This window comes from Pseudohalioglobus sediminis (assembly GCF_008370495.1).
Taxonomy (GTDB): domain Bacteria; phylum Pseudomonadota; class Gammaproteobacteria; order Pseudomonadales; family Halieaceae; genus Halioglobus.
The window spans coordinates 115343-173013 of the sequence record NZ_VTUX01000008.1; the positions used below are offsets into that span (position 1 = coordinate 115343).

Sequence of the window (57671 nt, forward strand, 5' to 3'; positions counted from 1 at the left end):
GTGGACGCTTCAGCGAGCCCACCGACAGCTTCGTGCAACGCTTCACCGCCTCGGTGGATTTCGACCAGCGCATGGCGGCAGAGGATATCGCCGGGTCGCTCGCCCACGCGAATATGTTGTGCGCCGTTGGCGTGCTCAGCGAAGATGAGTTGGGCCAGATACAGGCAGGGCTGGCCACAGTGCAACGTGAAATCGACGACGGCACCTTCGCCTGGTCGGTGGAACTGGAAGACGTGCACATGAACATCGAGGCCCGGCTGACGGAATTGATCGGCGTGACCGGCAAGAAGCTGCACACCGGGCGCTCCCGCAACGACCAGGTGGCCACCGATATACGGCTCTACCTGCGCGCAGCCATCGACCAGATTGCCACCGAGCTGACCCGCCTGCAGGAAGGCACTATCGCGCTGGCCGCGGAAAACACCGACACCATCATGCCGGGATTCACCCATCTGCAGACGGCACAGCCGGTGTCCTTTGGCCACCACCTGCTGGCCTGGAATGAAATGCTGGAACGCGACCATGGCCGCCTGATGGATTGCCGGGCACGCATGAACCAGTCGCCCCTGGGCGCGGCCGCCCTCGCCGGCACCACCTACCCTATCGACCGCGAACAAACCGCTGCGGCACTGGGTTTCGACAAGCCCACCGAAAACTCCCTGGACTCGGTGTCCGACCGGGACTTCGCAATCGAATTCTGCGCCTTTGCCTCACTGCTGATGACGCATCTCTCGAGAATGTCCGAGGAACTGGTGATCTGGACATCGGCGCAGTTCAATTTTATCGAGCTGCCAGACCGCTTCTGTACTGGCTCTTCCATCATGCCGCAGAAAAAGAACCCGGACGTACCGGAACTGGTGCGCGGTAAGGTCGGCCGCGTCAACGGCCACCTGATCTCGCTGTTGACGCTGATGAAGAGCCAGCCGCTGGCCTACAACAAGGACAACCAGGAAGACAAGGAACCCCTGTTCGATACCGTCGATACGGTGCTGGACTGCCTGCGCGCCTTCGCTGACATGGTGCCGGCGATCAAACCGAGAGCGCAGCAGATGCGCGAGGCGGCACGCAGTGGCTTTTCCACCGCCACCGATCTCGCCGACTACCTGGTGGGACTGGGCCTGCCCTTCCGCGACGCCCACGAGGTAGTGGGAAAAGCAGTGGCACACGGTGTGGAGACGGGTCTGGACCTGGCGGAAATGGAACTGGCCACGCTGCAGGGTTTCTGCCCGGACATCGGTGAGGACGTGTTTGAGGTGCTGACTCTCGAGGGGTCAATCAGCGCGCGCGACCACCTCGGCGGCACCGCACCAAATCAGGTTGCCGCCGCGGCGCGGCGGGCCAGGGAGCGTCTGCAGTCGCGTTAATTTAGTTAATTTGGTTGATTTGAGACCCGGCCATCAGGGCAGAAGATACCCTGTCGGGACCGGCAAAAGGCGTCATCCATGACAGCCTCGGGTTCCCGGAACGCCGGCCGTGCCTTCCATGGCCTCACACGCCCCGCCAGAGTATCTTCTGCCCTTATGTCCTAGTACGGAATCTCCACAGGCAGTTAAAGGGTTGCGAGGCTGCTGAACATGTCGATGCAGCGCGCAGGGCGCCACGGGCCATGACGGGGCGTGCGGCGCCATGGAGGGCGCCGCCCGAGGCTGTCATGGACGACGCTGTTTGCCGGTCCCGGCATGGCCCGTGGCGTCCTGCGTGCGTGAGTACGGCACACAACCCATCAGACCCAAAAGTCAGTGTGGCGCATACCTCAGGCTGGCCTGGAAAGTGACATCCGGCGCCGTCTCCACCTGCACATCCTCGATAACGCTGAAGTCCACTGACCAGCGCTCGGCGAAGCGCCAGCGCGCGCCGAAGGTCAGCATAATCGCGTCGTCGCCTACACCATCGATGTCACTGTCCATAGGCGCGGCGTTAGCATCCACCTGGGCGAGCAGGGACCAGGCCTGCGCGAGGCGCCAGTCCAGGCTGAGCCCGGCAAACCACAAGTCCCGTTCCTGCGTTTGCGCAACCAGGTCGCTCTGCCCGGCGCGCAGGTATCCGACCTGGCCATGCCAGCGCAGCGGCAGGTCTGACTGCTGGTCGCCCGAGAAACGCAGGGCGATAAAAGCATCTTCGGCGCCGCTGCCAAGGAACTCGTCCTCGTCGCCGCTGGCGAATTTGTAGCCCAGGGCGACAGACGCTGACGACGAGCTGTCACCGTAGAAGCGGTAACTCAGGGACAGCGTGGCGTCGCCCAGTCCCGAGCTGTCGTCCTGCAGTGAGAACTGGTCAGCCCCCTGGTAACGGTAGTCCAGCAGGTCCCTGGGCACGTCGGAGCGCCCGCCGTCGGACATACCCCAGAAGTCATGCCAGTTGTCGATCAGGGAATCGAGGTGTCCACCGCTGTGGTCCAGCCAGGGCACCTCGAGCTGGAGGTCCCAGTCATGACCCAGGGCATAACGCACTTCCAGCGCCAGGCGCGCGGTTTCACCGTCGAAATTCAGCAGCTCCCGGGCGTTGGCCTCCGCCACGTAATGACTGGCAATGCTGCCGTGCGCGGCAAACGCCCAACTGCCTGCGGGGCCGATGTCAGCGCTGCGCTGGGAGGGCAGGCCAAACAGGCCTGCCACGGGGCTCAGGTTCTTGGCGTACAAGGGCTCACTCGCCTGCGTCATCGTGGACACGCCGGCGAACAACAGGGCCAGCGGCCAGGCCCGCAGGGATGGGGCGCAGACCGATCCAATGATCATGGCCATTGGAACTCGATTTCTCCCTGTGCCCGCATCTGCTCTACCACGAACGGGCGCAGCAGGCTGCCGTCACGCGTATTGCGCCAGTCGCCCGCGTCCGCGTCGTACTCGTAGTGGAAGCCGCCGGAGCGCGCCGCCAGCCACAGCTGGCGCACCGGGGGCTGACGGCTGAAGACCATGGTCGTGCCGTTCTCGAAGGTAACCGTCAGCACCCCGCCCCCGGCCTCGTAATCGAGGTCGGAGTCTACGTTGTCGAGCCCCACCTCCACGTCCTCGAAAGTGGCATTTACCAGTTCCCCAAATTCTGTTTCCGAAATCACAACACCTTACCCGATGCAAAAGACGCTTCATGATACGACCTGCTCGCACCGCTTACTACCGGCAGGTATAATCCCTGCTTTTGCACTTCGGGAGCACCCATGCGCCACTTCACCATCCTGGCAATGCTGGCCCTGCTGGCTGGCTGCGGGCAAACCGGCCCGCTGTATATGCCGGGAGAGGCCCCGCCACCTGCGCCCTCGGAAGAGGAAGTGGAAGTGGAAACGACGACGGTATCCCCTGAAGACACTGCCCCCTAACCGGGCCGAGAGACACACCATGGACTATTTCCCCTACCGGGACGGAGAGCTGCACGCCGAGGACGCGGCGCTCAGCAACATAGCAGAGCAATTTGGCACACCCTGCTACGTCTACTCCCGCGCGGCGCTGGAGAATGCGTTTCGCCAGTACCAGGAAGCGCTGTCAGGCTGCGACCACCTGATCTGCTACGCGGTCAAGGCCAACTCCAACCTGGCGGTGCTGGACACGCTGGCAAGGCTGGGCGCCGGGTTTGATATCGTCTCCGCCGGCGAACTGGAGCGCGTGATCGCAGCGGGCGGCGAACCGTCCCGGGTGGTGTTTTCCGGGGTGGCGAAAAAGCGTGAGGAAATGGCGCTGGCGCTGGAACTGGGTATCGCCTGCTTCAATGTGGAGTCCGCCGCAGAGCTGGAAGTGCTGGCCGACGTGGCCGGCGCAATGGGCCTGTGCGCCAGGATCTCCGTGCGCGTGAACCCGGATGTCGACGCCCAGACTCACCCCTATATCTCTACCGGCCTGCGCGAAAACAAGTTCGGTGTCACCACCGACGAGGCCCTGCGCGTTTATCGGCGGGCAGCGGAGCTGGACAGCATCGAGGTGGTCGGTGTCGATTGCCATATTGGCTCACAACTGACCCAGATCAGCCCCTTTATCGATGCGCTCAAGAGACTGCTGGAGCTGGTGGACGAACTCGAGGCAGAGGGCATCACGCTGCGCCATCTCGACCTGGGGGGCGGCCTCGGTGTGTGTTATCGCGACGAGCAACCACCCTCTATTGGCGACTACATCGCAGCGGTGCGCGCCACGCTTGGCGAGCGCAAGGTGAAACTGGTGTTTGAGCCAGGCCGCTCCATCGCCGCCAATGCCGGCATCCTGCTGACCCGGGTGGAATACCTGAAAACCACCCCCGACCACCATTTCGCGCTGATCGATGCCGCCATGAATGACATGATCCGGCCGGCGCTCTACGAGGCCTGGCTGGATATTCGGCAGGTCAACGCGGATGCTGACGGGCATCGCGCGCGCTGGGATATCGTCGGGCCGGTATGTGAAACCGGGGATTTCCTCGGCAAGGATCGCGACCTGGCCCTGCGCCAGGGAGACCTGCTGGCGGTGTCGGGCGCTGGCGCCTATGGCTTTACCATGAGCTCGAACTACAATAGCCGGCCCCGGGCCGCGGAAGTCATGGTTGAGGGTGAGCATGTGCACCTGGTGCGTGAACGCGAGAGCTTCGCGGACATTATTCGCGGCGAGCACCGGCTGCCGCCGGGCAACTGAGCGCCAGGCGCAGGCAGGCTGTAGATATGCTACTCAAATTCACCAAGATGCACGGTGCCGGCAATGACTTCGTGGTCATAGACCTGATCAGCCAGCGTGCCCGGCTGCGCTCGCGGGATATACGCAAGCTCGCCGACCGGCATTTCGGCGTGGGTTGCGACCAGGTATTGCTGGTGGAGCCCCCCGGCAGCCCGGAGGTCGACTTTCGCTACCGGATTTTCAACGCCGATGGTGGCGAGGTGGAGCAATGCGGCAACGGCGCGCGCTGCTTCGCCCGCTTCGTTCGCGACAAGAAACTTACCGCCAAGCGGGATATTTCCGTGGAGACGGCGGCCGGGATAATCGTACTGCACGTGCGCGAAAACAATCAGGTCGAAGTCAATATGGGCGAGCCTGTGTTCGCTCCCGAGCAAGTGCCTTTCGAGGCGCCGCAACAGGCAGACTGTTACGCCGTGGATGTGGCCGGAACCGAGCTGGAACTGGGCGTGCTGTCCATGGGCAATCCTCATGCGGTGCACCGGGTTGCCGACACCGCAGCACTGGATCTCGACCACATCGGACGCCAGCTGGAGAGCCACCCGCGCTTTCCGCAACGCGTCAACGCCGGGTTTATGCAGGTGGTGACAGCAAACGAAATCAATCTGCGCGTCTATGAGCGCGGCGTCGGCGAAACACTGGCCTGCGGCACCGGCGCCTGCGCGGCCGTGGTTTACGGCCTCCTGCGCGGCTGGCTGAGCGATACCGTGACAGTTAATCTTCCGGGCGGTAAGCTGTCCATATCCTGGGCCGGCAGTGGCCAGCCAGTGATAATGACCGGCCCGACCGCAACGGTTTTCGAGGGCACCATCAGGATCTGAGGCAGACACCGGGGCAGCCTCTTCGACCAGGGGAACACAATAATGGCAGCAGGGAAAGAACAGGCGGCAACCGTGTCGCAAGGCAGTGACTTGACTGAGGAACAGGTAAAACAGTACCTGAGCGAGAACGGCGATTTCCTGCAACGGAACCCGGATATGCTTGATCACCTGCACATATCCCATGCGTCCGGCAGCGCCGTCTCACTGGTAGAGAAACAGGTCAGCATTCTGCGTGAGCGCAATATAGACATGCGCCACAGGCTCAAGGCCCTGACGACCAACGCCCGTGAAAACGACAAGCTCTACGACCAGACCCGCAAACTGGTGCTATCCCTGCTCGATGCCGGCTCCCTGGACGAGCTGTATGAGGCGTTCATGCAGGCCATGTCCACCGACTTCAAGGTGGATTACGCCAGCATGATCCTGTTCGGGGAGCCCGGCGCAGAAAGCGCCTGCCGCATTGAGGATCCCACTGCGGCCCGGGAACAGATAGGCGCGCTACTCAAGGGCCGCAAACCGGTTTGCGGAGTGCTGCGCAAGGAAGAGCTCGCCTACCTGTTCCCGGATGCCGGGGAAGTGGGATCGGCCGCGCTGATGCCCATCACCAACGGCGAGGAACAGGGACTTATTGCCGTCGGCAGCGCTGATGCCAATCGCTACACCACCAATATGGGCACCCTGTTCCTCACGCACATTGCCGACGTCATCCAGCGGCTGCTGCCGCGGCTGCGCTGAAACCATGAGCGCCACGCTGGCGGAGTCCTGTGGGGAGTTCATCGACTACCTGAGGGACGTGCGCCAGCTGTCACAGCACACGCTGAGCAACTACAGCCGCGATCTCGATTCACTGCAGCGTTTCAGCGCCAGCCAGGGGATCAGGAGCGCCCTGGATCTCGACGAATCGCACATCCGGGCGTGGGTCAGCCAGTTGCACCGGCGCGGCCTGGCCGGCAGCAGTATCCAGCGCAGCCTGTCGGCGGCGCGCTCTTTTTTCAACTACCTGGGGCGCATGAATGGCCACCCGCGCAACCCGGCTGCCAGCGTGCAGGCGCCACGCCGCCCACGGCGGCTGCCGAAAACACTGGACGCAGACCAGGTGGACAGTTACCTGACCTTCCAGGATGAAGGCCCCACCGCGCTCCGTGACCGGGCCATCGCTGAACTGTTCTATTCCTCAGGCCTGCGCCTGGCTGAACTGGCGGCGATCAACATGGATGATCTGGACCGGCACTCGGGGCTACTGACCGTCACCGGCAAGGGCAACAAGACCCGCACACTACCCGTTGGCAAGGCTGCGCTGGCAGCCATAGAACAGTGGCTGCAGGTACGCCCTGAGCACACCGCCAGCGACGACGCGGACCGCGCGCTCTTCATCAGCAATCGCGGCCAGCGCATCAGCGCACGCAATATCCAGGCGCGCCTGAAACTGCAAGGCCGCAAGACCGGCATGCGCCAGGATGTGCATCCACACATGCTGCGCCACTCCTTCGCCAGCCACATGCTGGAATCATCCGGCGATCTGCGGGCGGTGCAGGAGTTACTGGGACATGCCAATATCTCCACCACACAGATATATACGCACCTGGATTTCCAGCACCTGGCAAAAGTCTATGACGCCGCACACCCGCGCGCCAGGCGACGCAAAACGGATTAAGTGATGGCAATCAAAGTCGTTACCTTTGACCTGGACAACACGCTTTGGGACGTCGAGCCTGCCCTGCTGCGCGCGGAAGAGGCACAGCGCCAATGGCTGCTGCGGTATCGCCCGGGCAGCGTAGAGCAGTACGATCACGACAGCTTGTGGGAGTTCAAGAAGACGGTCTGGAAACGGCACCCCGAACTGCTGCATAAGGTCAGCGCGATGCGCAAACAGATGTTGCTCGAGATGCAGCTGGCGGCAGGCTACAGTGAGCGCGATGCCAGGGCCGGCGCCGAGCAGGCCTTCGCGGTATTCCTGCGGGAACGTCACCAGGTACAGTTGTACGAGGAAGCACTCGAGGTCCTGGAAGAGCTCGCCCGCGACTTTACCCTGGGAGCCCTGACCAACGGCAATGCCGATATCTACAAGACCGATGCCGCCGAGTATTTTGATTTTGCCTTTCTGGCAGAGGATCTGGGCGCCAGTAAACCGGCGCCGGATATGTTTCATGCGGCAATGAAGACATCGGGAGTGCAGGCCGCCGAAATCGTGCACGTGGGCGACAACCCCGAGCACGACATTCGCGGCGCAAGGGAAGTGGGGATGTATACGGTGTGGATGAATTCACCGCGCGGCCCCTGGCCCGGAGGGCCTCGCGCTCACCGTGAAATCAGCAACCTGCGTGATCTGACCGCCGCGGTGGGCAGCATCCACGTGGCGGCAGGCGGCGGGCGTCCTAAATAGCGTCCTCGCCGGTTTCACCGGTACGGATACGAATTACCTGTTCCAGTGGTGAGACAAAAATCTTGCCATCGCCAATCTTGCCGCTGTTGGCAGTGGCGGTAATGGCCTCGATGGCCTTTTCCACGTCGTCATCGGACACGGCGATTTCCAGCTTCACCTTCGGCAGAAAGTCCACCACGTACTCAGCACCGCGATACAGCTCAGTGTGCCCTTTCTGGCGGCCAAACCCCTTTACCTCGGTAACGGTAATGCCCTGCACACCGATCTGCGACAGCGCTGCGCGCACGTCGTCCAGTTTGAAAGGTTTAATAACGGCGGTGACCAGTTTCATAGGGAATACCTCTTTGCAGCAGGGGCGCTAATAATAGGTGCTACGCTGGCAAGAGTAAAATGGTTAGCGTACGCCCTGGATGACAGTACAAGGCCTCCGCAGACGGAGGCCCTGCGCGATCGTCAGCGCTTGCCGGCACGTCCCGAACGCGCCAACAATCCGGTTGCACCCAGCAGCAGCGCCAGCATGCCCAGGCCAAAACCACCAAGTACAGGTATAGCGCGGGAATCACCCGGGACCGGCGGCGTCACCGGAGCGAGGATACTGCTGCAGGCGAGGTCTACGGTCTCCACATCGGCCGCAGAGCCATTGTTGCGCTCAAATTGCACTTCCAGCTGCGCCGTGGCGTTGATGCCCGGTGCGTTCGGGGCGCACTGGACGTTTACACTGCAGGTGTCAGCGGGAGAATTCGCGCTGAAGGCCGTGCCCACGCACAGTTGGCTGGCGGAAAAAAAGCCAGCGCTGTCGTTGAGAATCGCCACCGAGGTGACGCTGCCATTATTGGCGTTGCCATCGAGGTCACCCGAGCCATTGAAGGTGATACCGATCACCGCGCTCTGTGAAGCCGGGCTGCCAACAGCCACACTGGCAAACGCCAGATTATCCGGATTCAGATCCAGGTTGATCTCGGCCGCAGCACCGGCAGAAAATAATCCCATTGCAGCAAAAGCCAGTATTCTTACATGTTTCATCGGTATTCCATCCCCAGAATGCAGGCCGTCAGGCCAGTTAACACAGTACAAATTGTTGCTTCTATTAGTACTTTATAATGTGTAAATATTGATTGAAAGGCCGAAAACAATCAATATGCACTTTGCCACAAAAGCCGATTCCAGGCGGGCGCCAGGGGCCACTACGTGACCGTGCCTGGCGCCACAGCAGGGCACATTTTCCAGAAGCTGTATCGGAAGAAACAACAGCGGAACACGAGACGCGGTGACGCAGTCCTGACATTTCCGGGATAACGGGCGAACTACCATGAATTACAGCAGCCTGGCGCTAGCCCTTTTCCTGCCCTGGCTGGTGGGATGGTTGACGCTGACGCTACTGTCGCAGCGCTCGGCAGCACACAACCAGGTCGCGTCCAACCTCGGTTTTGCACTGCCGGTGGGCACAGCACTGCTCTACCTGCTGCTGCGGCTGCAGCACCTTGTTCGCGGCGAGATACAGCTTACTGCCAGCCTGCTGGCGCTGGCATGCCTCGCCCTGGCACTCGCCACTACAGCAGTTACCCGTCACCGCAGGCTCCCGGAGCTGCGCCCAGTGGCGGTGACAACCGCACCCCGCCAAACCCTGTGGCTGGCGCTGATCCTGCTGCTGCTCATCGGTCACCTTACCCTGGTCACGGTGGAAATCCTGTATCGACCGGTATACCCCTGGGACGCCTGGCTGAACTGGATGTATCGCGCCAAGGCCTGGTTTTACACTGCCGCCTTCCTGCCAATGGACTCTCCACTGGACTGGAAAGCAGGCAACAGCAGCGCACTCTACAATGTCGCTGGCAGTCACTATCCAGAGTTTGTGCCGGGCCTGGCGCTGTGGACGGCGCTGGCCCTGGGCCAATGGAGCGACACCCTGGTGAATCTGCCAACTCTGGTATGCGGCGTTGCCCTGGCGCTCGCACTGTACGGCGAGTGTCGCCGCGCCGGCACCTCCGCGGTACTGGCTTTGCTCGCCGCTACATCGCTTATTTCCTTACCGCTGCTTGGGTCACACCTGGCACTGGCCGGCCAGGCCGACATCTGGATGGCCGCATTTACCGGGCTGGGCTTTATCAAGCTGATTGCGGGATTGCGCGCCGGGCATACCGGGCCGATCGCCATGGGTTTGCTGCTGATACTGTTCAGCGCGCTGGTAAAGCTGGAGGGACTGGCCTGGTTTTGCGTTGCGCTGTTAACCCTCGCCCTGGCGCGATACCCCCGGCTCGCGTCAGCCGCGCTGCTGCTGGCAGCTATCGTGGCCGGTATTGCAGTGGCCGCAGGCGGCCTGTACGCCGAGTTGCCACTGCTTGGAGGCATCGGCCTCAAGGACGACAGGGTATTCGTGCCCCTGCTCGGCGACTTCGCCGTGCAGGGCGGATACCTGCTGGACGACTACTGGAGCAACTTTGTGGCGGGCAGCTCCTGGCACCTGCTGTGGCCCCTCCTGCTGCTTTCCGCGCTGGGGGCTATCCGCCTGCGCGGCAGCCCGCTGCGCCGCGTGGTCCCGGCATTCCTGGCAGCATTCACGCTGGCCCAGGTGCTGATTTTCGGCTTTACCGAACAGGGCCAGTGGGCTGAACACTGGACCGCCATAAACCGGCTGCCTCTCCACTTCGCACCGGCCCTGGTGTTCTGCATCGCGCTGGTGGCTCATGAATACATGGCACAGCAGCGCGCCCCGGGGAAAAGGGAGATAGCGGTGCCGTTGTTGGGCGGATTGGCACTGACAGCCCTTATCTGTGCAGTGACACTGCTGCGCAGTGCAGGCGGCGAGGAACAAGCGGCACTGCGCTTTGATGCGGCGCAACTGAACATGGTTTCCGGTGGCGGTTACCTGCGCGATGGCGCCGGGGTGATCAACCGCTTTGACAACAGCATTGCGGTAGTGACAACCGGCCCGATAGAACTGGACGCGAGAACGCGATCGATAGCCTCTGTGGCAACCATCAGCGACAACTACGGTGAAGGTCGCTTCTTCTGGCGCCGTGGTGATACACCGGACGAGTTTTACTCTGTATCCCTCGGCGGACACGGCAGGCACCTGATCAACCTGTCCGCGGAGCCGGAGTGGCGCGGACAGATCATCGAGGTAGGGCTGTTCTTCGAAAATGGTTGGAACGAACCCATTCGTTTCCGGGAACTGGCGCTGTTGCCATCGACCACCGGGCAACAGTGGCACCTGCTGATGCGCGCCTGGCATGACCTGCCGCTGTGGTCACAGCGTTCGGTTCACTTCCTGGCCGAGGGCCCGGCGGCGCCAATGCTGTCGCCGGCCCTGTTGATGGTCATCTGGCTCACTGCCACCGCGATTATCGCGCTGCTGCTCCCGGCAACACGCTCTCGCGCCGTGTACCCGATACTCACCTGTGCGCTTCTGGCCTGGGCCGCACTGGATGCGCGCTGGGCCGCGCAGCTGGTAAAACAGACTGGCGTCACCACGGAGCGTTTTAGCGGTAAAGACAGAAACTACCTGGACCTCGGTGACGATCGCGCACTGTACCAGCTGGCCCGTGCCGCGCTGGCGATAAAACAGCATACCAATGCTCCGGTGCTGCTGATCACCCCGGATGCGTCTCTGGAATTCGAGATGCTGAGAACCAAGTACCACCTGCTGCCATCCCCTGCCTATGTGCACTGGGGGAAGCCGATGACCGCAGCGGACATGGGCTATGAACTGGCAATACTGGTGACAGCCAATGCCGAACCTGGCCAGGTAGAGCAACACATTCAGCAATTCCAGGAGCGTTTCCAGAGACGCCACGGCCGCAGACCGGTCATCGTGCAGCGCTCGGCCGCCGGCGTTCTCTTCGCCTTCGAGGACAGCGCATCCCGCCTGCAGAAACGGCCCGGGGATGCCTGATTCGAGATGAAGATACTGCATATTGGCAAGTACTTTCCGCCCCACCGCGGGGGTATGGAACGCTACCTGAAGGATCTCATGATCGCGCAACAGCGACAGGGCCTGCGCTGCCAGGCGCTGGTGCATCGCTCAGATATCTCACTGGCAAACGACGCGGTTGAGCTCAACGGCACAGGCGGCAACATACTGGTGCGCAGGGCGGCGGTATGGCTGCGACTCCTGTTCACCCCGGTCAGCCCTCTGCTGCCGTTCCTGCTGCAGCGCGCGATCCGTGAGTTCCGGCCTGACGTCCTGCATGTGCATCTTCCCAACCTCTCCTCGACCTGGGTGCTGCTACTGCCCTCGGCGCGGCGGATACCGCTGGTGATTCACTGGCACTCGGACATACCCGCATCCGGCAAGAGCAAGGCACTGGGCTTGTTCTATCGACTCTACCGCCCCCTGGAAAGGGCGTTACTGCGACACAGTCGCGCCATCATCGTCACCTCGCCGCCCTATCTCGAAACCAGTCGACCGCTGCAGGGCTTCCGGGACAAGTGCCGGGTCATCCCACTGGGCCTGCCCGGCGATGAAATCACAACACACCCGCTTGACGACGCACTGCCGACCCGGGTGCTCGCAGTGGGCCGCCTTACCTACTACAAGGGGTTCGAGTACCTGGTCAGGGCGCTGGCTCAGTGCGGCGATACAGTTGTCCACCTGGTGGGCAGCGGCAGCGAGGAGCAGGCGCTGAAAGCACTGGCCAGGCAGCTGGATGTCGCGGACCGGATCCACTTCCACGGCGAAGTCGATGACCAGGCCTTGTCGGAAATGTATCAGACCTGCCACTACCTGTGCCTGCCATCTATCGAACGCACGGAAGCCTTTGGCATGGTGCTGCTGGAAGCCATGCAACAGCAGCGACCGGCCCTGGTCACCACAGTGGCCGGTTCCGGCATGACCTGGGTCGTGGATGACGGCAAGACCGGTGTTCACTGTCGGCAGGAGGACCCGCAGGCGCTTGCCGACGCGATGCGAACACTGGGAAATGATCGTGCTAAACTGCGCCGGCTCGGCGCGAATGCGTACGCCAAATTCCGCCGCAATTTCTGCATCGAGCAATCCGAAAGACAACTGGCGCAACTCTACATGGGTGTGTGCTCAACGGGTGAAGGGACGGAAAGACCTGGGCAACCATGACCATGCAGCATGCACACGACCAAGCCGCACTGCCATTCAATGGCGTGGTGATAATTCCGGCCCTTAACGAGTCGAACAACGTGGGCGCTGTGGTCAGGGAGATTCTCGATCACACATCCCTGCCGGTGGTGGTAATCGATGATGCCAGCACCGACGACACCGCCGCCAGGGCCCGCCTGGCTGGCGCAGAAGTCATCCGGTTACCGCTGCAGCTTGGCGCCTGGGGCGCCACCCAGACAGGCCTTCGCTACGCCCAGGCGCGCGGATACGACATCGCCATTACCATGGACGCCGATGGCCAGCACGAAGCCTCCCACCTCGCCGAATTGATGCAGCCCGTTATTACCGGCAAGGCCGATGTGGCCATTGGCGCCTGCACGGCGCGGGGCTCGCGGATGCGGCGTATCGCCTGGTCGATGATGAAGCGTTCGTCCGGACTTTCCATAGAGGACATCACATCAGGCTTCCGGGTTTATAATGCCAGTGCTATCAGCGAACTGGCGCGCAGGCGCGCCACGCTGCTTGAGTACCAGGATATCGGCGTGCTGTTACTGCTGCTGTCGAAAGGAGCGCGCATTGTCGACGTGGAAGTAGCCATGCCGCCGCGGATCGGTAGTGGTTCCCGGGTCTTTCACTCCTGGCGCACGGTAGCGTATTACATGATGTATACGCTGCTGCTTGGGCTATCCAAGCGCAACCCCAGACAGGCATATTGAGTCATGGTGTCAATTCTCACAGGTTTTATCGGGCTGGCAGTCGCCGCCGTTATCCTGGTGCTGGTTCGGCGTGACAAGCTGCACGTGAATCACGCATTGGGCTGGGTGCTGGTGGCGGCGGGCTTCGCGCTTATGGGCTTTGCGCCCGGCGTGTTCGATAGCCTCGCCGGGATTCTGGGCATTCACTACCCACCGACCCTCGCGCTGACCATCGCCATTGCCATCCTGACAGTGAAAATACTGGCCATGGATATCGAACGCTCACGCAACGAGGTCCGCACACAGCGCCTGATTCAGAAAATGGCGATTCTGGAAAGCGAGCTGTCTGCGCTGCACAGGCGCAGTGAACCTTCCGGGGAGTCACCTCCGGAGAAGCCTACCTCGATCGACACGTGAACGTGCTTGCGCGTCAGTTAAGGCGAAAAAAATACCGCTAGAGCCTTACCTGTCCTCTGCCGACAGCTGCCCCGCTGCTTTTTTCTCCAGCCGCTGCTGCTTGAGATCCCGGCGCAGTTGCTGCTGCTCCTCGCTCAGCACAGCGCTCATGGCCTTGCGATCCCCGCCTTCATCCCTGATGCTGCGCATTTCCTGCACCTGTTCATCGGTGAGCTCGAGCTGCCGCTGCATATTCGCCAGCCGTTGGTCGCTGAAAGCGGCAACAGGCTCCTCCGCAATGCCGGCAACCGGCACCATGAGCAGCGAGGTGAAAACCAGGGGAGTGAGTCTTTTCATAGTGTCTTTCCATAGTGCATTCAATGAATGCCGACTCGTTTTTGCCGGCATCGGTGGGTGTGTCTAGAGCAATAGACCATCACCTGGCGTATAATATCCCGAAAATACTTGAGCGGCCGTTTCACTATCGGCTAACCGGCGAGTAGCCGGCACCGGCCCGGGCAGGAATACCGAGAACCCATCGAAACATGATCTGGCTTGCATCCTTTCCCCGTTCCGGCAACACCTATCTGCGCAACATTCTCTATGAGGTGTACGGCCTGCCTTCCAGCACCTTTCATCGCGAAAGCAGCTACCCGATCGACGCGGACTTTGCCAGCTATCCCTTCGTTAAAACCCATGAGTTGCCCTCGAGTCTCGACGAATTCGGACGGGACCTGCCTGCTGTGTACCTGGTCAGGGACGGCAGAGACGCCATCTGCTCCCTCGCCCACCATCGCTCTGACCTCATCGCGCCCGGCTCGGATTATTACCAGAATCTCAAGGAGGCGATTGTCGCCGAGCGGGAGAGTTTTTTCGGTGGCTGGTCGAAAAACGCCAGTGCCTGGCTCAAGCGCGCGGACCTGGTGATGCGCTACGAAGATCTGGTGGCCGATCCGATCGGCACGGTGGAAAGGCTGCGCCGATTGTGCGAGTTGCCGGCGGCCAATTCAGCCAGTCTGCCGAGCTTCGAGGCACTCAAACACGGCATACCCAAATACGGTGCCGGGCATGACCTCGACATTCCCGAGCAGGACAAACAGCGCCGGGCAGCAAAGTTTTTCCGGCGCGGCCAGCCCGGCAGCTGGCAGGACGAGTTACCCGGGGAACTCCACGAGCTGTACTGGAGCTACCACGGCGATGTAATGGAACAGTTCGGTTACGCCTACAGCGGGGAAATACTGCCCTGTCATCCCGAGCTTGACCATGAACTGGCGCAAAAGCTTGACCAGGAACCCCGGGCCCGACCACAGCAACGCCACCGTGTGCTGATAGAGAGTGCAAAACTGAAATCACCGGATAATGATGGCGTCAAACGCTATCAGGTCGAGCTGCTGAAGGCGTTGCTGCCGGTTGCCCGCAACCCGGCTTCCTGCTGGCAGATAGACCTGCTCATTGACGGGCAAACCGTGCCCCTGCAGGACGCCGGCGACCTCATTTTAAACGGCTTCCTGCGTAGTGACCTGGAAACCGAATCTGAAGCGGCGCATCAACCACACCAACCCGGCTTCTGGCTGCAACTGGAGAGAAAACTGGTGGCGGCGGTCCCACGCCCGGTGGTGGCATTTCTGCAAGCACACAACATCACCGTGCTGCACACAATCTATGAGGCCATCCGCTCTGTGCTCATCAGCATCGGTGACAGCGGCCTCTACATTGCCAGCCTGGCATCGCGCGTCTCCCGCAAAGCGGACACGCCGGCAGCCGCCGACGCGCTCGCAAAATACGACCTCATTCACCTGCCCCTGAAGCAGCATTTCGCGGCCTTTCGCCATGCCAGCAACAGGCTGCTGGTCACCGTGCACGACCTCACTCACCTGTATTTTCCGCAGTACCATTCGCGCCAGAACATCCGCAATGCGGAGAGAGGCATGCGCTTCCTCTTGCAACGTGGCGCCGACATCATCGCAATCTCTGACGCCACCGCGGCAGACACGGTGCGCGCCTATAACGTGGCCGAGAGCCGCGTGCACCGGATTTACGAAGCAGCCGATCGCGGCAAGTTCAACCACAGGCCAAACCAGGAGGATGGGCAGCGGGTACGCGAGAAATACGGCCTGCACTTCGACCATCCCTACATTGTCTGCCTGTCCACGCTGGAACCGAGGAAGAACCTGGAAAACTCGGTGGCGGCCTTCGTACAACTGAAGCAGGAGCGGCCGGATATCGCGCTCAAACTGGTCATTGCTGGCAAAGTCGGCTGGAAGATGGACCGCTTCCTGCAGTCCCTGCCCACTGCGGGAAACGACATTCACCTTACCGGCTTTGTCGATGACGACGACCTCCCCTACCTGTATTCCAACGCGCTGGCGATGAGCTACGTGTCCTTCTACGAGGGCTTCGGCCTGCCGCCGCTGGAGGCGATGAGCTGTGGCACACCGGTCGTCTACGGCAACAACAGCGCCATGATCGAGGTGGTCGCGACGGGAGGCCTGCCTGCGGATCCGCACAACATCGAAGATATCAAGGCGCAATATCTCAGGCTTTGCCTGGAACCGGGTCTCAGGCCTGCACTCAGTCGGGCGGCGCTGCGCCAGTCACTGGCTTTCTCCTGGCGGCGCACGGCCATACAGACGCTGGATCTGTACCAGCAGTTGATTGCACAGAGCAGCACAGGGAGCAAGCAATGATTTTCTGCGCGGCACGCGGGGATGCTGGTAAGCTGGCACGCAGGACGCCATTCCCGCTTTCCTGGTTGTGCAGATGAAAATAGTTCACCACGTGAAGCAATTTTTTGCGTATTGTTCACCGGCTGTTTACGCCGCCAGGGCAACCTACCGCGCCTTTCACCGCCAGCTCAGGCTGATCCTGCTGCTGAGCGCGCTGTACTCGCTTAGCCAGGCTATCGCGCTGGCGTTGCTCTACCTCCTCATCAGGCAGCTGACCGGTGAGACCAGTGAGCCGCTGTTTGACCCTGGCCCGTCACTTTCAATGCTGCAATCCGTGCCGGTACTCACCTGCCTGAGCGCCCTGCTGCTGGTTGCCGGGATACAGATCAGGCAGGCCATACATCGCGTCACCATCAGCGCGTCACAGGCCAGTGGGCAACGCGCCGCGGAACTGGGGCTGCTCAGGGCAAGGGAACTGAGTCAGGCGCAGCGTGAGCCGCCATTGTCGAGGAAACAGGTCAAATCCATGGTGCTGTTCGTCACCCGGGATGTCCCTTTTGCCTGCGGATTCGCTGCGCGCAGCGCTACCACGCTCGCTTTCAACCTCATTCTGGTTGCACTGTTGGGTGCGGTCATGGCCTATATCAGTGCCGTTCTCACCGCCGTGCTGTTACTGGTCGGCGCCCTGCTAACGCTGTACCTGTCGAGATCCTTCAGCAAGGCAGTTCGCAGTAGCGACGAACGCTCCGCCAACATTGCCAACTACCGGGCAGAAGTCGACGCACTGGCCTCCCGCATCAGTGCAGACACCGATGATGAGCAGGCCACAAACGACAGCCTGCGAACGCTGCTGGCAACCAGCAACGCCAGGCAGCAACTGGTCTCGCGTCTGCAGGAACGCAATGAGCGCCAGACCGGCGGGCTGCTGGTCGAGTATGCCTACCCTATTGCCATCATCGCCATCGCGATCATCTACAGCCAACTGGATAGTTTTGCGCCCGACATCACCGCGCTGGCGTTGTATTTCCTGCTGACTCGACAGGTCATCATCAGCCTGTACAGCTGCGGCAACGTGTTTATGTCGCTGAGCAAGCACCACGGCACCCTGACCGGCTTCCGTGACTTCATGCGTGACGGCAGGCTACCGCCGAAACACGCTGCCAGGGGAGAATAGCCCGCACATGCCAGCACACCCGGACCCACTGCCCGTCATTCATATCGGCATGCCGAAAACGGCGACCAAAACCCTGCAGTGGCGCATATTCGCCCGGCACAGCGGTATCTTTTACCTGGGGCGTTTTGACGGCGAGCCGTTCCAGGGGCAATACCAGCAGTACGGTGCCTGTCGCGACCAGACCGTGTTCAGGATCATGGATGAGATCGCCTACCGCAACTTCCGCCATCCCGATATTGCCACCTGCAAACAGCTGTTATCCGCCTATCTCGCGGAGCACAATGCACAGGGCCGCGTGCCGGTGTGGTCCTGGGAATCCTACTCCACCGACAGCCGCCGCAGCAGGCAGTACCGCGCGGACAACCTGAAAAACCTGCTGGGCTCAGCAAGGATTCTCATGACCATCAGGCAACCCCTGAGCCTGCTCGAGTCCGCCTACCTGCAGCAGTTGAAACGCGACAACATTGGCGCCGGTTACCGGCGCGGCAAGCCACTTTTCTGCACGGAGATAAACGACTGGATACGTCGCGACGAGCACGAGGACATCAGCAACCACCTGGATTATGCCGAGACCGTGCGTATGTACAGCCGGCACTTCGGCAGGGAAAATGTCTGTGTCATGGCCTATGAGTCGCTGTTGGCTGATGCCAATGGCTTCTTCGACCAACTCAGTCAGTTCCTCGGTGTTGACCCGGAAGAAACCCGGGAGCTGGTTCGCGCCAAAGACGACAATGCCCGCTGGAGCGAGGCGCAGCTGCAGCGACTGCGGGAAATACGTGACTCACTGCCGCTGTCCCTGCGCTTCCGCTACGGCACCCGGAAAGCACGCAAGCGCATGCTGGGGCTCAACGGCAGGGGCATACCCAGGAAACCGGGGGCGCGTGCCAGGGCACCCATCGAAGGGGAACTGGGAGCTGGCATTTTACGCCGGGTGCAGGAAGACAACGCCTGGCTGGATGAGGAGTTTCAACTTGGCCTTGATAGATATGGATACTACCCGCAATGACTGACCTGGCCCTACACGTGGGCATGTCGAAGACCGGCACCTCGACGCTGCAGCGCGCACTGTTCAGGAATCATTCGCAGGTGTTCTATCTGGGCAAGTACGTGCCCAGCAAGACACCCAAGGGTTGTCGTACTGAGGAAGTCTACCAGTGGCTGCAACCCTTGCTCTGGGATCTCAAGGCGGAGGTGGACGTTGACACGCATCGCCAGTTCTTCAATTCGCTGCGCGCAGAGCACGTCGCACAGCAGCAGATTCCTGTTTGCTCCTGGGAAGCGCTGGCGCTGTCACCGGGTGGTCTCTTCAGCCAGCGCCTTGAACGCCTGCAACGTGTCTGCGGTGACATCAAAGTGCAGTTCACCCTGCGCAATCCCGCATCCTGGATCACATCGAGCTACCTGCAGGAACTGCAGGGCAATTTCACCAAGCGCAAACCGCAAACCTTTGGCCGCAACGCCTATATTGGACTGGAAGACTGGATCGAACTGCATGTTGCGAAGCGCGGAGGGCTGGGGCAGTGGCTCAATTATGCCGCGAACATCCGCATCGCCAGCGAATTACTGGGCAGGGACAAGGTCGCTGTACTCCTGTTCGAGGACCTGGTGGCCGACGCCGACAATTTCTATCGCGACGTCGCCAACTTCCTCGGTATTGATGCTGAGCAGTGCGTGGAGCTGGCGCGGGGCTATCACTACAACAAGCGCCTTACCGAGGCAGATGTTGCGCATATGCAAAGCGTGCAGGCATCACTACCGGGGCGCATGCGCTGGCTGCTCAGCTCGCAGACCGCAAGACGCAAGCGTATGGCGGAGAATTCCGCCACCCGGGTTTCGACACCAGCGCGTATGCAACTCGATGCCGCCTGGGTAGACAAAGTGGCCGATGCCACCCGCGAAGGCCACCAGTATCTCAGCGAGGCCTTTCAGCTGAACCTGCGCGGCCGCGGCTATCCCCTGTGATGGCAAGGCGCCCGCGACCTTGAAGGTCATTATCGGTACCGACTGCCTGCGCACGCCGTTGACCGGGGTGGGACGCTATACCTACGAACTCTGCCGGGCGCTGATCGCGAGCGAGCAGATTGACAACCTGGAGGGCTTCGACTTCGGGCGCTTTCACTCGATGCAGGAACGACTTCAGCAGATTGCGCAGCAGGCCTGCGCCCCGGAGCAGCAGGGCCAGGCCGCCAGGGGCCGCACACTCAGGGCCCGCCTCGCTGAATCACGCCTCGCGACGGCACTGTTCCAGGCTTATGCGACCCGGGTATGCGGCTTGCTGCTGCAGCGCAAAGCGGATGCCGTGTTCCACTCGCCAAACTTTCACCTGCCGCGGTACGACGGTAACAGCATCGTCACCGTGCACGACCTTTCCTACCTCCTGTACCCAGACTTCCACCCCGCAGCCCGGGTCGACTGGATGCAACGCCTGGTCCCGGAGGCGCTGGAGCGCAGCAAGCAGGTTATCTGTGTATCCCATTCGACGCGGGCGGCGCTGCTGGAGCACTACGCCGTGGCCGCGGACAAGGTTTCGGTGACACACCTGGGCGTCGACCCTGTATTTCGCCCGAGGACAGCGCCAGAGATCGCCGCGCAGCTGAAGGCATACGACCTGGAATCCGGCGAGTACCTGCTCTGCGTGTCCACACTGGAGCCGAGGAAAAACATCGAAAGGCTGGTCCGTGCCTACCTGCGGCTCGACAAGCGCTGTCGTCAGCGCCACCCCCTGGTGCTGGCGGGTGAACTGGGTTGGCACTACCAGGAGTTGCAGGCAGCAATTGCCGACGGTGCCGGCCAGGGCGTACGCCATCTGGGTTTTGTCAGCCAGCAGGCACTGCCGGCTCTCTACAGCGGCGCCCGCTGCGCCATCTACCCCAGCCTCTATGAAGGCTTCGGCCTGCCGGTGCTGGAGGCACAGGCCTCGGGCACGCCGGTCATCGCCTCACAAAGTTCCTCGCTACCGGAAGTCGCCAGTGCGCAGGCGCTGCTGATCGATCCCTACGACACCGCTGCCCTTGCCGGTGCGCTCCAGCGCGTGATCGATGACCGCCAGTGGCGCGAAGATTGCTCCCGCGCGGGGCTGGAAAAAGCGGCCGACTTCACCTGGCAACGCTGCGCGATGGAGACCCTGGCGATTTATCGCAAGGCCAGCCGCTAGGCTTGTTTTCCGGGCAAAAAAAAGCGGCCCCGGGGGGCCGCTGGCACACTCCGCTAAGGCTTAATCGGCGGGACGCACGATGGTGGTATCAGTGACGGTGTCGATTACCTCCCCATCAAACACCAGTTCCATGGTCCATTCGATAGTCCGCGGCGGCTCATCGGCGGTCCACTTGAACTTGGCGCGACGGCTGGAAGCGGGCTCAATCGGCCTGACCGCGACTTCCTGTACCAGTTCACCGTCCGCGAGGAAGCGCACACTGGCGACATCCACGGCGGCGATTTCAGCGCTGTTGTTCACCAGCACTTCCACGGTGCGCTCAACACCGACCTTCACCGCATCGGGCGCACCCGGGTCGGAAAGGGACAGGTCCTCTGGGCCGATTTCCGGGTCCTCCGGTGGATCAACCGGACCACCTTCGGCGTCAATCACCAGTCGGGCACTATAGAGTGCGGTCGGCTTGCGATCACCCTTGATGTATACCGCCAGGTCGAAGTCTTCGGTCATCGGCAGCCCGTTGGTGCTCACCACGGTGCCTTCCGGGCTATCGCCTTCTTCCACGTAGTCATTCTTCTCTACCCAACCCCTGCTGGTGGCCAGCGGCGATGGGCCTTCCTCTTCGTCCCAGTCGAGCAGGTTGATGACAGTTGTCACTCGTGTACCCACTTCATAGCGGATGTTTGCGTTGGTGAAGGGCGGGGCACTGCATTCGATAGCAGGGATTTCAAGGCCCGGGATGTCCTGCCCGAACTTGTTGGCCTTCAGGCGCCAACGGGGCCCGGACACCAGGGCCAGGTTCCGGGCTTCCAGTTCCTCGGCGCTCAGCGGTACCGGTGAACCCACGAAGTCGAAGGTGTCGGTTGCATCGGCGTCAACGTAGGACCACTCGAAAGGATCACGATCGATAGTGGTGTAGTAGCCGTTGCTGAATCCTCCCACCAGGTCGGCGGAGAAAGCAAAGGGCTTGTCCGTGGGCGCGGAGCCAGGCACATCGCCCGGGTCGAGTGCGAAATCCGGATTCTTGAAGATCGTGCCGGCCCCAATAGGCTGCGGATCCTGCGAACCCTCGTCGGAATCCAGGTAATCGCCGTCACCCTCGTAGCAGTCCTTCAAGGACTTCCAGTAACCATCTTCAATGAAGTAAGAAGGCTTGCGGCCAGTCGCTGCCTCGTTTTCGAGGTCTTCCGGGCGCAGCTGGTCGTTCGGGTTATTGGTGATCCAGTGATCCACATACAGCAGGGCACTGGTGACTGCAAAGTCGTTCACCAATTCACCGCCGGCGTCACGCTCTTTCCAGGCATCGGGCAGGGGCAGGCGCGCGTACAGGCGCACATCATTGGGTCGCTTGATCAGGCCACCCCAGCGGTAGAGAGGCTTGCCGTCGTCTTTCAGGGTTACCGAATAATCGCTGCTGGCGGCAATATCAAAGCGCACGGTGGTATTGTCATTGGCATCCATTTGCTCCCCAGGCACCACGCTGGTCAAGCGGTCGCCGGGCACACCGTCATCGATGATCAGCAGGTTGTCGTCCAGGGCCGCTTGCGCACAATCGAAGCTGTCGCTGCCATCAGGGAACGAGTTGATCAACTGGATGCCGGCATCGAAATCATAGAAGAAATACGGGATGACCTCGTTGCAGCTCAGGGCATGCTCAAGCACGGTGTAATGTTCGGTAGAACACTTCACCGAGGTACCGCCCAGGCCCTGGCACCAGGTGCCCAGTGGCGGCTTGACCTTATAGGTGGCGGTTTCGGCATTGGATACCTTGATACCCACGACATCACCTCCGTCTTCGATGTTGCCGACAAAGCCTTCCTTGTAATCGCGAGGCGACTCGACGCTCTTGGCCTGGGCACCGAGGAACGGTACCACATCAAAGCCGAACTCCGTGTCCACGGGGTAGAGGGTAATCCCCTCCTTGTCTGTTACCGGTGATATCTCCGGCGGACAGGCTGCCCCGCCAGCAATACCACAGATCGCGTCTTCATCACTGGCCGTGCCGGCCGGCCCGAAGGTGGTACCCCTGAAATCAACCTGGAGGTCATCAACGGAAAAGACGTGTTCAACCTCGTAGGTCTGCGCCGATACGCCTGTGGCTGCTATTGCCATGGCGACGCTGATACTGGAAATGGCCTTCGCCATGGGTTTGCGTTGTAGTTTCATATTGGATTTCTCCCCTTTGTGTGAAGTCGCTTTCCTTGCTTGTTCTGCAACTTGTTAATAACCGCTTGTCTGGCGAGCCGCCTTAGCGACCAGCCTTCTGCGGTTTATTCTTGCTTCCTGACGGTGTGCCCTGCCCCGGTGACGACAATCCCTGCCGGTGCCCTGCGTGCTTACGTTCTTCGTTGGCCGCTGCGGCGCCCTGCTCCGGGCCGTTTTCACGGACCCGCTCACGCTCCATGGCGCCCTCCTGCGCGGGCTCATGCTGGCGCTGCTGTTGTTCGTTCCTGACCTGCTGCTCGGTCATCTGCTGCTCTGTCATCCTCTCCTCGGCAACCGACTGTCCTGACGCCGCCTGCTCAACACCGGGTGATGGCTGCGCCAGCGACTGGGCTGACAACGACAAGGAGACGGCAAACAGGCCGCCAACAAGAAAAATTCGTCTCTGCATAATTTCCCTCTATATTTGTATATCATTATTAACTAATATATTACCTCTCGGCACGGGATGCGAACCAAAAAGTTGACATGGCTCACATTTTGGCGCGTAAAACGCACCGCGAGCAGAGAGTCTGTTTTTCTGAACCAGCACGAGCACTTGAGCAGGGGCAACGCCTGGCGCCAGGCCCTGTTTACGTACCCACCGAACAGCAAAGGACGGCCCCACATGCGCACATTCAAGCCACTTATTATTCTGCTCACCCTGCCACTCTGGCTGGGTACTGCCCTCGCCGCCACAGCGGATAACCAGGGCCAGGGAAAGGGGAAGAGCCATAAACCGCAGGCCCAGCTGGACTTCAACGAAACAACCCACCTGGTGTTCATGCGCGAGGAGGAGAAGCTGGCGCGGGATGTCTACATCACCCTGGGCAGCAAGTTTCCCAGGGCCGGCATCTTCGGCCGCATCGACGACTCCGAGCAACGCCATACCTGTGCCGTTTGCGATATGCTGAAGCGGTATGGCGTCGATGACCCCAATACCAATGACAACGTTGGCGTCTATACCGGTGCGGAATACGGCCCCTACTTCACAGCCAAGTACGCGGAACTGGTCGGCAAAGGTTCAGGCAGCCTGCTGGATGCACTCTATGTGGGCGCGCTGATCGAAGAGCTGGACATGAAGGACATCGGCTACTGCCCGGGAGAAATCGTGGAGCAGTCCAATGGCATCAACAGCGCCGAGGAGTGCGGCCTTGTCTATACCGACAAGGCGGACCTGCAGAAGCTGTATACCTCACTGCTCGAAGGCTCGAAAAACCATCTGCGTGCTTTCGTGCGCAACATCGAACGCATTGAAGGGGAAGGCAGCTACCGGGCACAGTACCTGACCCAGGAGGAAGTCGACGAAATCCTTGGCAGGTAAGCCGCGACCTCTGAACGACGGCTTCACCCCCGCTCAGAAATTGCTGCCCACCGCGTCCAGCTCCAGCGTCATACTGCGCAGGAGCCGGTCATTGGCGTCGAAGACACTTTCCGCGACTCGAAGCCCGACCAGACCCTTGACCTGGGAGACCCACAACACTTGATCGCTGGTCACGGCATGCCCCTTCTTGAATACGTCGTAGGTCGTCGTGTAAGCGTAGACATCGTTGATGCTGACCGGGTAGACCGCTGTAGTACCCCAGGCAGATTCGATTTCCGTTACCTGCCCCACACTAATGCCGCGATCACCGAGGGCGACGGGTCCGGACGTATGCCCGCCCCACATGACTGCAAAGGGTATTTCCATACTGGCAAATTCGACCAGCGGAACAGGTATGGCCAGCAGACCGCTCGCGGCCGCGGCCATGTCGTACAGTTCATTGCCATAACGATCTGTGTACTGGTACAAGGCACCCGCGTCACTCTGCGTGAAGAAACGGGTCGTACTTTGCAAGGGTTCGCCGTCGGCATCCGCAAGCGTCAGCGTGGCACTGAGCAGCGGCCCCCTGTCGCTTACCCGGTCGGATGCTGCGAACGCCAGCCGCGCCGAGACAGACTGCCGCACGCCCTTGCCGGCTTCGACGGAAACCAGGGTACCGCTGAAGCGCACCACGTCGCCCGGCTGGTACTGCCGCAGCTGCTGCTCGGGCAGAAACTGCGGCTGCAGGTCAAAGACTGCATCAGACTCCAACAACTGCATCAGGGTTGGGTGAGCGGCCATCAGTGATGCGTCCAGGCGGCAGGGAACAAGACTGCCTCCACACAGGCCGCGCTCACCGCGGGCCCAGCCCGCAAATAACTGGCCACTTCCGGGCACAGCCACGAAAGTCTCGTCAAACGCCGTATCCTCTACGTCAATGGTGCAGGATTGCGCCTCGCCGCAGGCGTAGTGGCCGGACTCTGTTACCACCTCGCCCCCGACCGGCACCGCAATATCTACGCGGCACGCAGCCAGCGCTGCGCTGCCCACAACCAACATCATTTTTTTCCATGCAATCATCCTGACCCTCCCTGCGCAGCCCTGCAACTGACGTCGTCATCGGCACAGCGCAATAAAATAATATATTCAATTATCCTAATATAAGGGTCGGTGGAACCATGCTCGAGATCAACTAAACAGGTTTTAAGCAGTATGAAAACGGCTATGCCTTCGCAATCCTGGCCAGAATCCCAGGACGAGTGCTGAAGCGGTGGGAACAGCCATGTGGGCTTCCGTGACTGCCGCTTGGCTATCCGAGGCGAGCCCGTTCGACTGCCCGGGACTGCGGCAACGGGCGGCTATTTTACAAGCAAAAAAAGGGGGCCATAAGGCCCCCAAGTACACGCATCTTACAATGCGCCCGCAAGCTGGTTTGGATTAGATGCCGCTGCCCTTGCTGCCAACGAATTCGGGGTAAGCTTCCATGCCGCACTCGGAAACGTCCACACCCTGGTATTCGTCTTCTTCGCTGACGCGGATGCCGATGACTGCCTTGAGGATGCCCCAGACGATCAGGCTGGTGCCGAAGACCCAGACAAAGATAGTGGCTGCACCGATCAGCTGGCCGCTGAAGGAGGAGTTCTCGCCGTTGGTGATAGGCACCAGCAGCAGACCCAGCAGACCAACCACACCGTGCACAGAGATCGCACCGACGGGGTCGTCAATTTTCATCTTGTCGAGGGTGACGATGGAGAACACCACCAGGGCACCGCCGATGCCGCCGAACAGGGTCGCCTGCAGGGCAGTCGGAGTGGACGGCTCGGCAGTGATCGCCACCAGGCCGGCCAGGGCGCCGTTGAGTGCCATGGTCAGGTCAGCCTTGCCGAACATGAAGCGGGCTACGATCAGCGCCACAATCAGGCCGCCGGCAGCCGCTGCGTTGGTGTTCATGAACACGATAGCCACGGCGTTGGCGCTCTCGACGCTGGCAGTTGCCAACACGGAGCCGCCGTTGAAACCGAACCAGCCCATCCACAGGATGAAGGTACCGAGTGTTGCCAGGGGCAGGTTGGCGCCAGGTATGGCGTTGATCTGGCCACCGGGGCCGTACTTGCCTTTCCGCGCGCCCAGGAGCAGTACACCTGCCAGCGCTGCAGCAGCGCCTGCCATGTGCACGATGCCGGATCCCGCGAAGTCAGAGAAGCCGAGGTCGCCCAGTGTGTACATGCCGAATACAGCATTGCCGCCCCAGGTCCAGGAGCCTTCCATCGGGTAGATGAAGCCGGTCATCACCACGGCGAAGGCCAGGAACGCCCACAGCTTCATGCGCTCGGCCACGGCACCGGATACGATCGACATCGCTGTCGCCACGAATACCACCTGGAAGAAGAAGTCAGCGGAAGGTGCGTAGGTTGCCGCCTCTTCAGCGCCGGCAACGCCGTCACCGGTGATCGTTGACAGGAAGAGATCGCCGCCGTACATGATCATGTAACCGCATACCATGTACATGGTGCAGGCCACCGCATATAACGCGACGTTCTTGAGAAGGATTTCAGTGGTGTTTTTGGAGCGGACGAGGCCTGCCTCGAGCATGGCGAAACCCGCTGCCATCCACATCACCAGTGCGCCGCAGACCAGGAAATAGAACGTATCCAGGGCGTACTGTAGTTCGAAAATATTGTTTTCCATGGGAATAACTCTCTACTTACAGTGGAAATGGGTTTAGATGGCTTCTTCGCCGGTCTCTCCGGTACGAATCCGGACGACCTGCTCAAGCGGTGAGACAAAAACCTTGCCGTCGCCGATTTTGCCGGTGTTAGCCGCCTTGGTGATGGCCTCGATGGTCTGGTCGACCACGCTGTCAGCTACCGCCACGTCGATCTTGACCTTGGGCAGGAAGTCGACAACGTACTCAGCACCGCGATACAACTCGGTGTGGCCTTTCTGGCGGCCAAAACCTTTTACTTCTGTCACCGTGATGCCCTGCACGCCGATCTCCGACAGCGCTTCGCGCACGTCATCCAGCTTGAAGGGCTTCACTACAGCCGTGATTAGTTTCATGTTTCTCTCCTGGTGTTTGGATCAGGGCACCCCGGGGGTGCCCGTATTCAGAATCAAGCGCGCTTACATGCTCTTGGAGATGGAAACCACGACGGTGTCTTCACCCCAATCGGTGCCAAACACCTCGTCTTCATCCAGGGTAGTGCCGACATACGTCGCACCGAGGTCCACGCCCATTACCGACCAGGTCAGACCCACTGAGTAATCAGTGTAGGAGTCCTCACCGTCTGACAGGAAGCCGCCGTCCTCATCCAGGTCGTTGAAGCCAACGTGGAAATCAAGCGACCAGTTCTCGGCGAAGCCCCAGCTGTAATCGGCGTAGTAGTAGAAGAACTTGTCGGTACCGCCGTAGTAGTCGTCGGAATAGGCCATACCCAGAGTGAGGTCATGCCAGGAGAAGCTGCCATAGATTTCCTGGTAGTCACCGTTGTCGCCATCGTCTCCGGGATAGTCGTAGTAGAGGTAGCCCACGTCGATGGCAGAGTTCTCGCCAACGTCCATGCCCCAGCCGATGTAGTAGTCCAGTTCCAGGGAACCGTCGAAGCCGTCGACGCTGTCGAAGTCTACGGACGAGCCCCAGGTACCGATGTAGATGCCGTTATCGAAGGCGAGGTCGAAACCGCCCTGGATCGCGATATCTTCATCCGACTGGGAGATACCGCGGAAGCGGTAGTCACTTACCAGGGCAACGTTGGCACTGATTTCAGCAGCCTGCACAGTGGTGGCGGTGGCGCCGGCCAGAACAGAGGCGGCGATCGCGGCGGGAAGTACTTTTTTCAACATGTTTCTCTCTCCAAAAAAGACGTGTCTAGGTGTCAGATCTGTATGCGTCATCTCTACTCGGGCACATTGTGCGCGCTATACATCTCTGACTGCGGGGATTGCAGAGCGTGTGCCACAAATTATTTTTCTTATATTTTTCAGAAGGTTAAAGGATATTCTGGCGTTTGAATGCCGCCCCCGCGCACTGTCTCGCGCCGTCCCGCTGCACCGTGGCAGCGCAGCCACGGGGCCTGCTGCACCAATACGGTGCGCTAATCTGGTGCGCACCTTCCCTGTGCATTGTCATGGTCACTGCCTGCGGCGGCATATGATCTGTGTTCACCGCGACAAATGAACTAGAATCGCGGGGCGAGCCCGCAATAAAACCGAGACCACGACTATGCCGATCAAACCACCCCCTCCCCCCTGGGAAGTCATGCAACAAGTGAGCGAGATGGTGGGCGGCGCGGCCCTGAAGGGAGAAGTGGACAAAGGCGTGCGCGCCCTGGCTCAGTCAGCCCTCACGCGACTGGACGTGGTCAGCAGGGAAGAATTCGATGCCCAGTCAGAAATCCTGCGGCGCACGCGCGAGCGTGTGGTGGCACTGGAAGCAGAACTGGAAGAACTGACCCGGGAGCTGGAGTCCCTGTCCACGGAAAACTGAATAACGGCCACATGCCGGCAGGAAGCCGGCGGGCCTGCTCAAGGAAGAGCGATGGAATTAGCGGTTATTCACAGCAGGGCGCTGTCGGGCCTGTCGGCACCCCCGGTGCGCGTGGAGGCCCACCTGTCTAACGGCTTGCCCGCCTTCAATATCGTCGGGTTGCCGGAAACAGCAGTGCGCGAGAGCAAGGAGCGCGTGCGCAGCGCCATTATCAATTCCCACTTCGAGTTCCCCGACCGGCGCATCACTATCAACCTCGCCCCCGCCGACCTGCCCAAGGAAGGCGGCCGTTTCGACCTGCCGATTGCACTCGGCATTCTGCTCGCCTCCGGGCAGTTGCAGGACCAGCTGCAAACACTACACGAATACCTCGGTGAACTGGCCCTGGACGGCAGCCTGTGTGCAGTTCCCGGCGTGGTCTGCGCGGCACTGGCCGCCACGGCCTGCGAGCACACCCTGGTGGTACCCGACAGCTGCGCAGGCAATGCCGGCCAGGTTCCTGGCGCCCGCATCATCGCGGCGCCGGACCTGCTCTCACTTTGCGCCCATATCAACGGCGCCGAGGTCATCAGTCCACACCGCGCCAGCGCACCGCAGGAATCCGACTCCTGCCCTGACCTGTGCGACGTGGTGGGCCAGTTGAGCGCGCGCCGGGCACTGGAAATCGCTGCCTGCGGAGCCCACAACCTGCTGCTCAGCGGCCCACCGGGAACCGGCAAAACCCTGCTGGCAAGCCGCCTGCCCGGCATACTGCCGCCGCTATCAGAGGAGGAGGCCCTGGTAGCACTCGCCCTGCGCGACTTCCACGGCGACGAAGATGCGGCCCGGGGTGCGCGGCTGCGCCCGTTTCGCGCGCCACATCACAGCGCCAGCGCCGCGGCGTTGATCGGCGGCGGCCGGCATCCACGCCCGGGGGAGGCATCCCTCGCCCACGGCGGCGTACTGTTCCTGGATGAACTGCCCGAATTCAGCCGCCCGTGTCGCGAGGTGCTGCGTGAACCGCTGGAATCGGGCCGGGTAACGCTTTCCCGCGCCGCGCACAAGCTGAGCTACCCGGCAAGCTTCCAGCTGGTGGCAGCCATGAATCCCTGTCCGTGCGGCTACCTCGGCGACCCTGAGCGGCCCTGCCGCTGCACCCCGGAACAGGTGCAACGCTATGCCGGCCGCATCTCGGGGCCGCTGCTGGATCGCATCGACCTGCACATTGCCGTACCTCGCCAGTCACCGGGGCTGCTGTTGCAGCCGGGCGCTGGCGGTGAACCCTCTGCGGCGGTGCGCGCCAGGGTCATCCAGTGCCGCGAGCGACAGCTCGCCCGCCAGCAGTGCACCAATGCGGCCTTACAGAGCGAGCAACTGCTGAACGCCTGCCAGCTGGGCAGAGCCGAACGCACCCTGCTGGAAGACGCCGCCCGGCGTATGCAATTATCCGGGCGAGCCCTGCATCGCACCCTTCGCGTGGCGCGCAGCATAGCCGATATGGCAGCGCACGCCACCGTGACCTGCGCACATCTCAGCGAAGCCCTTGGCTACCGGACACCCTGAACGGCGCACTGGCGTTGCCGCTGTCAGTAAAGGCATGTCCCGGGGCTTCGCAGGGTTATGGGTCGGCGCGGCGGCCTGTACACGCGGCCGGCCATGCGCGAACATGTGCGGCCTTGAGACGGGCAAGCGAGGCCGGGTGTGAGCGCAAAACAGAACAACGACAGCGGGCAGGACGGCCTGGCCAGGAACGCTCTGCTGGTACTTGCAGTGCTGGCCCTGCTGTACACCTGCTATTTCGCCTCGTCGCTGCTCATTCCCCTGGTCCTGGCCGCCATGCTGGCCCTGCCGTTGCATCCGGCGGTACATTTCCTGCGTCAGTACTACGTGCCCAGGGCGGTGTCGGGGGTGATCCTGCTCGCGGCTATCGGCGTGCCCTTCACCTTGCTGGGTATGCAGCTGGCGGAGCCCGCTGAGCGCTGGCTTGACCGTGCGCCCGAACTCACCCGCAAGGTAAACCAGCAACTGGAAAGCCTGACCGAGGCGCTGGTGTCCGGCCCCGAGGAAGCGGCTGTACCCGCAGAGGAAGAAGCCTCCGCGCTGTCGCGCCTGTTTGGCTGGTTCAGCGATGCAGAAGAACAGGAAAAAGCCAGCACAGAGGCTGCCAACCAGGAGATCTCGCGCCAGCTGGGCTTGCGCGGCTTGCAGGCGATGCTGGACATCATCGCTGAAATGCCGGTTTTCCTGGCGCAATTTTTCGCGGTGCTGATCCTGGTCCTGTTCATGCTGGTGTATGGCCCGGGCATCTATTACGCCGGCATTGAGTCGATGCCCCAGATTCGCAACAAGGACGAAGCCCGGGCGCTGGTCATCGACACCCAGCGCGAGTTGTCGCGCTACATTTTTACCGTGTCCGTCATCAACCTGGGCCTGGGGCTGGCAACATCACTGGCGCTGTGGCTGCTGAATTTCGAAGATCCACTGTTCTGGGGTACGCTGGTGGCGTTGCTCAATTTCGCCCCTTACGTCGGGCCATTGATTGCCGCGATCGCTATCAGCCTGGCGGGCTTTGACCAATACGGCCTGGGCTGGGCTGCGCTGGTTCCCACCGCGGTCTACTTTGCCATCAACACGCTGGAATCACAGTTGGTTACCCCGGTGGCCCTGGGGCGCACCGTTGCCATCAACCCCCTTTTCACCATGATCTGGCTGATGCTGTGGGGATGGTTGTGGGGCGCCGCCGGTGTGCTCATCGCCGTGCCCCTGCTGGTCTGTATCAAGCTGATCCTGTCGCGGCTGCACCTGCTCGAGCCCTGGCTCAAGGTAATCGAGGCGCGCTAACGCCAGTCCCTGGCGCCGGTGCCGACACAGCTGGCACAGAACCTGCTTCTTCCCTCCCCCAAGTACTGACTCATCACTTAAGGAGGTTGGGAACAGATGTCTGAGATTATCGAGCAACTGGGCAAGTGGCTGCAGCATGTGCTCGCCAACAATACCCTGTATGACTGGCTGGTGGCGCTGGCTCTGGCCGGAGGCGCCTTTCTGCTGTTGATGTTCCTGCGCCGGGTAGTGCCGGCGCGCATGAAAATACTGGCGCAACGCACGGCCACGGAATGGGACGACGCCGTCGCCGAGATGCTGACCAGCACGCGACTGCTGGCGCTGGCGATCGTGGCTCTCTACCTCGGTAGCCTGCACCTGGAACTGCGGCCGGGGCTGCGCTCGATGCTGACCACCGTGGTGACCATCACCCTGTTTCTGCAGATCGGTCTCTGGCTTAACCGCCTGCTGGTGGACTGGTTGCAGCGAGACCGCGCCTGGCGCCGTGACGAGGACCCGGGCAATGTTGCGGTGGTCAACGCGCTCGGGTTTGTTGCCCGTGTGGCGCTGTGGGCAGTGGTGTTGCTGCTGGTGCTGGACAATATCGGCATCAACGTCACTGCGCTGGTGGCCGGCCTTGGCGTGGGCGGTATCGCCGTCGCGCTGGCGGTACAGAACATCCTGGGCGACCTGTTCGCCTCCCTGTCCATCGCTTTGGACAAACCCTTTGCCGTGGGCGATTTCCTGATCATTGATGACCTGCTTGGCACGGTCGAAAACATCGGCCTGAAAACCACGCGGCTGCGCAGCCTGTCCGGCGAGCAACTGGTTTTCTCCAACACCGACCTGCTGTCCAGCCGCGTGCGCAACTACGGGCGCATGTACGAACGCCGTGTTGTATTCAAGCTGGGCGTGACCTACAGCACGCCGCGCGACGCCCTGAAGCGCATTCCGGAGGTGATTCGCGAGGTGATCGAAGCGCAGGAGGAGGTGCGCTTCGACCGTTCTCACTTCCAGGCCTATGGCGATTTTTCCCTGGACTTCGAGACCGTTTACTTCGTTCTGAAAGCCGACTACAACTACTACATGGACGTACAGCAGGCGATCAACCTGGCCATCCACCAACGCTTCGAGGAGATGGGCGTGGACTTCGCCTTCCCCACCCAGACCATACACCTGGTCAGCGAGGCATCACCCGCTGACGCCAGCGCAGACGTTCGCGACGGTGCGCGCAAGTTGAGTGCAGAGGCCGACGCAGGGGACGCGTCGGCAGCCGCCTGATCGCAGCCGCGAAAGAGGATAGAGAGCCATGCCGGAGATCACACTCGACACCACGCAGATACTGCGCCACCTGTTTCTGCTGGGCATCACCTTTGCCCTCGCCCTGCCCATCGCCCTCAACCGCGAGCACAGCGCCAGGGGCGCGGGGCTGCGCACCTTCCCACTGGTCGCCATTGCTTCCTGTGCGTTCATGCTGGTGGGCATGAGCGTGTACCAGGGGTCCGATGCGGAAGCGCGCGTGATGTACGGCATCATCACGGGCATGGGTTTTATTGGCGGCGGCTCGATCATCAAGACTGACGCGGGCGCCTCCGGCACGGCCACCGCCGCGGGTATCTGGATGACCGGGGCTATCGGCATCTCCGTCGCCTACTCGCGCTACGAAATTGCCCTGGTATTATCTATCGTGGGCTTCCTGATCTTCCAGTTCTCGGGCTTCCTGAAAAGGGAATAGCGCGCTGGCAGCGGTGCCGCGCGTGAATGTGCCGGCGCCGTCGCGGTGTAAGTTTTTCAATGCCGCAAGGCAACTCTTACACCAGGCGACCCGTCACAGACGCTATTGGCTGTCGCGCAGGCGCCCGCGATAGCGGCTGCGTGCGAGCTGCTGCATATCCTCAACGGTATCGCTCTCGTCCATGATTTCGCGACCAAGCAGCGTCTCCACCGCATCTTCGAGAGTGACGATGCCGGCGGTCTGGCCGTACTCATCCTCCACCAGGAACAGGTGCTCGCGGCGCTTGAGAAAGCGGTCCAGCAACTGCAGCACGGGGAGCTCTTCGCGCACGCGGAAAATTGGCAGCACGAACTCGCGCAGGGGCTCGTCTTCCTTGCCCTCGTGCTCCTCGGCGAACATACGCGTGCGCAGTACCAGGCCAATGACATTGTCTATGTCGCCCTCGAAGACAGGTATACGCGTGAACGGCGACTCGCCCAGTTCCTCCAGCGCCGCGGCCAGGCTCAGCGAGCCATCCAGTGCCGTGACCACCGTGCGTGGCGTGAGAATTTCACCAGTAGTGGTTTCGCGCAGCAACAGGATGTTTTCCAGCAGTTCACTCTCCTGCGGGCCCAGCGCCCCTTCCTTGCGCCCGAGGCGCGCCAGCGCAGCCAACTCCTCGCGACTGATGCTGCTGGCCTCGCCCTTGGCGAAGGAGCGTGTGATCAGCGCGGACAACCAGACAAAGGGGAACAGCAACTTCACCAGCACCCGAATCACGAAGGCCGACGGCAAGGCCAGCTGCTTCCAGAAGGTAGCGCCAAGGGTCTTGGGGATAATCTCGGAAAAATAGAGGATGGCCAACGTCAGCACAAATGCCACCAGCGTTTCATACTGGGCGCCAAAGACCCGCAAGGCCTGCGCACCGACCCCTGCAGCGCCCATGGTATGGGCAAACGTATTCAGGATCAGGATGCTGGATATGGACTGGTCCAGGTCATCGCGTACCGCTTTCAGGACCTGGGCCCGGCGCGGCTTGCTCTTGATCTGGCTTTCGACGAACCCCGGGGTTACCGACAACAGCACGGCCTCGAGGATCGAACACATGAAGGATACGCCGATGGCGATTATCAGGTAAATGACCAGCAGGGTCATGGGAATGGTCAAACCTTCTCAGCAGTATGGGGCGCCTATTCTATCTGAAAAAGCCAGGCCGGACCTCACCTCCGGGCCCTTTCCCGGAGGCGGTCCTGTTGCCGGCAGCGGCCCGCCGGCCCTGCGCCGGCGGTTTATTCGAAGGCACGGCCCTCACGCGCCATAGCCAGCAGCAGTTGCGGTGGCTCGAACGCTTCCCCGTAGTCGCGGGCCAGCTCCCTGGCGCGGTCGGCGAAGGCCTGCACGCCATAGGCGTTGACGCACTGGTAAACACCACCGGTGTGCGGCGGAAAACCGATACCCATGATCGAGCCGATATTGCCGTCGGCAACCGAGGTCAGGGTACCTTCCTCCATGATGCGTATGGCTTCCAGCACCTGTGAGAACAGCAGCCGGTCTTTCACATCCTGGTAGGGAATATCGGTGTAACCATCAGCCGCGAACTTCTGCTTCAGGCCGGCCCAGGTAGTCAGCTTCTTGCCGTTTTCATCGTAGTCGTAGAAGCCGGCGCCCTTGGCCTGACCGGTGCGCCCGGCCTCTTCCACCATATAGCGAATAACCTCCGCTTCCGCGCTTGGCGCCCACTCCTTACCGGCTGCCTCGGCATCCGCCTGGCGCTGTTGCGCACCGTGGTAGGCGGTTTCCAGGGAAATGGTATCCAGCGTCTCCAGCGGCCCCATGGGCGAGCCGTTGAAGGCGGCGCCATTCTCTATCAGCGCCGGATTCACGCCCTCGGCCAGCATGCGCTGCCCCTGGGTAATGGTTTCCCCGATCACCCGGGTGGTAAAGAAGCCCGGGGCATCTTTCACCACGATGGGTTTCTTGCCCAGTTTCTGCGCCAGGTCAAAGGCCCAGGCCAGGGACTCGGGCGAGGTCTGCTCACCGGTGATAATCTCCACCAGCGGCATGCGTTCGGCCGGCGCGAAAAAGTGCATGCCGATGAAGTTCTGCGGCCGGGATGAGGCCTGGGCCAGCTCCGTGATGGGCAGGGCCGAGGTGTTGCTGGCGAATATAGCGCTGTCACCGAGCACCGCTTCCGTTTCGCGCGTGACCGCCGCCTTGACCTCGCGATTCTCGAATACCGCCTCGATCACCAGGTCACAGCCGGCGAGGTCATTCACATCCGCCGTGGGGTGGATGCGCGCCAGCAGTTTCTCTGCCTGCGCCGCGTCGATACGCCGGTTTTTTTCACAGGCGCTTGCAGCGTAGGCCTTGCCCTTGTCTGCGTTTTCCTGGTTGATGTCCTTGAGTACCACCTCGATACCCACCTTGGCGGCGGCGAAGGCGATGCCGGCTCCCATGACGCCGGCACCGAGTATTCCCAACTTGCGCACCTCCGTCTTGTCGATGCCCTGCGGCCGCGAGGCGCCGGCATCCAGCTTGTTCATCTGCACGAAGAACGTGGTCATCATATTGCGCGATACCTGGTCCAGCAGCAGGCGCTGGAAGTAACGCGCTTCCACCCGGTGGGCGGTGTCATAATCCACCCGGGCCGTGTCAATCACCGCGGCGATGATCACCTGCGGCGCGGTCATGTTGCCCCGGGTCTGGTTCATCACGTTCACCGGGCCAAAGTAGGTCAGCCCCTGGGTGGCGGCATCCTCGGGGCCGCCGCCCGGAATGCTGTATCCCGGTTGCTCCCAGGGCTGCGCCGCCTCGGGATTCGCCAGTAGCCATTCCTTGGCCTTCGCCGCCATGGCATCCTCGTCTGCCGCCAGCTCATGTACCAGGCCCTTCTCCAGTGCTTTCGCCGCCACCAGCTGCTTGCCTTGGGAGATCAGCGTGAGCGCTTCCTGCATGCCCAGCATGCGCACCATACGCACCACACCACCGGCGCCGGGCATCAGTCCGAGCATGGCTTCGGGCAGGCCGATTTTGACTTTCGGGCTGTCCAGGGCAATGCGGTAGTGACAGGCCAGGGCAATCTCGTAGCCACCGCCCAGGGCAGGACCATTGATTCCCACTGCCACCGGCACACCCAGTTGCTCCAGGCGGGCCAGCGGCGCCTTGGCCTCGAGGATGCCGTCGAACATGCGCTGGCGCTCCTCCGCGGGCGGATCCAGGTCCATCTCCAGCATGGCGCTGATATCGCCGCCGGCAAAAAACTGTCCGGGCTTGCCCGAGCGCACGTAAACGCCCTTGATCTCGTCGCGCATGGCCTCCAGTTCATCCAGCGCCCTGGGCATGGCCTCGGCGTACTCATCGCCCATAACGTTGACTGCCTTGCCCTCCTGGTCGAAGATCAGTTCAACGATGCCATCGGCATCTTTTTCCAGTCTGATGTAGCTCATCTCAACTCAACTCCAATACTGAGGGCGTTACACGCGTTCAATGATGGTGGCGATGCCAATGCCGCCGCCGGCGCACAGGGTGACCAGGCCGGTATTCAGGTCGCGTCGTTCGAGCTCATCCAGCAGCGTACCCAGCACGATGGCCCCGGTAGCGCCGATAGGATGCCCCATGGCAATGGCGCCGCCATTGACGTTGATGCGATCGTCGGGAATCTCCAGCAGGCGCTGGTAACGCAATACCACCGAGGCGAAGGCCTCGTTCAGCTCGAACAGGTCGATGTCATCGCGGCTCATACCTGCAAGCTTGAGCGCCTTTTCCGAGGCCGGCGCGGGCCCGGCGAGCATGATGGTCGGTTCGGCACCGGTCACGGCGCAGGCGCGAATGCGCGCACGCGGGGTCAGGCCCTGGTCACGCCCGGCCTGCTCATTACCCAGTAGCACCAGTGACGCACCATCCACCACACCGGAGGAATTGCCCGGCGTATGAATGCACTCTACCTTTTCCACCTGCGGGTACTTGAACTTGAGAAATTCCCCGTGGCCGAAATCATTGAACATGGTAAAAGAAGGCTTCAGTCGGGACAGCCCCGCCATGTCGGTAGGCCGGATCAATTCGTCGTGGTCCAGCACCGTCACCCCGTTGAGATCCCGGACCGGGACCAGTGAGCGCGCAAAGTAGCCATGATCACGCGCATGGGCCGCCCGGCGCTGGGATTCGCAGGCGTAGCGGTCCACGTCGTCGCGGGTGAATCCGTCCAGACCGGCCATCAAGTCCGCCGCCAGGCCCTGGGAGATACCGTAGCTCTTCATGGCCACCCAGGCATCGCCAGCCGCGGCGCCAGAAGCGCCGATGCCGAGGCGCGACATGCTCTCCACGCCCCCGGCAATACCCATGGATTCCATCCCGGACATGATCTTCATGGCCACGGTATTGACCGCATCAAGGCCGCCGGCACAATAGCGATGCAACTGGGCACCCACGGTCACGTCGTCCCAACTGGAATACACCAGCGCCGTCTTGGCAATGTCCTGCCCCTGCTCGTTGACAGGCTCCCCGGTAGCGCAAACAAAGTCCTCTACCTGCGTGGTATCCAGGTCGTGACGTGACTTCATTGCTTCCAGCAGGTTGGTGACCAGGTCGACAGGCTTGACCTCGTAGAGCCCACCGCCCGGCTTGCCCTTGCCCCGCGGCGTGCGGATGGCATCGTAGATATAGGCGTCGTTACTCATGCGTTACCTCTTTGGGTGTCGTTTGCAGCTGCCGACAACATACGCGAAGCCAGCGCCCTCTCAAGCCGGGCCGGACAATACAGAAACCTCGTATGCAGAGTTAAACTGCGCCCGCCAACACACTGTAATTTTCGGCCAGCACGCACTGACAGTTTCTGCCAGCACAGCGGGTCCGCAGCATTTTTCGTGCTAAGCTTTTGCCAGAAATGCACAGGGCCATCTTTTCAGGAGGCGAGAAGAAACTGCATGCAGGAACTCAAGGCAATCGTCGGACAACTGGCCGGCTACGGTGAACTGATCGTTGCGGGCCTGGCCGTCATCGTGGGCGGCATGATCGCCGTGCTGCTGCTCTACCGCATCGCCAGCTCGATCGTCAAACCGGGTGGCAAATACGCGCGGGCCATGAAAGTGTTCTTTGGCGCCATCTATGCGATGGTGCTGGTGGTGACCATCCTGCTGGCGGCCCAGCGCATCGGCCTGCCCGTAGAGGGCCTGGCGGGGCCGGCAATACTCCTGGTGCTGGTGATCGCGGTCATTTTCTTCTTTATTGTGCCGTTTCTGCCCCGGGTGCCTTTCATTCCCGGCAACATGGTGCAGGTAAAGGATGTCATCGGCATCGTGGAGGCCATTACCGCCTACCAGGTCGTGATTCGTACCTTTGACGGGCAGACCGTGTTCATCCCCACTGCCGTGGTCATGGCGTCGCCGATCCGGAATTTCAGCACTGTGCCGCAGCGCAGGGTGGAACTGAACGTGGACATTCAGCCCGGTGATGACGTCGAGCGAGCCCGTAGCCTGCTGCTGGAGATCATGGCCGCGAACGAAAAGGTGCTGGCGGAACCGCCGCCGGCGGTTTTCGTGACCGGCATCAGCGGAGAGCGCGCCAGCCTGTTTGCCTTCGCCTGGGTGGAAAACGCCGACTGGTTCAGCACCCGCGATGCACTGTGGCGCGCGCTGCGCGATGCCTTTGCCGGCGAAGAGAACGTCAGCCTGGCGCTGCCACAGCTGCAGGTCAGCACCACAAAGCCACCGACAAATCCTTAGGAGCGGCTAAAGCCGCGAAGTGTAGTGCGCCGGCAGGGAAAATCGCGGCTGCGGCCGCTCCTACAACACAACAGCTCAGCACCCGAACCCCCGTAGGAGCGGCTACAGCCGCGAATCTAGTGCAGCGACAGGGAAAATCGCGGCTGTGGCCGCTCCTACAACACAACAGCTCTGCACCCGAATCCCCGTAGGAGCGGCTAAAGCCACGAAGTGTAGTGCGCCGGCAGGGAAAATCGCGGCTGCGGCCGCTCCTACAACACAACAGCTCAGCACCCGAACCCCCGTAGGAGCGGCTACAGCCGCGAATGTAGTGCGCCGGCAGGAAAAATCGCGGCTGCGGCCGCTCCTACAACGTCAAAACCCGGAGACTCTGGTAGACTGCGTATCCCGTGGTATCTTCCAGAAATCCTGTACCCAGTGAGTCAGCTAAACCCCCGCCAGCGCGAAGCTGTGCGCTACATCGACGGCCCCCTGCTGGTGCTTGCCGGCGCCGGTTCGGGTAAGACCAGCGTTATCACCCGCAAGATTGCCTACCTCGTCGACCAGTGTGGCGTGCGCGCCAGTCGCATCGCCGCGGTGACCTTTACCAACAAGGCCGCGCGGGAAATGAAAGAACGCGTGGGCAAGCTGCTGAAGAGCAACGCGGCAGAGGGGCTCACTGTGAGCACCTTCCACCAGCTGGGGCTGAAAATCATCCGCAACGAGCGCAAGCTGCTGGGCCTCAAGAACGGTTTTTCCATCTTTGACGGGCAGGACAGCCAGGCACTGATCAAGGACCTGCTGATCCAGGAGCACGGCTCCGACGGCGACCAGGCGCAGACTATCCAGCACCAGATTTCCAACTGGAAAAACGACCGCCTGCTGCCCGAGGAAGCCATCGCCAGGGCCAGCGGGCCGGCGCAGATGCTCTGCGCCCAGGCCTACCGGCGCTACCAGCGCGCGCTCAAGGCCTACAACGCACTCGACTTCGACGACCTGATCCTGCTGCCCACGGTGGTATTCGAGCAGCACCCGGACGTGCTGGAAAAGTGGCAGAACCAGATTCACTACCTGCTGGTAGACGAGTACCAGGACACCAACTCCAGCCAGTACCTGCTGGTCAAGCAGCTGGTTGGCGTGCGCGGCGCACTCACCGTGGTTGGCGACGACGACCAGTCCATCTACGCCTGGCGCGGGGCGCGCCCGGAAAACCTGGCGCAGTTGCAGGAGGATTTTCCCGGTCTCAAACTGGTCAAGCTGGAGCAGAACTACCGCTCCACCTCACGCATCCTCAAGGCGGCCAATACCCTGATCGCCAACAACGACCACGTGTTCGAAAAGCAGTTGTGGAGCGAACTGGGTTACGGCGACCCGTTGCGGGTCATTCGCTGCGCCGACGAAAACCACGAGGCGGAACAGGTGGTGGCGGAAATCATCGACCACAAGCTGCGCAAGCGCACCCGTTTCGGTGACTACGCCATTCTCTACCGCGGCAATCACCAGTCCCGGTTGATGGAAGTCGCGCTGCAACAGCAACAGGTGCCCTACCACCTCTCCGGCGGCACCTCCTTTTTTGCGCGCAACGAGGTCAAGGACATCATGGCCTACCTGCGCCTGCTGGTGAACGAGAACGACGACAACGCCTTCCTGCGCATCGCCAATGTACCCCGTCGCAAGCTCGGCGCCTCGACGCTTGAGTCACTGGGCAACTTTGCCAATGCCCAGCACTGCAGCCTGTCACAGGCCATCGGCCGCATCGGCGGCGAGGGGCTGCCAGAGGCCAGCCTGCGGCGGCTGCGCGAGTTTCGGCTGTGGCTGGACCGCATTCGCCGCCAGGTCGAAGGAGGCGGCGGCATCGCCGCCGTGCGCCAGATGATTCGCGAGATGGAGTACGAGGCCTGGCTCAACCAGCTGAGCTCCAGTGAAGACGTGGCCGAACGCCGCATGGCTAACGTGCATTTCCTGGTGGACAGCCTGCACAAGGTGATGACGGATGAGGGCGTGGCCCTGGACGAGGCCATTTCCCGGCTGGTGCTGCGCGACCTGATGGAACAGCAGGAAGAGGAGGACGCCAGCCCGGACAACGTACAGCTGATGACACTGCATGCCTCCAAGGGCCTGGAATTCCCGCACGTCTATATCATTGGCATGGAAGAAAACCTGCTGCCACACCGCGCCAGCGTGGAGGACGGCAACATCGAGGAAGAGCGTCGCCTGGCCTACGTTGGCATCACCCGCGCCCAGCAGACACTGGCCATGACCATGGCCGCGAAGCGCCGGCAGTTCGGGGAAACCATCAACTGCGAACCCAGTCGCTTCCTCGAGGAATTACCCGCCGACGACCTCAGCTGGCAGGGCGCCGAGGCCGCAAGCCCCGAGGCCGCAGACGACCGCGCCAAGGAGACCCTGGCGGGGCTGAAAAACCTGTTCGCCTAGGGCGCCAGTATCAACCCTCGGTAACTGGCGCTGCCGCTGCATTCGCTTGCGTGCCGCCCCGGCCGCTGATGCCGCCCTTCACCTTCTCCCTCAGCGTCTGCACGATGGCGTAGAAACCGGGCACGAAGAATACTCCCACCAGCAGCGCTGCCAGCATCCCGCCCAGCACGGTCAGGCCGAGGGAGCGCTGGCCAAAGGCGCCGGCACCGCTGGCCAGCACCAGCGGCAGGATACCGAGAATGAAGGAAATGGCGGTCATGCACACGGCGCGAAAGCGCAACCTGGCCGCCTCGCGCGCTGCCACCAGGATGTCCTCGCCCTGCTGCTCCCGTCGCTGGCGGGCAAATTCCACGATCAGGATCGCCGTCTTCGCCGCCATGCCGATGAGCAGCACGATGCCGATCTGGGCGTACAGGTTCAATGCGGTACCGGTCAGCAGCAGTGCCGCGATGGCGCCACCGATGGCCATCGGCACCACCAGGATAATGGCGGCGGGAATAGTCCAGCTCTCGTACTGGGCCACCAGGAACAGGTAGACGAATATCAGGGCCAGCGCATAAGCGAATATGGCGGTCTGGCCGGCCTCTTTCTCCTGGTAGGCCATACCGGTCCACTCGAAGGTATAGCCGCCGGGCAGTACCCGCTCAGCCAGGTCCTCGAAGGACTTCATGGCCTTGCCCGTACTCACGCCCTCGGCGGTCGACCCGCGCACCGACGCGGCGCGATACAGGTTGTAGCGCAGGGACACATCCGGACCGAGTATGGGCCGGGTGGAAACCAGTGTGCTGAGGGGAATCATATTGCCGGAGGAGGACTTCACATAGAAATGATCCAGGTCTGAGAGGTCGGCACGATAAGGCGCTGAAGCCTGCATCACCACCCGGTAGGTCTGCCCGAACTTGTTGAAGTCGTTGATATACAGGGAGCCCATTTGCGCCTGCAAGGTCATGAAGATCTCGTCCAGCTCGACCCCGAGGTTCTTGGCCTTGAGCCGGTTGATGTCGACAAAATACTGCGGCACGTTGGCCCGGTAGGTACTGAACACCCCTTGCAGGTCGGGATGCTGATTGGCCTCTACGATCAGGTTGTTCAGTGCAGAAGCCAGCTCGGACGGCGGCCGCGACAGGGTGTCCTGCAGCATCATCTCCAGGCCGCCCACTGCACCCATGCCCGGCACCGCCGGCGGGGAAATGGCAAAAACACTGGCTTCGGGAATCTGCATGAAGGCCTGGCCATTGACGCGACGGGCAACGTTGAACACCAGTTGCTCCTGCTCTTCGCGTTCATCCCAGTGCTTGAGCACCACGAATACCGTGCCGGCGTTACTCGCCATGGCACCGGTCAGCACGGAGAACCCGGTGATGGAGGTCACCGTTTCCACCGCCGGGTCCTGTGCAATCAGGGCGGACAGTTTATCCATCGCCGCCTTGGTGCGGTTGATGGAGGACGCGTCCGGCAACTGTATGTTCACCAGCATCGCGCCCTTGTCCTCGTCGGGCACAAAACCGGTCGGGGTGTTGATAAAGGCAAACAGTAATGCCCCCATCCAGGCCAGGAAAATCAGTACGATCAGGCGCAGGGAGCGCAGTACCCACTGTACGCCGGTGTCGTAGGCGGCTGTCAACCGGGCGAAGCCCTGCAGGAAACGCCGGTACCAGCCCGCTTCCTTCTGCTCGCCGGGCTGCAACAGCAGGCTGCACAGCGCCGGGCTCAGGGTCAGCGCATTGAGGGAAGAGAAGCACACTGCCACGCAGATCGTCACCGCGAACTGGCGATACATCACCCCGGTAATACCCGGCAGCATGGCCACCGGTATGAACACGGCGAGCAACACCAGCGTGGTGGCGATAATCGCGCCGCCCACCTCGTTCATGGTCAGCAGGGCCGCCTCCCGGGGCGTCAGGTCCGGGTCCTCTCGCAGGTGGCGGTCGCAGTTCTCAATCACCAGGATGGCGTCGTCAACCACGATGCCGATGGCCAGGATGAGGCCAAACAGGGTCACTGTGTTGATGGTCATACCCGCCGCCATCAGCACCGCAAACGTGGCGATCAGTGACACCGGGATGGCCACGGTGGGCACCAGGGCAGCGCGCCAGTTACCGAGGAAAATGAACGTCACAATCACCACCAGGGCCACGGCCTGGAACAGTGACACCACCACCTGGCGCACCGCGGTGGCAACATAGCGGGTGGTGTCGTAACCGATGACGTAGTCCAGCCCCTCGGGGAAGCCGCCGGACATCTGGGCAACCAGCGCATCCACGTCCTCCCCGACTGCCAGTGAGTTCGCGTCGGCCATCTGGTAGAGGGCGAGGTTGACCGCGGGCTTGCCGTTGGTCTCGCCGTAGAAATTGTAGTCAGACTGGCCCAGTTCGACGCGTGCGACATCGCGCAGGTAGATAGCCGAGCCGTCGTCCCGGGCCCTGAGCACAATCTGCTCGAACTCGTCCACGTTCTGCAGGCGACCCTTGGTCTGCAGGGTGTATTCCGTCTGCAGGTTGCCGTCAAAGGGCGGTGCGCCTATCTTGCCCGCCGCCACCTGCACATTCTGCTCGCGCAGCGCGCTGTGGATGTCCATTACCGACAGGCCAAGGCTGGCCATCTTGTCAGGGTCCAGCCACAGGCGCATGGAATAGGCCGCCTCGCCAAGAATGTCGGCAGAAGAGATGCCGTCCAGTCGCGCGATAGCCCCCTGGACATTGATCTTGACGTAGTTGGAAATGAACTTGTAGTCGAGGGAATCATCGGGCGAGGTAAAACTGATGATCTTGAGGATGTCCGGCGAGCGCTCGGAGATGTTCAGGCCCATTGCCGTCACTTCCGCGGGCAGCGACGGCTCCGCCAGTTTGACCCGGTTCTGCACGCGCACCAGGGCCATGTCGGGATCTGACCCGACTGCAAACGTCACGGTGAGCACATAGCTGCCATCATTGGCGCTTTTCGAGGACATGTAGATCATGCCCTCCACACCGTTCACCGCGTCCTCGATGGGCGTGCCCACCGTGGCCTCCACCACCTCCGCGCTGGCCCCCGGATAGACCCCGGAGACCACGATGTTGGGCGGTGAAATGGCCGGGTATTCATTTACCGGCAGACTGTAGATGGCGAGCCCGCCCACCAGGGTGAGGACGATGGCCACCACCATCGCAAACTTGGGTCGGTTAATGAATAGCGCGCTGAACATCTAGCTTTCCTGCTCGCCCGGCATCTCCCGCACGGTCACCGTCATACCGGGTCGCACCTGCTGCAGGCCGCGGACGATGATCCGTTCGCCCTCCTCCACGCCCTTCAACACCATCACCATGAAGTCGATACGATCGCCCAGTTCCACGTTGCGTCGCTGCACGGCGGAGTTACTGTCCACCACCAGTACGAAGCTGCCCTGTTGATCCGCCTGCACCGCAGCCTGCGGCACGAACAAGCCCTCCAGCAGGTTGGTATCCTGCAGGATCACTTTGACATACTGGCCGGGCACCAGCAGCGAATGCGGATTGGGGATCGCGGCGCGCGCCTCCAGTGTGCCGGTCTCCTGGTCCACCCGGTTGGAAAAATAGTCGATGCGACCCACCTCGGGATACAGCACGCCGTTGGTCAGCTCCAGGGTGACTTCCACATCGCGCAGGGCACTGGCGTCACGGTCACTGGTCATACGTGACTTGATGGCCGCAATGTAGGCCGCCTCACTGACCGTGAACAGGGCCTCGATCGGGTCGATACTGACCAGGGTGGTCAGCACACCGGTATTGGGGCCAACGAGGTCGCCGACACTGGCAGCGCTGCGCCCGATGCGCCCGCTGATCGGCGCGATAATGGTGGTATAGCTCAGGTTGACCTCGGCGCTTTTCAGCTGTGCCCAGGCCGCTTCGATGCGCGCATCCGCGTCCAGTTTCTTGGCGGTGAGGTCGTCCATCTCCGATTCGGAAATCGCGCCCCTGGGCAGCAGGTCCTGCCCGCGCTTGTAGTTGCGCACCGCGTTGGCCTGGTTGGCCTGTGCCGCCGCCAGGTCGGCCTTGGCCTTGGACAGGGCGGCGTCGTACTCGGAGGCATCGATGCGGTACAACACATCACCCTCCTCGATCATCTGGCCCTCGCGGAAGTCACGGCTGACCAGGTAACCCGAGACCCGGGCCTGAATGGCCACATCATCCCGCGCCTGCAGGCGGCCGACATATTCGCTCTTGGGCTGGTAAGGCTCCAGCACCACGCGGTCCACCACCACCTCCACCATGGGCCGGGGCGGCGGCTCCTGGGTGCAGGCTACCGTTATCAGGGCAGTTAGCGCCAACAGGCTGAAAATACGCATAGTGTGACTCCGCTGGGGATGGCAGTACTGTAGCAGGGATTGCCGCACGCGACAGCGCTCACGACCGGTAGCACTGCCTGTTACCCACCCCCCGCAGGAGCGGACACAGCCGCGATGCCGGGGATTGCGGAGCTCGCTGGCACCCCCAGACCTTGCAAGGGCTATCGCGAGAGCCGGGCGATCACCACCCCGAAAATGAAAAAGGCCGTGACGCTATCGCGCCACGGCCAGCGTGAGCAGGAGTAAAGCTTACTGGCTGCCGGCGATCATGTAGTCCACGGCAGCGTGGATTTCTTCGTCGGAGCAGTTCATGCAGCCACCCTTGGCAATCATGCCGGTTCCCGGCACGCCCTGTACCCCGGAGACATAGAGCACCTCAGTGCCCTTGGCGATACGATCCGCCCAGGCCGCCACATCCCCCAGCACGGGCGCGCCACCGGCGCCGGTAGTGTGACAGGCCATGCAGGCACTGTTGTAGACCTCTTCACCGGAACGCGGGCCGCTGGCCACTGCTGCCGCGGCACCGCCGCAGTCGGCATCGCCCTGGAGGCATACTTCACCCACCGGCTGGATACGTTCTGCGATCTCGGCGCGCTGCGCGTCGGTCAATTCAACAGCAATGGCGCTGGCAGCGAGCACCATGGCAACGAGGCTGATAACAATACGGGTCATAACGGCGAAGTCCTGTTTAAGTTCGGCGGGCATTATAGCCACTTATCCGGTGTGGTAAAACGTTCGCGAGCAGAGATTTGCGCGGCGAAGACCGGCCGTAACTGGCCTGATCCGGCAAATCGGCCTAGTATCTGCCCTTTCACTGCAACCGCGGGAACACGCCCATGAAACTGTATACCTACGACCCAGCCCCCAGCCCCCAGCGCCTCACTCACTTCATGCGCTACAAAGGTATCGAGATCGATACCCAGCAGATCGACATGATGGGGGGCGAACATCTCGGTGATGAGTACCGCGCTATCGTACCCGAGCGCACGGTCCCCGCGCTGGTGCTCGACGACGGCACCGTGCTCGCCGAAGTCATCGGTATCTGTACCTATCTCGAGGCCCTGTACCCGGAAAAACCGCTACTGGGCGCCACCGCGCTGGAAAAGGGCCTGGTCAGCTGCTGGGACCACAAGGTGCTGACCATGCTGTTTATGGCCGTTGCCGAGGCCCTGCGCAACAGCAGCCCCGGCTTCAAGGGGCGCGCCCTGCCCGGCCCGCTGGACCTGGAACAGATCCCGGCCCTGGCCGAGCGCGGCAAGCTGCGCCTGCAGTGGGGCTGGGAGCAGTTTGACCGCTTCCTGGGCGACGGTCGCCAGTTCCTGGCCGGCGACAACATCTCGCTGGCAGATATCGACCTGTCGGTCTGTGCCGGCTTCTCCGGCTGGGTGAAGTGTTCACCGCCGGAGGAACTCGGCAATCTCCATGGCTACCTCGACAGGGTCAGCACCGAGCTGGGCAAAGCCTAGCGCCCTGCGCGCGGCGGCAGGGCCACAGCGGCTAGAAGTAGTAGGCCAGCTGGGCAAACAGGCCCGGGCCGCTGCCCAGGTTGAGTTCATCCCCGGTGATTTCCAGCCCGCCGAATTCAGTGCCGGCGGGGCCAAGGGGCAGGTTCAGCGCCCCCAGCAGCTGCCAGTCCTGCGCCAGGTCCCATTGCAACACCAGTTGCGCCAGCGCGGAGTTATCGCCGAGGTTGTAAAACAGCGTCGGGGTGACATTCAGCAGCGGGTTCACCTCGACCAGCAGTGAACCCGCCAGGTAGTGACGGCCCAGGGTAAATAGTTCACCGCGCTCCAGCCGCTGCAGCAGATCTGTTGCCGCGGCCAGATTCTCAGCGCTGTAGTCCGCTTCGCGCAGGCCGAAGCCGTTGAAGAAATACTCCGCCACAGCGCTGACGTTGCGCCCGCCCCAGACCCAGGAATAGGACCAGTTGATGACCGCGCTGGCTACCCAGCCGTCACTGGCATCGGTGAGCAGCAGGTCACCGCGCAACACCGCATCACCGGTATTGAGCACCCCGCCGACCCCCAGCTGCAACTGGTCGAAGTGCTCCGCCAGCAGCAGGTCGTACTCTTGCTCCAGGCCGAAGCCATGGTACTTGAGCGCGGTGGAACTGACCTCGCTGGTCACATCGCCCCGGGCGTCGCGCCGCTGCACCCGCACCAGTTGCCAGTCACTGCCGGAGTCCAGCAGGTACTGGCCGTAGAGCATGTCATCACCCACCTTGTATTCCGTGTCGATGGCCGCCGGGTCGAAGGGATTGAAGAAGTCCATAGGGTTATAGATCAGGCCATTGCCCCAGCTGACCGCCTGCCGGCCGAGACGAAGCACAGTCTTGTCACCGCTCCAGGAGGCCGCCAGGCGATCCAGCCGCTGCACCCAGAGCGAGTCGTCATCGCTGGATATCTCGTGGCTCAGGTCCCACCAGCGGCGCTCGTCATCCGGCAGCGGCGGCGGCAGGAGCCAGCCTGCCTGCCCACTGTTTGCCAGTTCCACGGCATCGCCACGGCGCGCCAGCAACTGGTAGTCCGCCTCCCAGGCCAGTGGCCCGGTGCGGGTGCGCAACTTGAGACGCAGGCTGCCGGCCTGGTCATGGGCCACCGCGCCGACCGGCTCACGGAAGGCGCTGTCTTCGGGGTAGGTCAGCGTCTGCCAGCGCGCCTTGACGTGCCCGCCCTGCAACCAGTCGGGCGCCGCCAGGGCAAGCGGGGGCAACAGTGCCAGCGCGCACAACAGGCGGCGCATCAGGCCGGCTCCATACCCTGGGGCTGCTGCGCCTGGTCGCTGACAATACGACCATCCTGCATACGGATCAGGCGCCGCGCGTACCCCATCACCCGCACATCGTGGGTTGAGATGACGAAGGTCACACCGCGCTCCTCGTTGAGGGCAACGAAGAGCTCCATCAGCTGCGCGGCACTGTGGGTATCGAGGTTGGCAGTCGGTTCATCTGCCAGCACCAGTCGCGGCTTGCTGGCAATCGCCCGTGCCACCGCCACGCGCTGCTGCTGGCCGCCGGAGAGTTCAGAGGGCAGGCGACCCTCCATGCCGGCCAGCCCGACCTCGGCAAGGACATCGTCCGCCAGCGCCCGCCGTTGCGCGGCGGGCATACCCTGCACCTGCATGATGAACTCGACGTTCTCCCGCGCCGACAGCACCGGGATCAGGTTATAGGCCTGGAATACAAAGCCGATATGGTTGAGCCGCAGGTTCGCCAGCGCACTCTTGCTCATGGTATCCAGGCGTTGTTCACCCACGCTGATGGCGCCGCTGTCCGGCGTATCGAGACCACCCATGGCATTGAGCAGCGTGGTCTTGCCGGAACCCGAGGGTCCGGAAAGGCACACGAACTCGCCGGCATCGATGGCGAGGCTGACCCGGTCCAGGCCGGTGATGACTTCATCGCCCTGCCTGAAGGTCTTGCACAGTTCCTTGCAGATGATCGCACTCATAATCGTTTCCGTCAGGTCTTGTTCAGGGCGCGCACCGGGTCCAGCCGCGCGGCTCGCCAGGCCGGCAGCAGGCTCGCCAGCAGGCCCAGTACCACCACTACCGCAGTGGCCATCAGCATATCTTCCACCGCCAGCGCGGGGTACAGGACGGTGCCCATGCCCATCATTTCCATGCCCTCGGCGACACCGGAAACATCAATCCCGGATTCCAGCGGTTTCACCGTCAGCCACGCCAGCAGGTTGCCGGTGGCCAGGCCCAGCAACAGCAGGTACAGGCTCTCCAGCAGCAACTGGTACAGGATCAGGCTGGGACGCATACCCAGCGCCTGCATCAGCCCGATTTCACGGACCCGCTCGAACACCGCCATGGCCAGCGTATTGACCAGCCCGAAAGAGAGCACCAGGAATATGATCACCATCATGATGACGGTAAAACCGTCCTGCATGGCCAGCATGCTGCCAAGGAACGGATCCAGCTGCGTCCACGTCAGCACTTCGAGTTGCGTGCCAGCAGCCGCGGCGATGCGCGGCGCCCACTCGTCTACCCGGCGGTAGTCGCCACCGCTGACAGCCACTTCCGACACCCGCTCACCGATACCGAGCATGCCCTGCACGGTATTGCGCGCGGCGTAGACATACTGCTCCTCGGTACTGGCCAGCCTTGCCCGGTATATACCCACCACGCGAGCCCCGCGGTCGGCCACATCGTTCTGCGGGTCCTGTGACATGATCACCACGCGCTTGCCCAGTTCCGTGTCCAGCTTGCGTGCCAGGCTGGCGCCCAGTACCAGCCCGCGATCATCGCTGTCGGCCAGGAACCTGCCCTGTACTATCTGCTCGGGCAGTGAGCCCAGCTCGCTCTCGGCGTCGGGATCAACGCCCAGCAGGGTGACGCCGCGGCTGTCACGCTCACTGGCAATCACCGCCGGCACCCGCACCCTGCCCGCCCAGGCCTCGACCGGTGGCTGCTGCAGCGCGGCCAAGAGCTCACCGGAGGGCGCGTCGATACTGTTGGCGACACTGGGGTCGCGGCGGTAGTCGCGGTGGTGAATCTGCACCTCGCCGGGCAGCGTGGCCAGGCCATTGAGCACCATCTGGTCGGTCATGCCGCGCATCAGCGCCGAAAAAAAGATCATCGCCCACACGCCGGTGGCAATGGCCAGCAACATGACCAGGGTGCGCCTGTAATTGCGCCACAGGTTGCGCCAGGCGAGCACCACAATGACTCCGCTGCCGCCGGCCATCACACCGCCCTCATGGCGGAGACCGGCTGCAGGCGAAACAGCCGCAGCGCGGGATAGACCGCCGCCAGCAGGGTGAAGCAGAAAACGGTCAGCGGACCCCAGACCAGCGCCGGCAGGCTGACCTGCGGGTACATGCGGTCATCCATGTTGAAGCGCGCGGCCATCTCCTCCATACCGGGGTAGGTAAAACCGAACACCGCCAGGTACCAGATCAACAGCGCGCCGAGGAGCAGGCCCAGTGCCAGCCCCATCAGGGCCATAAGCAGGGTTTCCATGGCCACCAGCCGGGCGAGACGGCCCGGGCTCATCCCCAGCGCCAGCATCACACCGAACTCCCGGGTCCGTTCCAGCACGGACATCAGCTGGGTATTGAGTACGCTGAACGCGACCAGCACCACCAGCACCGCGTACATGAAACCGTTGCTGACCAGGTCCGACTGTATCGCCTGGCGCAGCCCCGGCTGCAGGGCATCCCAGTCCAGCACGCGCAGCTCTTCACTGTGGCCCATGATCTGCCCGCGCACGTCTGCCACGGCAGCGGGCACCGCATCCAGCGAGGGCAGGCGCGCGACCACGGCGTGACCGTGGTCACCCATGGCGAAGGTCTCCTGGAACCAGCCCAGGGGCACCTGCGCCACGCCGCGATCCAGGTCGTTGATGCCGGTATCGACAATTCCCACCACAGTGGCGATGGCGGCGGCGAATGAACCATCGCGGCCGCTGCCGAGGAAGGTGAGTTCATCACCCAGGTCGACCTTCAGGTTGCGCGCCAGCACCGCGCCGATGACGATGGCGTCACTGTCTCCCGGCTGCAAATAACGCCCCTGCGAGACCAGCCCGGGAAAACTCGACACCAGCGCCTCGGTCTGCGGCTGGACACCGGCAATCAGTACACCGAAGGAGCGCTCTTCACTGGAGGCCAGCGCAAAGGCCTGGCCGCGGGCAGAAACGGACTCCAGTTTCAGTGTCGTGCGCAGCTGCTCAGCCAGCTGTGCCGCCGCGGGCACACTGTCGCGGATACGCTGGTCGCCAAGGAAGTCGCGGTGCTGCACCTGCAGGTGACCGGTGACCATGGCCAGGCTGTTGTTGATCATCACCTGGTAAGAGCCCAGCTGCAGGGAGATCATGAACACCAGCAACACGTTGCAGAACACCATCGCGGCCACCGTCAACCAGGTACGGCGGCTGTGGCGCCAGAGATTGCGCCAGGCCAGGACCCAGTTAACACTCACTGGCGCGGGTTTCTGAGGCTGGACAGGGTGAACAGGTTGTCCGGCAGCGCCAGGTCGAACTCCACCTGTTCGGTGTGCACCTCGGTCCATTCATCCGGCGTGTCCACCTTGGCCATGCGCAGGACGGTGGCCACATTGCGCCCGCCCATCTCGCGGATTTCGCTGGCCTTGAGGGTTTTCACCAGCTCACCGTCCTGGTCCCAGAACTGCTGTTCAAGCAGCACCCAGTCATCGCGTATCACCAACACCTCACGGCCCCAGACTACCGCCGCCTCCTCGTGGGGAATGGATTCGATGGTCCAGAGCGCATGCCCCTCGTGCTCCCCCGTGGACAAGAGGGTGTGGGTGTAGTCGTCAATAATCGCGGTGTCCTTGCTGATGTCCTTGTTGGAGAAATCCGAGCCCATCCAGTTCTGGCTCATCATGGACGAGGGCACCTTGATCACACGGTTTATTTTCGGCGTGTAGGTCCACATATTGCCGTCCACCGACAGGGTGCCGTTGCCGGCGTCCTTTTTCGGCGCCATCACCCGCACCAGGGTATGCTTGTCGCCCTTGCTCCAGCCCTGCATGGTCATGGTGCGCTCCCAATCCGGGCGATGAATCGTCATACTCATTTCCGAATACGACGTCTGCCCGCGATAGTGATCCATGGCCTTGCGAATGATGTCCCGGGCCGTCAATTCCTCAGCCCAGGTCGCAGTGGTGATAACCAGCCCCAGAATCACCGCAATCCATCTCATACCACTTACTCCTTTCGCCGCTACAGACAGTGTAAACAATCCTGGGGGGCGAGGGCATGCCGGAATTTGATGATCCGTTAGCGCACGGCCTGCGCTATAAAAAGATGATGCCAACTCGTCGCCGCAAGACCCGTATCACCTTGTTGCTCCCGCTGCTGCCGGCCATGTTGCTCGCCGGCTGCGGCGGGGGCGGCGTGGATGCGCCTTTCCTCGAGTACCTGCAACGCCTGCAGCGCACACTGGAGGTCACCCCCGGTGCCCGGGGCGTGCCGGCACCGGTGCCTCGCAGGCCGCGATCAGGAGAGCTGCGCATTGCTATCGATAGCGGCAGCCTCGGCACCCTCGATTTCCTCGACCTGCGCGGCTGCGAGCTGCAGGTGACCGTGGGCAAGCAGAACAGCAGCCTGGGCAAGCTGGCGAGGGATTCGCAACGATTGTTGCTGGCCCTGGAGTTCCTGCGCCTGGCACCACCCTGCATCGAGCTGTTGCGCGAGCAGGGCGATACCCAACTGGCGCAATCGCTGGGCGCCGCGGTGGCGCTGAAACAGCAGCAGCTCCCGGCGATGATTTTCAACGCCACCCTGGGCAGCGAGGAATTCGGCGCGCTGTGGCGGCCGGCCAAGCTGCCGGCGGACTACCCCGCCACCACGTCCAGTGCCGTGGTCACAGCCCTGGAGCGCATCAGCGCGTCCGGCCAGCGCTGGCTGGAGGGGGATTACCGCGCCGACAATCTTGCCTTCGAACTGCTACTGAGCGATATCAGCCGCGGTGACGGTGGCCAGTTGTGGCGCGCCCTGGCCCACCAGGCCAACTGGCTGCAGCAGGCCGATTCGCTGCTGCAACGGCGCGCCGCCGCGGGCCCGCTTTGCAGCGCACGCGTACGCCCCGCTGCGGCGGAGATACTGCCCAACGTGGTGCGCAAGTTTTTCGTCGAAGGAATCCAGCCGCGAGCGGCTCGTCTCGGGCGCCGCTACCACGACCTGCTGCCGCCGGTGATGGCGCTGGAAGCCAGCCTGGAGCCAGTGCTGCCCGAGGCCTACCGGCAGTGGCACCGACAGCGCGACAGCGACATGCAGGCACTCAGCCTGGCCCCGCGAGAGCATGTTGCGCAACTGCAACAGCTGCTGCAAAGCTGCGAGGACACTGCCGCCGGCGCGCCGCTTGCGGCCGCCCGCTGACGGCCCGCCGCAGTGCACCGCAGCAAGGCCATGCGGGACCCTGCTATTAGTCGCATAAATTGGCTACACTATGCCGCCTGTCAATAAACGGAGTCTCACATGACCGCCCCCCTGAAACGCCTGTTCGCCAGTTTCGGTGTTCTCAGCGCCGCCTTGTTCCTCGGCGCCTGCAGCACCACACCCACAGCCGATGTGGATTTCAAGCAAGACTACGACTTCGCCCAGGTCCGCACGATCGGTTTCTACGACCAGTCGGGTGAGGTGTTCGGCGACAACCCCCTGCAGCTGAGCGATTTCCAGAAAGAGCGCATTGACGAGGCCCTGGCGCTGGAACTGCGCAAACGCGGTTTCAGCATCACCACGGACGCCGCCGAGGCCGACCTGTTGCTGAGCTGGCACCTGGGCACGCAGCACAAGACCGATGTGCGTACCTATGAGACACCCACAATGGGCATGGGCTACGGGCGTTATGGCGGCTACAACCGCTACAGTATGTACAGCTGCTGGAACTGCACCAACACCGAGGTGCGGGTCAGCAACTATACCGAGGGCACGTTCATTATCGACATGATCGACCCGAAGATGGGCAAGAGCGTGTGGCGCAGTGTCACCCAGTCCAAGCTCAAGGGTAAGAAAGACGAGGACGAGCCCGGCGAAATCAACGAGGCCGCCAACATCGTACTGGGCAATTTCCCGCCGCTTTAAACACTGGCCGGGCCGCGGCCCGGCGCTGACGCAACGCGTCTTTCAGCACAGCGGCCTGCGCCGCTGCGCTACCAGGCCTCCTCAGCTTCCGTTCTGGAGCCTGACCGGCAACTGCCCATCGGGTGTGCGGGCACCGGTCAACACGTCTGCCAACGCGCAATAGGCCGGCCCCGGAGCGCCGCCAAAGCCCAGCGGCGCAGCATCGTAGGTTGCCAACACCGTGTCAGCGAGGTCGGCATATTCCGCCGCCGGATAGGGCGACTGCAACAGGATGACGACGCGCTCCCTGCCCTCGGCCAGGCGCAATAGCTGTTTCTGCACCGAGGCCGGACTCCTGTCGTCCAGGCTCGCCAGGTCCTCCGCTCCCCCGATATCGACCGCGCCAGGCGCAGGCTCACTCACTCCCACCACGTAGATATCCGCCGCGGCGACGCCGGCGGATTCTGCCTGTGCGTCAAATTGTTCCAGCGCCTGCCAGCTGATGCGCAGGCCCGGCTCACAGCGCTCCAGGGCGGCCACCAGAGCCCGGGCGCTAGCTGCTGTGGGCATAAGCAGGTGCACGCGGCTATTGCCTGCAAGGGAAACCAGCGATCCGTGCAGCAGGGTCACGCTGTGCCCGGCGATCCTGCGCTCCAGCGCCAGGTGCTCGGCACAGGCAATGCGCTCGGCGGCGCCCGTGGTGCTTGCCGGCAGGCAGTAGCGCTGCTGTGCAGCCTGCACCCGGGACGCGGACTCGCGGATTTCCGACTCGTCCAGGTCGCCGCTGCGCACGGCGCCCGCCACTGCCGCGACCAGTTCCTCAAGTTGCACCAGGCTCTGTGCCGACCTGACCCGCAGCGGCATCAGCGCGATATCCACCCCGGCTCTGAAACAGGCCAGAACCGCGTCCACCGGACTCATCAGCTCGCTGATGGCCGCCATATCCAGGGCGTCGCTGATCACCACGCCGCCATAGCCCCAGTCATTGCGCAGCAGGTCAGTCAGCAGCGCCCGCGACAGGGTGGCCGGGCGGACCACCCCGGTACCTGGCAGCGTGCTCGCGTCCAGCGCCGGGTACTGGATGTGCGCCGTCATCACCATGGCCGGCGGGGCACTGCGGATCACCGCGGCAAAGGGCGCCAGGTCGATCTCGCGGGCCGCCTGCGCATCGCGCGCCACGCAGGGCAGGTCCGTATGGCTGTCGAGGCTGGTGTCGCCGTGCCCGGGGAAGTGCTTGACCGCCGCCGCCACGCCAGCCTCCTGCAGGCCGCGCACCACCGCCGCGCCCAGGGTCGCCACCAGAGTCGGCTCATCGGCAAAGGCGCGCACGTTGATTACCGGGTTGGCGGGGTTGCTGTTCACGTCCAGCGTGGGCGCGAAGTTCACATTGATACCCAGCGCCGCCAGTTCCTCGCCCTGGGCCCTGCCCATGGCCCGGGCCAGTTCTTCGCGCGCCTGCGCAGCGCAGGCCGCCAGTGCCATATTGCCGCTGAAGCTGGTGACCTGGTCGCGCGGCAGGCGCGTGACCCGACCGCCTTCCTGGTCCACCGCGATGAGCACCTCGGCGCCGAGCACGCGCCGGACCTGGTCGGTCAGGGCGCGACACTGCGCCACTGAATCAATATTCTCCCGAAACAGGATCACCCCGCCCGGTGCGAGCGCCGCCAGCCCCTGCTCCAGGGCCGCCGGCAGCCGGGTGACCGGCGCGCTCCCGGCGCCGTCATCGAAGAAGCGGATATCCAGCATCAGCTTGCGGGCGATGCACTGTTCCAGGGTCATCTCGTCTTTGTCTGCCATATCGGCGGCTTGTCACATCCGGTTGCCAGGGCCGCTCCCACAATACCGCCTGCGACGGGACAGGGAAACCGGCGGCACGGCAACTATTTCTCCCACATCACCGACCTGTTACCCTAGCGCCCTTTTCACCCCTGTACCGGCAAGGTGCCGGGACGTTTACAGCGGAGTAAGGCTTGGATTCCATCATCGTCAACGGCGGCAGGCGCCTCAATGGCACCGTCAGCACCAGTGGCTCGAAAAACGCCGCCCTTCCCATCCTGTTCGCCTCGTTGCTGGCGGACGGCCGACACCATTTCGACAACGTGCCGGAGCTCAGGGATATCGAGTCCACGCAGCAGTTGCTGGCCTCACTGGGCGCCAGCAGCGAGCGCCACGGCAGCGCACTGGTGGTTGATGTAAAGCCACCGCAGGCCCACGTGGCCGACTACGACATGGTGCGCAAGATGCGCGCCGGCATCCTCTGCCTGGGCCCACTGCTGGCCCGCTACGGCGAGGCGCGGGTGAGCCTGCCCGGCGGTTGCGCCATCGGCTCGCGCCCGATCGACCTGCATATCGAGACCATGCGCCGCCTGGGCGCGGACATCACCAGCGAGGGCGGCTACGTGGTGGCCCGGGCCCAGCGCCTGGTGGGTGACCGCATCCTGTTTGAGAAGGTCACCGTGGGCGGCACCGAAAACGCACTGATGGCCGCCAGCCTGGCCCGTGGCACCACGGTGATTGAAAACGCCGCCAAGGAGCCGGAAGTCGTCGACCTGGCCAACTACCTGATCGCCATGGGCGCGAAGATCGAGGGAGTGGGCAGCAGCGTGATCACGGTGGAGGGTGTCGATGAACTGACCCCGGCAAGCCACAGCATCGTGCCCGACCGCATCGAGGCAGGCACCCTGCTTATCGCCGGCGCTATTACCGGTGGCCACGTCACCGTGGATAAATGCATCCCGGAGCACCTGCAGTCGCTGGTGGACAAAATGCGCGACGCCGGCTTCCGCGTGGACACCGCGGAGGACAGCATCACCTTACACAGTACCGACAGCTGGCGCGCCGTGGATATCGCCACCGCGCCCTACCCCGGTTTCCCCACCGACCTGCAGGCGCAGTTTATGGCGCTGATGACCCAGGCCGAGGGTACCGCGGTGATTACCGAGCACATCTTCGAGAACCGCTTTATGCATGTGCAGGAACTGGTTCGCCTTGGCGCTGACATCACCCCCATGACCCAGGTCGCGGTGGTGCGCGGCGAGCACAAGGGCCTCAGCGCCGCGCCGGTGATGGCCACCGACCTGCGCGCCAGTGCCTGCCTGGTACTGGCCGGCCTGGTCGCCGAGGGCGAGACCGAAATCAGCCGCATCTATCACCTCGACCGCGGCTATGAACACCTGGAAAACAAGCTCGCCGGCCTCGGCGCCGACGTGCGCCGGGT

General features: G+C 62.5%; 51 protein-coding genes (2 of these 51 running past the window's edge). 28 read left to right on the forward strand and 23 right to left on the reverse strand.

The features are described 5' to 3' along the window. On the forward strand, positions 1 to 1364 hold the 3' portion of the coding sequence (gene argH, locus F0M18_RS16110) for an argininosuccinate lyase (RefSeq protein ID WP_149612496.1). The gene continues 34 nt to the left of window position 1, outside the view; 1364 of the gene's 1398 nt are visible here — the last part of the coding sequence; its start codon lies beyond the left edge, outside the window; it ends in the stop codon at positions 1362 to 1364. Between the two features lie 372 nt (positions 1365 to 1736). Here the strand turns inward: argH and F0M18_RS16115 are convergent, their stop codons facing one another. Both F0M18_RS16115 and cyaY read right to left on the reverse strand, forming a co-directional pair. Continuing rightward, positions 1737 to 2741 carry a DUF3187 family protein gene (locus F0M18_RS16115; protein ID WP_149612497.1) on the reverse strand — a complete coding sequence of 335 codons (1005 nt, stop codon included), beginning with the start codon at positions 2739 to 2741 and terminating at the stop codon, positions 1737 to 1739. Next, positions 2732 to 3055, reverse strand: a complete 324-nt coding sequence (gene cyaY, locus F0M18_RS16120) for an iron donor protein CyaY (RefSeq protein ID WP_149612498.1) — start codon at positions 3053 to 3055, stop codon at positions 2732 to 2734. The genes F0M18_RS16115 and cyaY overlap by 10 nt, the downstream gene beginning before the upstream one ends. A gap of 99 nt (positions 3056 to 3154) precedes the next feature. On the opposite strand from cyaY, the gene lptM reads away from it, so the two are divergent. From lptM to F0M18_RS16150, 6 genes are read left to right on the forward strand one after another with little or no spacing between them, the layout of a single operon-like run. Next, positions 3155 to 3313 carry an LPS translocon maturation chaperone LptM gene (gene lptM, locus F0M18_RS20205; protein ID WP_149612499.1) on the forward strand — a complete coding sequence of 53 codons (159 nt, stop codon included), beginning with the start codon at positions 3155 to 3157 and terminating at the stop codon, positions 3311 to 3313. 19 nt (positions 3314 to 3332) lie between these two features. Further along, positions 3333 to 4589 (forward strand): diaminopimelate decarboxylase, encoded by a 1257-nt coding sequence (lysA, locus tag F0M18_RS16130; RefSeq protein WP_149612500.1) that lies wholly within the window; start codon positions 3333 to 3335, stop codon positions 4587 to 4589. A 26-nt stretch (positions 4590 to 4615) separates the two neighbouring features. Beyond that, positions 4616 to 5446 carry a diaminopimelate epimerase gene (gene dapF, locus F0M18_RS16135; RefSeq protein WP_149612501.1) on the forward strand — a complete coding sequence of 277 codons (831 nt, stop codon included), beginning with the start codon at positions 4616 to 4618 and terminating at the stop codon, positions 5444 to 5446. Between the two features lie 42 nt (positions 5447 to 5488). Beyond that, positions 5489 to 6181 (forward strand): DUF484 family protein, encoded by a 693-nt coding sequence (locus F0M18_RS16140; RefSeq protein ID WP_149612502.1) that lies wholly within the window; start codon positions 5489 to 5491, stop codon positions 6179 to 6181. Positions 6182 to 6185: 4 nt separating this feature from the next. Then, entirely contained in the window at positions 6186 to 7100 is a 915-nt protein-coding gene (gene xerC, locus F0M18_RS16145) for a tyrosine recombinase XerC (RefSeq protein WP_223178000.1), read from the forward strand. Positions 7101 to 7103: 3 nt separating this feature from the next. Further along, positions 7104 to 7829: an HAD family hydrolase gene (locus F0M18_RS16150; protein WP_149612504.1), complete on the forward strand. Its 726-nt coding sequence runs from the start codon at positions 7104 to 7106 to the stop codon at positions 7827 to 7829. Here the strand turns inward: F0M18_RS16150 and F0M18_RS16155 are convergent. Both F0M18_RS16155 and F0M18_RS16160 read right to left on the reverse strand, forming a co-directional pair. Next, positions 7822 to 8160, reverse strand: a complete 339-nt coding sequence (locus tag F0M18_RS16155) for a P-II family nitrogen regulator (RefSeq protein ID WP_149612505.1) — start codon at positions 8158 to 8160, stop codon at positions 7822 to 7824. The two genes, F0M18_RS16150 and F0M18_RS16155, sit on opposite strands and share 8 nt — an antisense overlap. A 122-nt stretch (positions 8161 to 8282) precedes the next feature. Further along, positions 8283 to 8852, reverse strand: coding sequence for a hypothetical protein (locus F0M18_RS16160; protein WP_149612506.1), 570 nt, complete (start codon positions 8850 to 8852; stop codon positions 8283 to 8285). 286 nt (positions 8853 to 9138) lie between these two features. Between F0M18_RS16160 and F0M18_RS16165 the strand changes: the two genes are divergently transcribed. Genes F0M18_RS16165 through F0M18_RS16180 form a run of 4 tightly spaced genes read left to right on the forward strand, consistent with a single transcriptional unit; the run spans position 9139 to position 14012 of the window. Next, a complete protein-coding gene (locus tag F0M18_RS16165) occupies positions 9139 to 11721 on the forward strand; it encodes a hypothetical protein (RefSeq protein ID WP_149612507.1) in 2583 nt (860 codons plus the stop codon). A 6-nt stretch (positions 11722 to 11727) separates the two neighbouring features. Next, a complete protein-coding gene (locus F0M18_RS16170) occupies positions 11728 to 12900 on the forward strand; it encodes a glycosyltransferase (protein ID WP_149612508.1) in 1173 nt (390 codons plus the stop codon). Further along, positions 12897 to 13616, forward strand: coding sequence for a glycosyltransferase family 2 protein (locus tag F0M18_RS16175; protein WP_223178001.1), 720 nt, complete (start codon positions 12897 to 12899; stop codon positions 13614 to 13616). The genes F0M18_RS16170 and F0M18_RS16175 overlap by 4 nt, the downstream gene beginning before the upstream one ends. A gap of 3 nt (positions 13617 to 13619) precedes the next feature. After that, a complete protein-coding gene (locus tag F0M18_RS16180; protein WP_149612509.1) occupies positions 13620 to 14012 on the forward strand; it encodes a DUF2304 domain-containing protein in 393 nt (130 codons plus the stop codon). 45 nt (positions 14013 to 14057) lie between these two features. Here the strand turns inward: F0M18_RS16180 and F0M18_RS16185 are convergent, their stop codons facing one another. Then, complete coding sequence (locus F0M18_RS16185; RefSeq protein WP_149612510.1) at positions 14058 to 14348, reverse strand: hypothetical protein; 291 nt, start codon at positions 14346 to 14348, stop codon at positions 14058 to 14060. 188 nt (positions 14349 to 14536) lie between these two features. Between F0M18_RS16185 and F0M18_RS16190 the strand changes: the two genes are divergently transcribed. The 5 genes from F0M18_RS16190 to F0M18_RS16210 all read left to right on the forward strand — a co-directional run bounded on the left by F0M18_RS16190 (position 14537) and on the right by F0M18_RS16210 (position 20985). Continuing rightward, positions 14537 to 16678, forward strand: a complete 2142-nt coding sequence (locus F0M18_RS16190) for a glycosyltransferase (protein ID WP_149612511.1) — start codon at positions 14537 to 14539, stop codon at positions 16676 to 16678. A 91-nt stretch (positions 16679 to 16769) separates the two neighbouring features. Further along, complete coding sequence (locus F0M18_RS16195; protein WP_149612512.1) at positions 16770 to 17831, forward strand: hypothetical protein; 1062 nt, start codon at positions 16770 to 16772, stop codon at positions 17829 to 17831. 7 nt (positions 17832 to 17838) lie between these two features. Further along, positions 17839 to 18837 carry a sulfotransferase gene (locus tag F0M18_RS16200; RefSeq protein WP_149612513.1) on the forward strand — a complete coding sequence of 333 codons (999 nt, stop codon included), beginning with the start codon at positions 17839 to 17841 and terminating at the stop codon, positions 18835 to 18837. Next, positions 18834 to 19793 carry a sulfotransferase gene (locus tag F0M18_RS16205; RefSeq protein WP_149612514.1) on the forward strand — a complete coding sequence of 320 codons (960 nt, stop codon included), beginning with the start codon at positions 18834 to 18836 and terminating at the stop codon, positions 19791 to 19793. The genes F0M18_RS16200 and F0M18_RS16205 overlap by 4 nt, the downstream gene beginning before the upstream one ends. Before the next feature lie 19 nt (positions 19794 to 19812). After that, positions 19813 to 20985 (forward strand): glycosyltransferase family 4 protein, encoded by a 1173-nt coding sequence (locus F0M18_RS16210; RefSeq protein ID WP_149612515.1) that lies wholly within the window; start codon positions 19813 to 19815, stop codon positions 20983 to 20985. A 60-nt stretch (positions 20986 to 21045) separates the two neighbouring features. Here F0M18_RS16210 and F0M18_RS16215 read toward each other — a convergent pair whose 3' ends face one another. Together F0M18_RS16215 and F0M18_RS16220 are read right to left on the reverse strand one after the other, a co-directional pair. Then, the gene (locus F0M18_RS16215; protein WP_223178002.1) at positions 21046 to 23148 is read right to left on the reverse strand and encodes a CARDB domain-containing protein; all 2103 of its coding nucleotides are present in this window, start codon (positions 23146 to 23148) and stop codon (positions 21046 to 21048) included. An 82-nt stretch (positions 23149 to 23230) separates the two neighbouring features. Further along, a complete protein-coding gene (locus F0M18_RS16220) occupies positions 23231 to 23596 on the reverse strand; it encodes a hypothetical protein (RefSeq protein ID WP_149612516.1) in 366 nt (121 codons plus the stop codon). 216 nt (positions 23597 to 23812) lie between these two features. Between F0M18_RS16220 and F0M18_RS16225 the strand changes: the two genes are divergently transcribed. Beyond that, on the forward strand, positions 23813 to 24508 hold the full coding sequence (locus F0M18_RS16225; protein WP_188109765.1) for a DUF2202 domain-containing protein: 696 nt from the start codon (positions 23813 to 23815) through the stop codon (positions 24506 to 24508). A gap of 33 nt (positions 24509 to 24541) precedes the next feature. On the opposite strand, the gene F0M18_RS16230 is transcribed toward F0M18_RS16225, so the two are convergent. From F0M18_RS16230 to F0M18_RS16245, 4 genes are all read right to left on the reverse strand, one after another. After that, positions 24542 to 25567 carry a hypothetical protein gene (locus F0M18_RS16230; protein WP_149612518.1) on the reverse strand — a complete coding sequence of 342 codons (1026 nt, stop codon included), beginning with the start codon at positions 25565 to 25567 and terminating at the stop codon, positions 24542 to 24544. Positions 25568 to 25924: 357 nt separating this feature from the next. Continuing rightward, on the reverse strand, positions 25925 to 27175 hold the full coding sequence (locus tag F0M18_RS16235) for an ammonium transporter (RefSeq protein WP_149612519.1): 1251 nt from the start codon (positions 27173 to 27175) through the stop codon (positions 25925 to 25927). Positions 27176 to 27208: 33 nt separating this feature from the next. Continuing rightward, positions 27209 to 27547 (reverse strand): P-II family nitrogen regulator, encoded by a 339-nt coding sequence (gene glnK, locus F0M18_RS16240; protein WP_149612520.1) that lies wholly within the window; start codon positions 27545 to 27547, stop codon positions 27209 to 27211. Positions 27548 to 27610: 63 nt separating this feature from the next. Beyond that, a complete protein-coding gene (locus tag F0M18_RS16245) occupies positions 27611 to 28330 on the reverse strand; it encodes a TorF family putative porin (RefSeq protein WP_149612521.1) in 720 nt (239 codons plus the stop codon). A gap of 415 nt (positions 28331 to 28745) precedes the next feature. Between F0M18_RS16245 and F0M18_RS16250 the strand changes: the two genes are divergently transcribed. From F0M18_RS16250 to F0M18_RS16270, 5 genes are all read left to right on the forward strand, one after another. Beyond that, the gene (locus F0M18_RS16250; protein WP_262500977.1) at positions 28746 to 28973 is read left to right on the forward strand and encodes an accessory factor UbiK family protein; all 228 of its coding nucleotides are present in this window, start codon (positions 28746 to 28748) and stop codon (positions 28971 to 28973) included. A 51-nt stretch (positions 28974 to 29024) separates the two neighbouring features. Then, positions 29025 to 30515 (forward strand): YifB family Mg chelatase-like AAA ATPase, encoded by a 1491-nt coding sequence (locus F0M18_RS16255; protein ID WP_149612523.1) that lies wholly within the window; start codon positions 29025 to 29027, stop codon positions 30513 to 30515. Positions 30516 to 30653: 138 nt separating this feature from the next. Next, a complete protein-coding gene (locus F0M18_RS16260; RefSeq protein WP_149612524.1) occupies positions 30654 to 31793 on the forward strand; it encodes an AI-2E family transporter in 1140 nt (379 codons plus the stop codon). Between the two features lie 96 nt (positions 31794 to 31889). Continuing rightward, positions 31890 to 33053 (forward strand): mechanosensitive ion channel family protein, encoded by a 1164-nt coding sequence (locus F0M18_RS16265; RefSeq protein ID WP_149612525.1) that lies wholly within the window; start codon positions 31890 to 31892, stop codon positions 33051 to 33053. A 28-nt stretch (positions 33054 to 33081) separates the two neighbouring features. Then, complete coding sequence (locus F0M18_RS16270; protein WP_149612526.1) at positions 33082 to 33507, forward strand: MgtC/SapB family protein; 426 nt, start codon at positions 33082 to 33084, stop codon at positions 33505 to 33507. 102 nt (positions 33508 to 33609) lie between these two features. Here the strand turns inward: F0M18_RS16270 and F0M18_RS16275 are convergent, their stop codons facing one another. The 3 genes from F0M18_RS16275 to F0M18_RS16285 form a co-directional block, all read right to left on the reverse strand. After that, positions 33610 to 34653 carry a hemolysin family protein gene (locus F0M18_RS16275; RefSeq protein ID WP_262500978.1) on the reverse strand — a complete coding sequence of 348 codons (1044 nt, stop codon included), beginning with the start codon at positions 34651 to 34653 and terminating at the stop codon, positions 33610 to 33612. A 122-nt stretch (positions 34654 to 34775) separates the two neighbouring features. After that, positions 34776 to 36932 (reverse strand): 3-hydroxyacyl-CoA dehydrogenase NAD-binding domain-containing protein, encoded by a 2157-nt coding sequence (locus tag F0M18_RS16280; protein ID WP_149612527.1) that lies wholly within the window; start codon positions 36930 to 36932, stop codon positions 34776 to 34778. Positions 36933 to 36959: 27 nt separating this feature from the next. Continuing rightward, the gene (locus tag F0M18_RS16285; protein WP_149612528.1) at positions 36960 to 38162 is read right to left on the reverse strand and encodes an acetyl-CoA C-acetyltransferase; all 1203 of its coding nucleotides are present in this window, start codon (positions 38160 to 38162) and stop codon (positions 36960 to 36962) included. 246 nt (positions 38163 to 38408) lie between these two features. Here F0M18_RS16285 and F0M18_RS16290 point away from each other — a divergent pair, with 246 nt between their 5' ends. Both F0M18_RS16290 and rep read left to right on the forward strand, forming a co-directional pair. Further along, complete coding sequence (locus tag F0M18_RS16290) at positions 38409 to 39206, forward strand: mechanosensitive ion channel family protein (protein WP_149612529.1); 798 nt, start codon at positions 38409 to 38411, stop codon at positions 39204 to 39206. A gap of 417 nt (positions 39207 to 39623) precedes the next feature. Next, positions 39624 to 41621: a DNA helicase Rep gene (rep, locus tag F0M18_RS16295; protein WP_149612530.1), complete on the forward strand. Its 1998-nt coding sequence runs from the start codon at positions 39624 to 39626 to the stop codon at positions 41619 to 41621. A 10-nt stretch (positions 41622 to 41631) separates the two neighbouring features. Here rep and F0M18_RS16300 read toward each other — a convergent pair whose 3' ends face one another. The 3 genes from F0M18_RS16300 to F0M18_RS16310 form a co-directional block, all read right to left on the reverse strand. Then, complete coding sequence (locus F0M18_RS16300; RefSeq protein WP_149612531.1) at positions 41632 to 44805, reverse strand: efflux RND transporter permease subunit; 3174 nt, start codon at positions 44803 to 44805, stop codon at positions 41632 to 41634. Then, positions 44806 to 45924 carry an efflux RND transporter periplasmic adaptor subunit gene (locus F0M18_RS16305; RefSeq protein WP_149612532.1) on the reverse strand — a complete coding sequence of 373 codons (1119 nt, stop codon included), beginning with the start codon at positions 45922 to 45924 and terminating at the stop codon, positions 44806 to 44808. 249 nt (positions 45925 to 46173) lie between these two features. Next, on the reverse strand, positions 46174 to 46596 hold the full coding sequence (locus F0M18_RS16310; RefSeq protein ID WP_188109766.1) for a c-type cytochrome: 423 nt from the start codon (positions 46594 to 46596) through the stop codon (positions 46174 to 46176). 164 nt (positions 46597 to 46760) lie between these two features. On the opposite strand from F0M18_RS16310, the gene F0M18_RS16315 reads away from it, so the two are divergent. Then, a complete protein-coding gene (locus F0M18_RS16315; protein ID WP_149612534.1) occupies positions 46761 to 47390 on the forward strand; it encodes a glutathione S-transferase family protein in 630 nt (209 codons plus the stop codon). A gap of 31 nt (positions 47391 to 47421) precedes the next feature. Here the strand turns inward: F0M18_RS16315 and F0M18_RS16320 are convergent, their stop codons facing one another. From F0M18_RS16320 to F0M18_RS16340, 5 genes are read right to left on the reverse strand one after another with little or no spacing between them, the layout of a single operon-like run. Further along, positions 47422 to 48666, reverse strand: coding sequence for a hypothetical protein (locus tag F0M18_RS16320; RefSeq protein WP_149612535.1), 1245 nt, complete (start codon positions 48664 to 48666; stop codon positions 47422 to 47424). Beyond that, entirely contained in the window at positions 48666 to 49373 is a 708-nt protein-coding gene (locus F0M18_RS16325) for an ABC transporter ATP-binding protein (protein ID WP_149612536.1), read from the reverse strand. The genes F0M18_RS16320 and F0M18_RS16325 overlap by 1 nt, the downstream gene beginning before the upstream one ends. Positions 49374 to 49384: 11 nt before the next feature. Beyond that, positions 49385 to 50617 (reverse strand): ABC transporter permease, encoded by a 1233-nt coding sequence (locus tag F0M18_RS16330; protein ID WP_149612537.1) that lies wholly within the window; start codon positions 50615 to 50617, stop codon positions 49385 to 49387. After that, complete coding sequence (locus F0M18_RS16335; RefSeq protein ID WP_262500979.1) at positions 50617 to 51849, reverse strand: ABC transporter permease; 1233 nt, start codon at positions 51847 to 51849, stop codon at positions 50617 to 50619. Before F0M18_RS16335 ends, F0M18_RS16330 begins: the two co-directional genes overlap by 1 nt. After that, positions 51846 to 52592 carry an outer membrane lipoprotein-sorting protein gene (locus tag F0M18_RS16340; RefSeq protein ID WP_149612539.1) on the reverse strand — a complete coding sequence of 249 codons (747 nt, stop codon included), beginning with the start codon at positions 52590 to 52592 and terminating at the stop codon, positions 51846 to 51848. Before F0M18_RS16340 ends, F0M18_RS16335 begins: the two co-directional genes overlap by 4 nt. A 56-nt stretch (positions 52593 to 52648) precedes the next feature. Between F0M18_RS16340 and F0M18_RS16345 the strand changes: the two genes are divergently transcribed. Both F0M18_RS16345 and F0M18_RS16350 read left to right on the forward strand, forming a co-directional pair. After that, a complete protein-coding gene (locus F0M18_RS16345; RefSeq protein ID WP_223178003.1) occupies positions 52649 to 53770 on the forward strand; it encodes a DUF3080 family protein in 1122 nt (373 codons plus the stop codon). A gap of 99 nt (positions 53771 to 53869) precedes the next feature. Then, the gene (locus tag F0M18_RS16350) at positions 53870 to 54475 is read left to right on the forward strand and encodes a DUF4136 domain-containing protein (RefSeq protein WP_149612540.1); all 606 of its coding nucleotides are present in this window, start codon (positions 53870 to 53872) and stop codon (positions 54473 to 54475) included. Positions 54476 to 54556: 81 nt separating this feature from the next. Here the strand turns inward: F0M18_RS16350 and nagZ are convergent, their stop codons facing one another. Continuing rightward, positions 54557 to 56251 carry a beta-N-acetylhexosaminidase gene (nagZ, locus tag F0M18_RS16355; RefSeq protein WP_149612541.1) on the reverse strand — a complete coding sequence of 565 codons (1695 nt, stop codon included), beginning with the start codon at positions 56249 to 56251 and terminating at the stop codon, positions 54557 to 54559. A 173-nt stretch (positions 56252 to 56424) separates the two neighbouring features. On the opposite strand from nagZ, the gene murA reads away from it, so the two are divergent. Continuing rightward, positions 56425 to 57671, forward strand: partial view of a UDP-N-acetylglucosamine 1-carboxyvinyltransferase gene (gene murA / locus F0M18_RS16360; RefSeq protein ID WP_149612542.1) — the 5' portion only. Its footprint extends 16 nt past the window's final position; only the first 1247 of its 1263 coding nucleotides appear in the window; it begins with the start codon at positions 56425 to 56427; the stop codon falls past the right edge of the window.

Coding starts and splice junctions, on each gene's coding strand:
- F0M18_RS16115 (WP_149612497.1), bottom strand. CDS start 2,741: ATGGCCATGATCATTGGATCGGTCTGCGCCCCATCCCTGCGGGCCTGG.
- lptM (WP_149612499.1), top strand. CDS start 3,155: ATGCGCCACTTCACCATCCTGGCAATGCTGGCCCTGCTGGCTGGCTGC.
- lysA (WP_149612500.1), top strand. CDS start 3,333: ATGGACTATTTCCCCTACCGGGACGGAGAGCTGCACGCCGAGGACGCG.
- dapF (WP_149612501.1), top strand. CDS start 4,616: ATGCTACTCAAATTCACCAAGATGCACGGTGCCGGCAATGACTTCGTG.
- F0M18_RS16140 (WP_149612502.1), top strand. CDS start 5,489: ATGGCAGCAGGGAAAGAACAGGCGGCAACCGTGTCGCAAGGCAGTGAC.
- xerC (WP_223178000.1), top strand. CDS start 6,186: ATGAGCGCCACGCTGGCGGAGTCCTGTGGGGAGTTCATCGACTACCTG.
- F0M18_RS16150 (WP_149612504.1), top strand. CDS start 7,104: ATGGCAATCAAAGTCGTTACCTTTGACCTGGACAACACGCTTTGGGAC.
- F0M18_RS16155 (WP_149612505.1), bottom strand. CDS start 8,160: ATGAAACTGGTCACCGCCGTTATTAAACCTTTCAAACTGGACGACGTG.
- F0M18_RS16160 (WP_149612506.1), bottom strand. CDS start 8,852: ATGAAACATGTAAGAATACTGGCTTTTGCTGCAATGGGATTATTTTCT.
- F0M18_RS16165 (WP_149612507.1), top strand. CDS start 9,139: ATGAATTACAGCAGCCTGGCGCTAGCCCTTTTCCTGCCCTGGCTGGTG.
- F0M18_RS16170 (WP_149612508.1), top strand. CDS start 11,728: ATGAAGATACTGCATATTGGCAAGTACTTTCCGCCCCACCGCGGGGGT.
- F0M18_RS16175 (WP_223178001.1), top strand. CDS start 12,897: ATGACCATGCAGCATGCACACGACCAAGCCGCACTGCCATTCAATGGC.
- F0M18_RS16180 (WP_149612509.1), top strand. CDS start 13,620: ATGGTGTCAATTCTCACAGGTTTTATCGGGCTGGCAGTCGCCGCCGTT.
- F0M18_RS16185 (WP_149612510.1), bottom strand. CDS start 14,348: ATGAAAAGACTCACTCCCCTGGTTTTCACCTCGCTGCTCATGGTGCCG.
- F0M18_RS16190 (WP_149612511.1), top strand. CDS start 14,537: ATGATCTGGCTTGCATCCTTTCCCCGTTCCGGCAACACCTATCTGCGC.
- F0M18_RS16200 (WP_149612513.1), top strand. CDS start 17,839: ATGCCAGCACACCCGGACCCACTGCCCGTCATTCATATCGGCATGCCG.
- F0M18_RS16205 (WP_149612514.1), top strand. CDS start 18,834: ATGACTGACCTGGCCCTACACGTGGGCATGTCGAAGACCGGCACCTCG.
- F0M18_RS16215 (WP_223178002.1), bottom strand. CDS start 23,148: ATGAAACTACAACGCAAACCCATGGCGAAGGCCATTTCCAGTATCAGC.
- F0M18_RS16220 (WP_149612516.1), bottom strand. CDS start 23,596: ATGCAGAGACGAATTTTTCTTGTTGGCGGCCTGTTTGCCGTCTCCTTG.
- F0M18_RS16225 (WP_188109765.1), top strand. CDS start 23,813: ATGCGCACATTCAAGCCACTTATTATTCTGCTCACCCTGCCACTCTGG.
- F0M18_RS16230 (WP_149612518.1), bottom strand. CDS start 25,567: ATGATTGCATGGAAAAAAATGATGTTGGTTGTGGGCAGCGCAGCGCTG.
- F0M18_RS16235 (WP_149612519.1), bottom strand. CDS start 27,175: ATGGAAAACAATATTTTCGAACTACAGTACGCCCTGGATACGTTCTAT.
- glnK (WP_149612520.1), bottom strand. CDS start 27,547: ATGAAACTAATCACGGCTGTAGTGAAGCCCTTCAAGCTGGATGACGTG.
- F0M18_RS16245 (WP_149612521.1), bottom strand. CDS start 28,330: ATGTTGAAAAAAGTACTTCCCGCCGCGATCGCCGCCTCTGTTCTGGCC.
- F0M18_RS16250 (WP_262500977.1), top strand. CDS start 28,746: ATGCAACAAGTGAGCGAGATGGTGGGCGGCGCGGCCCTGAAGGGAGAA.
- F0M18_RS16255 (WP_149612523.1), top strand. CDS start 29,025: ATGGAATTAGCGGTTATTCACAGCAGGGCGCTGTCGGGCCTGTCGGCA.
- F0M18_RS16265 (WP_149612525.1), top strand. CDS start 31,890: ATGTCTGAGATTATCGAGCAACTGGGCAAGTGGCTGCAGCATGTGCTC.
- F0M18_RS16270 (WP_149612526.1), top strand. CDS start 33,082: ATGCCGGAGATCACACTCGACACCACGCAGATACTGCGCCACCTGTTT.
- F0M18_RS16280 (WP_149612527.1), bottom strand. CDS start 36,932: ATGAGCTACATCAGACTGGAAAAAGATGCCGATGGCATCGTTGAACTG.
- F0M18_RS16285 (WP_149612528.1), bottom strand. CDS start 38,162: ATGAGTAACGACGCCTATATCTACGATGCCATCCGCACGCCGCGGGGC.
- F0M18_RS16290 (WP_149612529.1), top strand. CDS start 38,409: ATGCAGGAACTCAAGGCAATCGTCGGACAACTGGCCGGCTACGGTGAA.
- F0M18_RS16300 (WP_149612531.1), bottom strand. CDS start 44,805: ATGTTCAGCGCGCTATTCATTAACCGACCCAAGTTTGCGATGGTGGTG.
- F0M18_RS16305 (WP_149612532.1), bottom strand. CDS start 45,924: ATGCGTATTTTCAGCCTGTTGGCGCTAACTGCCCTGATAACGGTAGCC.
- F0M18_RS16310 (WP_188109766.1), bottom strand. CDS start 46,596: ATGACCCGTATTGTTATCAGCCTCGTTGCCATGGTGCTCGCTGCCAGC.
- F0M18_RS16315 (WP_149612534.1), top strand. CDS start 46,761: ATGAAACTGTATACCTACGACCCAGCCCCCAGCCCCCAGCGCCTCACT.
- F0M18_RS16320 (WP_149612535.1), bottom strand. CDS start 48,666: ATGCGCCGCCTGTTGTGCGCGCTGGCACTGTTGCCCCCGCTTGCCCTG.
- F0M18_RS16325 (WP_149612536.1), bottom strand. CDS start 49,373: ATGAGTGCGATCATCTGCAAGGAACTGTGCAAGACCTTCAGGCAGGGC.
- F0M18_RS16330 (WP_149612537.1), bottom strand. CDS start 50,617: ATGGCCGGCGGCAGCGGAGTCATTGTGGTGCTCGCCTGGCGCAACCTG.
- F0M18_RS16340 (WP_149612539.1), bottom strand. CDS start 52,592: ATGAGATGGATTGCGGTGATTCTGGGGCTGGTTATCACCACTGCGACC.
- F0M18_RS16345 (WP_223178003.1), top strand. CDS start 52,649: ATGCCGGAATTTGATGATCCGTTAGCGCACGGCCTGCGCTATAAAAAG.
- F0M18_RS16350 (WP_149612540.1), top strand. CDS start 53,870: ATGACCGCCCCCCTGAAACGCCTGTTCGCCAGTTTCGGTGTTCTCAGC.
- nagZ (WP_149612541.1), bottom strand. CDS start 56,251: ATGGCAGACAAAGACGAGATGACCCTGGAACAGTGCATCGCCCGCAAG.